This window comes from Kosakonia sp. (assembly GCF_032104925.1).
In the GTDB taxonomy this organism is placed as follows: Bacteria; Pseudomonadota; Gammaproteobacteria; order Enterobacterales; family Enterobacteriaceae; genus Kosakonia.
Map to the genome: position 1 here is coordinate 56,490 of NZ_DAMCGF010000002.1, position 57,671 is coordinate 114,160.

54 protein-coding genes (1 of these 54 only partly in view) are annotated in these 57,671 nt (G+C 55.9%); 28 read left to right on the top strand and 26 right to left on the bottom strand.

The genetic code is table 11. The features are described 5' to 3' along the window. The first annotated feature begins 8 nt into the window (after nt 1-8). The 6 genes from ytfQ (at nt 9) to RT644_RS03395 (ending at nt 6,731) form a co-directional block, all read left to right on the top strand. A complete protein-coding gene (ytfQ, locus tag RT644_RS03370) occupies nt 9-965 on the top strand; it encodes a galactofuranose ABC transporter substrate-binding protein YtfQ (protein ID WP_044489552.1) in 957 nt (318 codons plus the stop codon). 54 nt (nt 966-1,019) lie between these two features. Next, entirely contained in the window at nt 1,020-2,522 is a 1,503-nt protein-coding gene (gene ytfR / locus RT644_RS03375) for a galactofuranose ABC transporter, ATP-binding protein YtfR (RefSeq protein ID WP_313625665.1), read from the top strand. Nucleotides 2,523-2,532: 10 nt separating this feature from the next. After that, nucleotides 2,533-3,558: a galactofuranose ABC transporter, ATP-binding protein YtfT gene (gene ytfT, locus RT644_RS03380; protein ID WP_161796292.1), complete on the top strand. Its 1,026-nt coding sequence runs from the start codon at nt 2,533-2,535 to the stop codon at nt 3,556-3,558. Beyond that, entirely contained in the window at nt 3,545-4,543 is a 999-nt protein-coding gene (yjfF, locus tag RT644_RS03385; RefSeq protein WP_045514226.1) for a galactofuranose ABC transporter, permease protein YjfF, read from the top strand. The genes ytfT and yjfF overlap by 14 nt, the downstream gene beginning before the upstream one ends. A 110-nt stretch (nt 4,544-4,653) precedes the next feature. Beyond that, on the top strand, nt 4,654-6,219 hold the full coding sequence (locus RT644_RS03390) for a methyl-accepting chemotaxis protein (RefSeq protein WP_045514228.1): 1,566 nt from the start codon (nt 4,654-4,656) through the stop codon (nt 6,217-6,219). A 14-nt stretch (nt 6,220-6,233) separates the two neighbouring features. Then, entirely contained in the window at nt 6,234-6,731 is a 498-nt protein-coding gene (locus RT644_RS03395) for a DUF2569 domain-containing protein (RefSeq protein ID WP_313625671.1), read from the top strand. 45 nt (nt 6,732-6,776) lie between these two features. On the opposite strand, the gene fbp is transcribed toward RT644_RS03395, so the two are convergent. Beyond that, complete coding sequence (gene fbp / locus RT644_RS03400; protein WP_020456280.1) at nt 6,777-7,775, bottom strand: class 1 fructose-bisphosphatase; 999 nt, start codon at nt 7,773-7,775, stop codon at nt 6,777-6,779. 280 nt (nt 7,776-8,055) lie between these two features. Here fbp and mpl point away from each other — a divergent pair, with 280 nt between their 5' ends. After that, nucleotides 8,056-9,438, top strand: a complete 1,383-nt coding sequence (gene mpl / locus RT644_RS03405; protein WP_097406629.1) for a UDP-N-acetylmuramate:L-alanyl-gamma-D-glutamyl-meso-diaminopimelate ligase — start codon at nt 8,056-8,058, stop codon at nt 9,436-9,438. A 62-nt stretch (nt 9,439-9,500) separates the two neighbouring features. Here the strand turns inward: mpl and RT644_RS03410 are convergent, their stop codons facing one another. Both RT644_RS03410 and yjgA read right to left on the bottom strand, forming a co-directional pair. Continuing rightward, a complete protein-coding gene (locus tag RT644_RS03410) occupies nt 9,501-10,709 on the bottom strand; it encodes an aldose 1-epimerase family protein (RefSeq protein ID WP_045514234.1) in 1,209 nt (402 codons plus the stop codon). Between the two features lie 303 nt (nt 10,710-11,012). Further along, nucleotides 11,013-11,567: a ribosome biogenesis factor YjgA gene (gene yjgA / locus RT644_RS03415; RefSeq protein ID WP_017459116.1), complete on the bottom strand. Its 555-nt coding sequence runs from the start codon at nt 11,565-11,567 to the stop codon at nt 11,013-11,015. A gap of 95 nt (nt 11,568-11,662) precedes the next feature. Here yjgA and pmbA point away from each other — a divergent pair, with 95 nt between their 5' ends. Together pmbA and cybC are read left to right on the top strand one after the other, a co-directional pair. Continuing rightward, nucleotides 11,663-13,015: a metalloprotease PmbA gene (gene pmbA, locus RT644_RS03420; RefSeq protein WP_045514236.1), complete on the top strand. Its 1,353-nt coding sequence runs from the start codon at nt 11,663-11,665 to the stop codon at nt 13,013-13,015. Between the two features lie 57 nt (nt 13,016-13,072). Then, nucleotides 13,073-13,459: a cytochrome b562 gene (cybC, locus tag RT644_RS03425; RefSeq protein ID WP_020456284.1), complete on the top strand. Its 387-nt coding sequence runs from the start codon at nt 13,073-13,075 to the stop codon at nt 13,457-13,459. A 129-nt stretch (nt 13,460-13,588) separates the two neighbouring features. Here the strand turns inward: cybC and RT644_RS03430 are convergent, their stop codons facing one another. Further along, nucleotides 13,589-14,551, bottom strand: a complete 963-nt coding sequence (locus RT644_RS03430) for a quinone oxidoreductase (protein ID WP_313625678.1) — start codon at nt 14,549-14,551, stop codon at nt 13,589-13,591. A gap of 109 nt (nt 14,552-14,660) precedes the next feature. On the opposite strand from RT644_RS03430, the gene RT644_RS03435 reads away from it, so the two are divergent. From RT644_RS03435 to RT644_RS03485, 11 genes are all read left to right on the top strand, one after another. Next, nucleotides 14,661-15,554 (top strand): LysR family transcriptional regulator, encoded by an 894-nt coding sequence (locus RT644_RS03435; RefSeq protein ID WP_313625680.1) that lies wholly within the window; start codon nt 14,661-14,663, stop codon nt 15,552-15,554. 250 nt (nt 15,555-15,804) lie between these two features. After that, on the top strand, nt 15,805-16,140 hold the full coding sequence (locus RT644_RS03440) for a glycine dehydrogenase (protein ID WP_313625682.1): 336 nt from the start codon (nt 15,805-15,807) through the stop codon (nt 16,138-16,140). A 10-nt stretch (nt 16,141-16,150) separates the two neighbouring features. After that, nucleotides 16,151-16,513 (top strand): SFCGS family glycine-rich protein, encoded by a 363-nt coding sequence (locus tag RT644_RS03445; protein ID WP_020456288.1) that lies wholly within the window; start codon nt 16,151-16,153, stop codon nt 16,511-16,513. A gap of 2 nt (nt 16,514-16,515) precedes the next feature. Next, nucleotides 16,516-16,812, top strand: a complete 297-nt coding sequence (locus RT644_RS03450) for a DUF4312 family protein (RefSeq protein ID WP_020456289.1) — start codon at nt 16,516-16,518, stop codon at nt 16,810-16,812. A gap of 51 nt (nt 16,813-16,863) precedes the next feature. Continuing rightward, nucleotides 16,864-17,640, top strand: a complete 777-nt coding sequence (locus RT644_RS03455) for a DUF4311 domain-containing protein (RefSeq protein WP_017459108.1) — start codon at nt 16,864-16,866, stop codon at nt 17,638-17,640. A 9-nt stretch (nt 17,641-17,649) separates the two neighbouring features. Then, on the top strand, nt 17,650-18,291 hold the full coding sequence (locus tag RT644_RS03460; protein ID WP_020456290.1) for a DUF4310 family protein: 642 nt from the start codon (nt 17,650-17,652) through the stop codon (nt 18,289-18,291). 42 nt (nt 18,292-18,333) lie between these two features. Further along, nucleotides 18,334-19,467, top strand: coding sequence for an amidohydrolase/deacetylase family metallohydrolase (locus tag RT644_RS03465; RefSeq protein ID WP_313625685.1), 1,134 nt, complete (start codon nt 18,334-18,336; stop codon nt 19,465-19,467). Continuing rightward, nucleotides 19,451-20,569 (top strand): DgaE family pyridoxal phosphate-dependent ammonia lyase, encoded by a 1,119-nt coding sequence (locus tag RT644_RS03470; RefSeq protein ID WP_045514245.1) that lies wholly within the window; start codon nt 19,451-19,453, stop codon nt 20,567-20,569. The genes RT644_RS03465 and RT644_RS03470 overlap by 17 nt, the downstream gene beginning before the upstream one ends. Next, nucleotides 20,566-21,306 (top strand): 2-dehydro-3-deoxy-phosphogluconate aldolase, encoded by a 741-nt coding sequence (dagF, locus tag RT644_RS03475; RefSeq protein ID WP_313625689.1) that lies wholly within the window; start codon nt 20,566-20,568, stop codon nt 21,304-21,306. Before RT644_RS03470 ends, dagF begins: the two co-directional genes overlap by 4 nt. 52 nt (nt 21,307-21,358) lie before the next feature. Then, nucleotides 21,359-22,507: a lactonase family protein gene (locus RT644_RS03480; protein ID WP_313625691.1), complete on the top strand. Its 1,149-nt coding sequence runs from the start codon at nt 21,359-21,361 to the stop codon at nt 22,505-22,507. Between the two features lie 14 nt (nt 22,508-22,521). Beyond that, nucleotides 22,522-24,432: a PRD domain-containing protein gene (locus RT644_RS03485; protein WP_313625693.1), complete on the top strand. Its 1,911-nt coding sequence runs from the start codon at nt 22,522-22,524 to the stop codon at nt 24,430-24,432. 34 nt (nt 24,433-24,466) lie between these two features. Here RT644_RS03485 and RT644_RS03490 read toward each other — a convergent pair whose 3' ends face one another. After that, on the bottom strand, nt 24,467-25,300 hold the full coding sequence (locus tag RT644_RS03490) for an oxidoreductase (RefSeq protein ID WP_313625695.1): 834 nt from the start codon (nt 25,298-25,300) through the stop codon (nt 24,467-24,469). Nucleotides 25,301-25,404: 104 nt separating this feature from the next. On the opposite strand from RT644_RS03490, the gene RT644_RS03495 reads away from it, so the two are divergent. Beyond that, entirely contained in the window at nt 25,405-26,325 is a 921-nt protein-coding gene (locus RT644_RS03495) for an AraC family transcriptional regulator (RefSeq protein WP_313625697.1), read from the top strand. Nucleotides 26,326-26,369: 44 nt separating this feature from the next. Here the strand turns inward: RT644_RS03495 and nrdG are convergent, their stop codons facing one another. The 6 genes from nrdG to treR all read right to left on the bottom strand — a co-directional run bounded on the left by nrdG (nt 26,370) and on the right by treR (nt 33,937). Beyond that, nucleotides 26,370-26,834: an anaerobic ribonucleoside-triphosphate reductase-activating protein gene (gene nrdG, locus RT644_RS03500; protein WP_313626150.1), complete on the bottom strand. Its 465-nt coding sequence runs from the start codon at nt 26,832-26,834 to the stop codon at nt 26,370-26,372. Nucleotides 26,835-26,872: 38 nt separating this feature from the next. Then, on the bottom strand, nt 26,873-27,187 hold the full coding sequence (locus tag RT644_RS03505; RefSeq protein WP_313625699.1) for a hypothetical protein: 315 nt from the start codon (nt 27,185-27,187) through the stop codon (nt 26,873-26,875). A 35-nt stretch (nt 27,188-27,222) separates the two neighbouring features. Next, nucleotides 27,223-29,358: an anaerobic ribonucleoside-triphosphate reductase gene (gene nrdD, locus RT644_RS03510; RefSeq protein ID WP_313625701.1), complete on the bottom strand. Its 2,136-nt coding sequence runs from the start codon at nt 29,356-29,358 to the stop codon at nt 27,223-27,225. Between the two features lie 384 nt (nt 29,359-29,742). Beyond that, nucleotides 29,743-31,398, bottom strand: a complete 1,656-nt coding sequence (gene treC, locus RT644_RS03515; RefSeq protein WP_313626151.1) for an alpha,alpha-phosphotrehalase — start codon at nt 31,396-31,398, stop codon at nt 29,743-29,745. A 45-nt stretch (nt 31,399-31,443) separates the two neighbouring features. After that, a complete protein-coding gene (gene treB / locus RT644_RS03520; RefSeq protein WP_313625703.1) occupies nt 31,444-32,862 on the bottom strand; it encodes a PTS trehalose transporter subunit IIBC in 1,419 nt (472 codons plus the stop codon). A gap of 127 nt (nt 32,863-32,989) precedes the next feature. Beyond that, nucleotides 32,990-33,937, bottom strand: a complete 948-nt coding sequence (treR, locus tag RT644_RS03525; RefSeq protein WP_313625705.1) for a trehalose operon repressor TreR — start codon at nt 33,935-33,937, stop codon at nt 32,990-32,992. Nucleotides 33,938-34,132: 195 nt separating this feature from the next. Between treR and mgtL the strand changes: the two genes are divergently transcribed. From mgtL to RT644_RS03535, 3 genes are all read left to right on the top strand, one after another. Then, the gene (gene mgtL / locus RT644_RS23605) at nt 34,133-34,183 is read left to right on the top strand and encodes a mgtA regulatory leader peptide MgtL (protein ID WP_228007843.1); all 51 of its coding nucleotides are present in this window, start codon (nt 34,133-34,135) and stop codon (nt 34,181-34,183) included. A gap of 139 nt (nt 34,184-34,322) precedes the next feature. Then, the gene (gene mgtA / locus RT644_RS03530) at nt 34,323-37,031 is read left to right on the top strand and encodes a magnesium-translocating P-type ATPase (RefSeq protein WP_313625707.1); all 2,709 of its coding nucleotides are present in this window, start codon (nt 34,323-34,325) and stop codon (nt 37,029-37,031) included. Nucleotides 37,032-37,189: 158 nt separating this feature from the next. Further along, nucleotides 37,190-39,574 (top strand): family 20 glycosylhydrolase, encoded by a 2,385-nt coding sequence (locus RT644_RS03535; protein ID WP_313625709.1) that lies wholly within the window; start codon nt 37,190-37,192, stop codon nt 39,572-39,574. Between the two features lie 193 nt (nt 39,575-39,767). On the opposite strand, the gene ridA is transcribed toward RT644_RS03535, so the two are convergent. From ridA to arcA, 9 genes are all read right to left on the bottom strand, one after another. Next, nucleotides 39,768-40,154, bottom strand: a complete 387-nt coding sequence (gene ridA / locus RT644_RS03540) for a 2-iminobutanoate/2-iminopropanoate deaminase (RefSeq protein WP_017459089.1) — start codon at nt 40,152-40,154, stop codon at nt 39,768-39,770. 74 nt (nt 40,155-40,228) lie between these two features. Next, nucleotides 40,229-40,690 (bottom strand): aspartate carbamoyltransferase regulatory subunit, encoded by a 462-nt coding sequence (gene pyrI / locus RT644_RS03545; protein ID WP_017459088.1) that lies wholly within the window; start codon nt 40,688-40,690, stop codon nt 40,229-40,231. Between the two features lie 12 nt (nt 40,691-40,702). After that, on the bottom strand, nt 40,703-41,638 hold the full coding sequence (gene pyrB / locus RT644_RS03550) for an aspartate carbamoyltransferase (RefSeq protein WP_020456306.1): 936 nt from the start codon (nt 41,636-41,638) through the stop codon (nt 40,703-40,705). After that, complete coding sequence (locus RT644_RS03555) at nt 41,631-41,777, bottom strand: pyrBI operon leader peptide (RefSeq protein WP_020456307.1); 147 nt, start codon at nt 41,775-41,777, stop codon at nt 41,631-41,633. The genes pyrB and RT644_RS03555 overlap by 8 nt, the downstream gene beginning before the upstream one ends. A gap of 99 nt (nt 41,778-41,876) precedes the next feature. Further along, on the bottom strand, nt 41,877-42,356 hold the full coding sequence (locus tag RT644_RS03565; RefSeq protein WP_020456308.1) for an arginine repressor: 480 nt from the start codon (nt 42,354-42,356) through the stop codon (nt 41,877-41,879). A 104-nt stretch (nt 42,357-42,460) separates the two neighbouring features. After that, a complete protein-coding gene (locus tag RT644_RS03570) occupies nt 42,461-43,864 on the bottom strand; it encodes a YfcC family protein (RefSeq protein ID WP_313625712.1) in 1,404 nt (467 codons plus the stop codon). A 47-nt stretch (nt 43,865-43,911) separates the two neighbouring features. Continuing rightward, nucleotides 43,912-44,916 (bottom strand): ornithine carbamoyltransferase, encoded by a 1,005-nt coding sequence (argF, locus tag RT644_RS03575; RefSeq protein WP_313625714.1) that lies wholly within the window; start codon nt 44,914-44,916, stop codon nt 43,912-43,914. An 18-nt stretch (nt 44,917-44,934) separates the two neighbouring features. Then, complete coding sequence (gene arcC / locus RT644_RS03580) at nt 44,935-45,846, bottom strand: carbamate kinase (RefSeq protein WP_020456311.1); 912 nt, start codon at nt 45,844-45,846, stop codon at nt 44,935-44,937. 10 nt (nt 45,847-45,856) lie between these two features. Then, nucleotides 45,857-47,077 carry an arginine deiminase gene (gene arcA, locus RT644_RS03585; protein ID WP_020456312.1) on the bottom strand — a complete coding sequence of 407 codons (1,221 nt, stop codon included), beginning with the start codon at nt 47,075-47,077 and terminating at the stop codon, nt 45,857-45,859. A 674-nt stretch (nt 47,078-47,751) separates the two neighbouring features. Here arcA and RT644_RS03590 point away from each other — a divergent pair. Continuing rightward, nucleotides 47,752-48,204, top strand: coding sequence for a YhcH/YjgK/YiaL family protein (locus RT644_RS03590; protein WP_269232443.1), 453 nt, complete (start codon nt 47,752-47,754; stop codon nt 48,202-48,204). A 40-nt stretch (nt 48,205-48,244) separates the two neighbouring features. Here the strand turns inward: RT644_RS03590 and argF (RT644_RS03595) are convergent, their stop codons facing one another. Together argF (RT644_RS03595) and argL are read right to left on the bottom strand one after the other, a co-directional pair. Continuing rightward, complete coding sequence (gene argF, locus RT644_RS03595) at nt 48,245-49,249, bottom strand: ornithine carbamoyltransferase (RefSeq protein ID WP_020456314.1); 1,005 nt, start codon at nt 49,247-49,249, stop codon at nt 48,245-48,247. After that, nucleotides 49,219-49,314, bottom strand: a complete 96-nt coding sequence (gene argL / locus RT644_RS23610; RefSeq protein ID WP_238328355.1) for a putative translational regulatory protein ArgL — start codon at nt 49,312-49,314, stop codon at nt 49,219-49,221. The genes argF (RT644_RS03595) and argL overlap by 31 nt, the downstream gene beginning before the upstream one ends. 98 nt (nt 49,315-49,412) lie before the next feature. On the opposite strand from argL, the gene rraB reads away from it, so the two are divergent. Next, entirely contained in the window at nt 49,413-49,835 is a 423-nt protein-coding gene (gene rraB, locus RT644_RS03600) for a ribonuclease E inhibitor RraB (RefSeq protein WP_017459078.1), read from the top strand. A 45-nt stretch (nt 49,836-49,880) separates the two neighbouring features. Next, complete coding sequence (gene miaE / locus RT644_RS03605) at nt 49,881-50,639, top strand: tRNA isopentenyl-2-thiomethyl-A-37 hydroxylase MiaE (protein WP_017459077.1); 759 nt, start codon at nt 49,881-49,883, stop codon at nt 50,637-50,639. Nucleotides 50,640-50,659: 20 nt separating this feature from the next. On the opposite strand, the gene RT644_RS03610 is transcribed toward miaE, so the two are convergent. Beyond that, nucleotides 50,660-51,163: a GNAT family N-acetyltransferase gene (locus RT644_RS03610; RefSeq protein WP_020456315.1), complete on the bottom strand. Its 504-nt coding sequence runs from the start codon at nt 51,161-51,163 to the stop codon at nt 50,660-50,662. A 195-nt stretch (nt 51,164-51,358) separates the two neighbouring features. Between RT644_RS03610 and RT644_RS03615 the strand changes: the two genes are divergently transcribed. Beyond that, the gene (locus RT644_RS03615) at nt 51,359-52,561 is read left to right on the top strand and encodes a YjgN family protein (protein WP_097406644.1); all 1,203 of its coding nucleotides are present in this window, start codon (nt 51,359-51,361) and stop codon (nt 52,559-52,561) included. A 95-nt stretch (nt 52,562-52,656) separates the two neighbouring features. On the opposite strand, the gene RT644_RS03620 is transcribed toward RT644_RS03615, so the two are convergent. The 3 genes from RT644_RS03620 to pepA form a co-directional block, all read right to left on the bottom strand. Further along, the gene (locus RT644_RS03620; protein WP_313625718.1) at nt 52,657-55,512 is read right to left on the bottom strand and encodes a valine--tRNA ligase; all 2,856 of its coding nucleotides are present in this window, start codon (nt 55,510-55,512) and stop codon (nt 52,657-52,659) included. Further along, nucleotides 55,512-55,955, bottom strand: a complete 444-nt coding sequence (gene holC, locus RT644_RS03625; RefSeq protein ID WP_020456318.1) for a DNA polymerase III subunit chi — start codon at nt 55,953-55,955, stop codon at nt 55,512-55,514. The genes RT644_RS03620 and holC overlap by 1 nt, the downstream gene beginning before the upstream one ends. A 314-nt stretch (nt 55,956-56,269) precedes the next feature. Beyond that, on the bottom strand, nt 56,270-57,671 hold the 3' portion of the coding sequence (pepA, locus tag RT644_RS03630) for a leucyl aminopeptidase (protein ID WP_017459072.1). Its footprint extends 110 nt past the window's final position; only the last 1,402 of its 1,512 coding nucleotides appear in the window; its start codon lies beyond the right edge, outside the window; its stop codon occupies nt 56,270-56,272.

Here is a 57,671-nt window from a genome sequence, read left to right on the forward strand (position 1 = left end):
ATGCTCTTATGTGGAAGCGCTTACTTCTTGTCACAGCAGTTTCGGCAGCCATGTCGTCTATGGCAATGGCCGCCCCGTTAACCGTAGGATTTTCGCAGGTCGGGTCTGAATCCGGCTGGCGAGCCGCTGAAACCAACGTCGCCAAAAGCGAAGCCAGCAAGCGCGGCATTACGCTGAAGATTGCTGACGCCCAGCAGAAGCAGGAAAACCAAATCAAAGCGGTACGTTCGTTCATCGCCCAGGGCGTTGACGCCATCTTTATTGCGCCGGTGGTGGCAACAGGCTGGGAGCCGGTATTGAAAGAAGCCAAAGACGCCAAAATCCCGGTGTTCTTGCTCGACCGCTCCATCGATGTCAAAGACAAATCGCTCTACATGACCACGGTGACCGCCGACAACATTCTTGAAGGCAAGCTGATAGGTGACTGGCTGGTGAAAACGGTCGATGGCAAACCGTGTAACGTCGTTGAGCTGCAAGGCACCGTGGGTGCGAGCGTGGCGATCGATCGTAAGAAAGGGTTTGCCGAAGCCATTTCGAAAGCCTCTAACATCAAAATCATCCGTTCTCAGTCTGGCGACTTTACCCGCAGTAAAGGTAAAGAGGTAATGGAGAGCTTTATCAAGGCGGAAAACAACGGCAAAAACATCTGCATGGTTTACGCCCACAACGATGACATGGCGATCGGCGCTATTCAGGCCATCAAAGAAGCGGGTCTGAAACCGGGTAAAGACATTCTTACCGGTTCTATTGACGGTGTACCGGATATCTACAAAGCGATGATCGACGGCGAAGCGAATGCCAGCGTTGAGCTGACGCCAAATATGGCAGGCCCGGCGTTCGACGCGCTGGAGAAATACAAAAAAGACGGCACCCTGCCGCCGAAGTTGACCATTACCAAATCGACGCTCTATCTGCCGGATACGGCGAAAGAGGAGTTAGAGAAAAAGAAAAACATGGGTTACTGAGTCGCAAAAACCCTCTCCCCGGCGGGGAGAGGGTAAATGTGTAAGGGGTCAACAATGAACGCGGAAGCACACCAGGAAATCCTGCGTACTGAAGGCTTAAGTAAATTTTTTCCCGGCGTAAAAGCGCTCGATAACGTGGATTTCAGCTTGCGCCGCGGCGAAATCATGGCCCTGCTCGGGGAGAACGGTGCAGGAAAATCGACGCTGATTAAAGCGTTAACCGGCGTTTACCACGCCGATAAAGGGGCTATCTGGCTGGAAGGCCAGCAAATCAACCCGAAAAATACCGCCCACGCCCAGCAGCTTGGCATCGGGACGGTGTACCAGGAAGTCAACCTGCTACCGAATATGTCGGTGGCGGATAATTTATTCATTGGTCGCGAACCCCGGCGTTTTGGTTTATTGCGTCGTAAAGAGATGGAAAAGCGCGCGACTGAACTGATGGAATCCTACGGCTTTTCACTGGATGTGCGCGAGCCGCTTAACCGCTATTCGGTGGCGATGCAGCAGATTGTGGCAATCTGCCGCGCTATCGATCTCTCCGCCAAGGTGCTGATCCTTGATGAACCCACCGCCAGCCTCGATACCCAGGAAGTGGAGATGCTGTTTACCCTGATGCGCCAGTTGCGCGATCAGGGCGTCAGCTTGATCTTCGTTACCCACTTTCTCGATCAGGTGTATGAAGTCAGCGACCGCATCACCGTGCTGCGTAACGGCGGTTTTGTCGGTTGCAAACCGACCAGTGAGTTGCCGCAAATCGAACTGGTCAAAATGATGCTGGGCCGTGAGCTGGAAAGCAACGCCCTGCAACGTGCCGGGCGCACGCTACTGAGTGAAAAACCGGTGGCGGCGTTCAATGGTTACGGCAAGAAAGGGGTGATTGCGCCGTTCGATCTGGAAGTGCGCCCCGGTGAGATTGTCGGTCTGGCCGGGTTGTTAGGCTCGGGTCGTACCGAAACCGCTGAAGTGATTTTTGGCATTAAACCCGCCGACAGCGGCAGCGCGACCATCAAAGGCAAGTCGCAATCTTTACGTTCGCCACACCAGGCTTCGTGTCTGGGCATCGGTTTTTGCCCGGAAGACCGTAAAACCGACGGCATTATCGCCGCCGCATCGGTGCGGGAAAACATTGTGCTGGCGTTGCAGGCGCAGCGCGGCTGGCTGCGGCCGATCCCGCGCAAAGAGCAGAACGCGATTGCCGAGCGTTTCATTCGCCAGCTTGGCATTCGCACACCGAGCGCCGAGCAGCCGATTGAATTTCTTTCCGGCGGCAACCAGCAGAAAGTGCTGCTTTCACGCTGGCTGCTGACGTGCCCGCAATTCCTGATCCTCGATGAGCCAACGCGCGGTATCGATGTGGGGGCGCATGCGGAGATCATTCGCCTGATCGAAACCCTCTGTGCCGATGGCCTTGCGCTGCTGGTTATTTCGTCCGAACTGGAAGAGCTGGTCGGCTATGCGGATCGGGTGATTATCATGCGCGATCGTAAACAGGTGGCGGAGATCCCGCTCGCTGAGTTGTCCGTTCCGGCGATCATGAATGCCATTGCGGCGTAAGGAGTAGAGTGTGATGCCTCAATCACTTGGCCAAACGACGCCGCCAAAGCGCCGTTTTAACTGGCCGACCGGAACGCCGCAGTTGATAGCGCTGCTGCTGGTGTTGGTGGTGGATAGCCTGGTCGCGCCGCATTTTTATCAGGTGGTGTTACAGGATGGTCGCCTGTTCGGTAGCCCGATAGACATTCTTAACCGTGCCGCGCCGGTGGCGCTGCTGGCCATTGGTATGACGCTGGTGATTGCCACCGGCGGTATTGATCTGTCGGTCGGGGCGGTGATGGCGATTGCCGGCGCGACGGCGGCGTCGTTAACGGTCGCCGGACACAGCCTGACGGTGGTACTGCTGGCGGCGATCGGCACCGGTGTGCTGGCCGGTTTATGGAACGGCATTCTGGTGGCGATTTTGAAGATCCAGCCGTTTGTCGCCACGCTGATTTTGATGGTCGCCGGGCGCGGCGTCGCGCAGTTGATCACCTCCGGGCAGATTGTCACCTTTAACGCTCCGTCGCTGGCCTGGCTGGGCAGCGGTTCGCTGCTGCTGTTTCCCACCCCGGTGATTATCGCGCTGGTTACGCTGGTGCTGTTCTGGCTGTTCACGCGCAAAACCGCGCTCGGCATGTTCATTGAAGCGGTGGGCATCAACATTCGCGCGGCGAAAAACGCCGGTGTGAATACTCGTGTTGTGGTGATGCTGACCTATGTGCTGAGCGGCGTGTGCGCGGCGATAGCCGGAGTGATTGTCGCGGCTGACATTCGCGGCGCGGATGCCAACAACGCCGGGCTATGGCTGGAGCTGGACGCGATCCTGGCGGTGGTGATCGGCGGCGGTTCGCTAATGGGCGGGCGCTTCAATCTTGTGCTGTCGGTGGTGGGCGCGCTGATTATTCAGGGTATGAACACTGGCATTTTGCTCTCCGGTTTCCAGCCGGAACTCAACCAGGTGGTGAAAGCGGTGGTGGTGATGTGCGTGCTGATTGTTCAGTCGCCGCGCTTTATCGCGCTGATTAAAGGAGTACGCGGTCATGATAAAACGTAATTTACCGCTGATGATAACGCTGGGCGTGTTTGTGCTCGGCTACCTCTACTGCCTAACGCAGTTTCCCGGTTTCGCGTCGACACGTGTGATTTGCAACATCCTGACGGATAACGCTTTCCTGGGGATTATTGCCGTTGGTATGACCTTCGTGATCCTCTCTGGCGGCATTGATTTGTCCGTCGGCTCGGTGATTGCCTTTACCGGGGTTTTTCTGGCGAAAGCCATTGGCGACTGGGGCATCTCGCCGCTGCTGGCGTTCCCGCTGATTCTGCTGATGGGCACTGCGTTTGGCGCGTTTATGGGGCTTATGATCGACGCGTTAAAAATCCCGGCGTTTATCATCACCCTCGCGGGGATGTTTTTCCTGCGCGGCGTCAGCTACCTGCTGTCGGAAGAGTCGATTCCGATTAATCACCCGGTCTATGATTCGCTCTCCAGCCTGGCGTGGATGATCCCCGGCGGCGGACGTTTGAGCGCGATGGGGCTGCTGATGTTATTCGTGGTGGTGATCGGTATTTTCCTCGCACACCGCACCCGCTTTGGCAACGAAGTCTACGCGATTGGCGGTAATGCCACTTCCGCGAACCTGATGGGTATCTCAACGCGCAGTACCACCATTCGTATCTATATGCTCTCGACTGGTCTTGCGACACTGGCGGGGATTGTCTTCTCCATTTACACCCAGGCCGGTTACGCGCTGGCAGGCGTGGGGGTTGAACTGGATGCTATCGCCTCGGTGGTGATTGGCGGCACGTTGCTTAGCGGCGGCGTCGGCACCGTGTTGGGTACGCTGTTTGGCGTGGGTATTCAGGGACTTATCCAGACCTATATTAACTTCGATGGCACGCTCAGCTCATGGTGGACCAAGATTGCCATTGGCATCCTGTTGTTTATTTTTATCGCGTTGCAACGTGGCTTAACGGTGCTGTGGGAGAACCGCCAAAGCTCACCTGTTACACGCGTTAGCACAACGGCAACAAAGTAATAACATATTGAAATGACTATTTTTCCCTAAAGTAATTCCGGTGGCGGTCGATAACTGACGAATCGGCTTAATTTACGCCAAAAAGTATCGCTGCTACCGGGATTCACATCATGCTTAAAACGCTTTCGATCCGTACTGGTTTACTTTCTTTGCTGGCTGTTATGACGTTTCTCCTGCTGCTGGTTAGCGGCATCGGAGTTTATGCACTCAATAAAAGTTCCTCATCGCTGGAGCGAATTAGCCAGCTTCAGGGCGAAAAGATGGCGCGCCTGAGCGAAGGCTACACGCTGATCCTGCGTGCGCGTAATGAAGCGGGTCAGGCCGTGCGCATGATGGAAGTTGGTTTGCTGGACGATGCCGCCAAATCGGTAAAGATGATCAATGGCGAAATTGAACACGGTGAGCAATCGCTTGCTGGTGTGATTAAGGCGGGCGTCGATGATGAACAAGGTGCTGCACTGCTGGCGGCGTTAGCGAAAAGCTACGGCGACTACGTCAATCAGGGCATTAAACCGATGCAGGATGCGCTCAACCAACAGAGCGCCGATGCCTATTACGATCTGCTGGAAAACAAACTTATCCCTATCTCCCGCCAGTTCGACAACGACATGCAGGCCTTCCAGAAATGGGGCGAAGTGCGCGGCAAAGCGGAAGTGAGCGCCGTTCAGAGCAGCAAAAACGGCGTTATGCTGCTGATTCTGGTGGTGGCGTTACTGGTGGCCGGGATCATCGTACTGGCCTGGCTGGCGCTGCGCCATTTACTGCTCAAGCCGCTGGATACGTCTATTCAGCAACTGGAACAGGTGGCGGCAGGGGATTTGACCTACCTGAAAACCGACGTCAGTAGCAAAGAATTTAACCGGCTGAACGCGGCCATCGAAGAGATGCGCCAGTCGCTGGTGGGTTCGGTCACCCGCGTGCGCGATGCCAGCTCGCAAATTGATACCGGCAGCCGTGAACTGGCGGCGGGCAACATCGATTTGTCGCAGCGTACGGAATCGACCGCCACATCGCTGGAGCAAACCGCGGCCAGCATGGAGCAGATCACCGCCACGGTGAAACTGAACGCCGACAACGCCGAACAGGCACACAAACTGGCGAAGACGGTTTCCGATACCGCCGATCGCGGCAGCGAAATGGTCTGCTATGTAATTGAAAAAATGCGCGATATCTCCGCCAGTTCCGATCGCATTGCCGACATTCTTAGCGTGATTGACGCCATTGCTTTCCAGACCAATATTCTGGCGCTGAACGCCGCCGTTGAAGCGGCACGCGCGGGTGAGCAGGGGCGTGGTTTTGCAGTCGTAGCCGGTGAAGTGCGTAACCTTGCCAGCCGCAGCGCCGAATCGGCGAAAGAGATCCGGGCGCTGATCAGCAGCTCGCAGGCGCAGGTGTCTGAAGGCAGCGATCTGGCGATGCAGGCCGGCGAAACGATGGACGAAATCGCCGAAGAAGTGTTGCGCATGACCAAACTGATGCGCGAAATCGCCAATGCGTCGCAGGAGCAGAGCCGCGGTATTGAGCAGGTGAATATCGCCGTCAGCCAGATGGATGAAACCGCGCAGCAAAACGCGGCGCTGGTACAGCAATCTTCTGCGGCGACCCGTTCGCTGGAAGAGCAGTCGCGCGAATTGTTGCAGGCAATGGCTTCATTCCGTTTACAGACGCAGGGATAACGAAAGGCAACGACATGGGAATCTGTATTCAATGCGATAAGGAAGCGCTGAAAGAGAGTGATTTCTGCGCGGAGTGCGAGGTGCGCGAGTTTAAAAAAATTCGCGGCTGGCTGTTTGTTCCTGCTATTGGGCTGGTGCTGTCGCTGCTGAGCGTGATTGTCTCTTTCAGCGCGACGCTCAAAGTGGTGATGGAGCATTACAGCGTGCTCGTTGGTGGACAAAAAGGGATGCTCGTTTTCGAACTGGTATTCTACGGGGTAATGTTCGCCTACACGGTCTTCGTCGGGAGTCTGTTCTTTCGCAAGAAACGGCTGCTTCCGCGTTTTTACATTGGTTTTCTGCTGTTATGGATTGCCTTTCATGGCGTAGATGTATGGCTGGCGCATCAGGTGTTTGATGTGCCGTATGTCTACGATACCGTAAGCTCACTGGTTCGTAGCGTAATAAGCGCGGCGATTTGGATCCCCTATTTTGTGGTGTCTGAGCGCGTCAAACGCACCTTCGTACGCTAAAAAAAGCGCCACAATCGTGGCGCTTTTCTCGTTTTGCCCGGCTGATTACGCGTCCGGGAACTCACGCATATAGCGTTCTACGTCATCCACCATGTGCTCGTTGCCGACAAAGAACGGACGGCGCTGATGCAAGCTTTCCGGCTGGATATCCAGAATACGGTTTTTGCCGTCGCTGGCTTTACCGCCCGCTTGTTCCGCGAGGAACGCCATCGGGTTGCATTCGTACAGCAGACGCAGCTTCCCTTCCGGGTGGCTGGCGGTGCTTGGGTAGAGGTAGATGCCGCCTTTCAGCAGGTTACGGTGGAAATCCGCTACCAGCGAGCCGATGTAGCGCGTGGTGTAAGGGCGGTTGGTCGCTTTATCTTCTTCCTGGCAGAACTTCAGGTATTTCTTCACGCCCTGCGGGAATTTGATGTAGTTGCCTTCGTTAATGGAGTACGTGTTGCCACGATCCGGGAAGCGCATACGCTCCTGACACAGGCAGAACACGCCAAGTGACGGATCGTAAGTGAAGGCGTGTACGCCACAGCCGGTGGTGTAAACCAGCATGGTGGACGAACCGTAAACCACATAACCGGCGGCGACTTGCTTGTTGCCCGGTTGCAGGAAATCTTCCATGGTGACCGGCGTGCCGACTGGCGTTACGCGGCGATAGATGGAGAAAATTGTCCCGACGGAGACGTTAACGTCGATGTTGGAGGAACCATCCAGAGGATCCATCAGCACCACATATTTTGCGTGCTCGCAGCCTTCGAAAACGACGATCTCATCTTCTTCTTCAGAGGCGATGCCAGCCACGATATCGCGGGCGCGGAGTGCGGCTTTCAGTTTTTCGTTCGCGAACAGGTCGAGTTTTTGCTGCTGCTCGCCCTGCACGTTTTCAGCACCGCTTGCACCCAGGATATCGACCAGACCGGCCTTGTTGATATCGCGATGAATGATCTTGGCGCCCAGTTTTATCGCCGACAGCAAAGCAGTCAGTTCACCCGTTGCATGCGAGAACTCATGCTGCTTTTCGACAATAAATTCACCTAACGTTTTCATAACACTTTCCCTGCATTTTTCATGATGGAGTAAAGCGATTGTAGCCTGTGGTTTTCAGGTTGCTGCTCACAGCAAGTTCCGGATAGTAAACAGCCGACGCCGTAACAGCCAGAGCTTTCGCAAACGAAAACGCGAAGGTCCTGTAACAATACTAACAAACATTCAAAAGCTCGCGCACAGGTGAATCGCGCCAGCTATATGCGGATTATCCTGAAATGCATTTCTCTGTGCGTAAACATATGAGTAAAATGTGCGCCAGTTTAAGAAAGGATAACGACGTATGCGCATTCATATATTGGGGATTTGTGGCACTTTCATGGGCGGGCTGGCAATGCTGGCGCGCTCGCTGGGACACCAGGTAACGGGCTCGGACGACAGTGTCTATCCGCCGATGAGCACGCTGCTTGAGAATCAAGGGATTGAACTGATTGAAGGTTATGACGCCAGCCAGCTCGATCCGGCGCCGGATTTGGTCATCATCGGCAACGTGATGAAGCGCGGTAATCCCTGTGTGGAAGCGGTGCTGGAAAAGAACATTCCGTTTATGTCGGGCCCGCAATGGCTCCATGACTTTGTGCTGCGCGACCGTTGGGTTGTCGCCATTGCCGGTACGCACGGTAAAACCACCACCGCTGGCATGGCGACCTGGATTCTGGAAGCCTGCGGTTACAAACCGGGCTTCGTGATTGGCGGCGTACCGGGCAATTTTGATGTATCCGCGCGTCTGGGTGAGAGCCCGTTCTTCGTGATTGAAGCCGATGAATATGACTGCGCCTTCTTCGACAAACGTTCCAAATTTGTCCATTACTGCCCGCGCACGCTGGTGCTCAATAATCTTGAGTTTGACCACGCGGATATTTTCGATGACCTGAAAGCGATTCAGAAACAGTTCCACCACCTGGTGCGCATCGTGCCGGGGCAGGGGAAAATCATCTGGCCGGAAAACGACATCAACCTGAAACAGACGATGGCGATGGGCTGCTGGAGCGAGCAGGAGCTGGTGGGCGAGCAGGGCCACTGGCAGGCGAAAAAACTGAATACTGACGCCTCCAGTTGGGAAGTGTGGCTGGATAACGAATGCGTAGGCCAGGTGAACTGGGGTCTGGTGGGCGAGCACAACATGCATAACGGCCTGATGGCGATTGCCGCCGCGCGTCATGTTGGCGTTGCACCGGCAGATGCGGCGAACGCGCTGGGCTCTTTCATCAATGCGCGTCGTCGTCTGGAGCTGCGTGGCGAAGCCAATGGCGTGACCGTGTATGACGATTTTGCCCATCACCCGACGGCAATCCTGGCAACCCTCGCGGCGCTGCGCGGGAAAGTGGGCGGCACCGCGAAAATTATCGCCGTGCTGGAGCCTCGCTCGAACACCATGAAAATGGGCATCTGCAAAGCCGATCTGGCTCCGTCGCTGGGACGCGCCGACGAAGTGTACCTGCTGCAGCCGCCGCATATTCCCTGGCAGGTGGCGGAAGTGGCGGATGCCTGCGTACAGCCTGCGTACTGGAGTGCGGATGTAGATACGCTGGCGGAGATGATTGTCAAAAGCGCCCAGCCGGGCGATCACATTCTGGTGATGAGCAACGGCGGCTTTGGCGGTATCCACCAGAAACTGCTGGACGGGCTGGCGAAAAAAGCGCAACTCGCTGCTGAAAGCGCCTGATTAGATTAAGCCGAATAAAAAACCGCGCCTGAAACCTGGCGCGGTTTTTTTATGCCTGCGCGTTACTCTTTCGCCATCGGCGTTTCAATCGACTGCGGGGTTTTGCTGCCCTGAATTTCCTGCACGCGTTTCTCTACTTCAGCCACCTGACCGCTGTTGTGCAGCAAGGTATAGGTTAAATCGAAGCGGGTGCTCTGGCCTGGTTGCAACTGTTTCACGCGTTTTTGTTCACGCTCAATAGTCACCGGATAGGCGTAGCTGGTGCCCGGCTCGATACCGGTGACGTAGCCCTGTTTTTCCGTGTCGGTATTTTTCCACAGCGTCAGCACTGGCAGCTGTTCAGTGTTATAGCTGATCGCCACGCCTTTATCTCCGGCCTTGTTGAGCAGTGCCGCGACAGTCTGTTTACTGGCGTCGGCCAGCGGCTTGATATTAAACACCATTTCGTCAAAGCCCTTGGTTGGCCCGGCGTAGGTTTGCCACTCTTTCAGCCCTTTTTTAGCGTAATCGTTGAACGGGCTGACGTTTTCATACGGCGTAATAAAGCGCGCGCCCTGTTCAAGGATCGGTTTGCTGAAGTTGCTGTGGTAGATGATTTGGTAATCGTGCGGATAGTCAGCATGGTTGGTCAGCACGTCATGCAGACTGAAACTGTTGCTGCCCGGAATGTAGCGCAACTCCATTTCCGTTTGCAGATCCGCTTTTTTGAAGGTGCTCTCTTTCACTAATCCGCGAATGCGAATTTCATAGGGTGCCGTTTCGCTAACATCGACGGAAACCTGCGAAGCGGGCGTGTTACCCACTTTGCCATGCAGGGTGTAAATCTGTCCGTCCGCCGTTACCGGATGGCCGGTCCACTCGTAACCGCAGCGCACCACCATCTCGTTGAAACCTTCCAGCCAGCCGAGTCCGTTGCGGCTTTCCAGATTGATGAATGCCGGGTTAACGACCTCTTTTACCGGTGAATTCCAGCCCATATGCACGCCAAAACCGTCTGCATAGAGTAAATTCATCCCGCGCGTCGGGCTCAGCGCGATAGTCAGGCCGTTTTTACTGCTCAGTTTGATAACTTTACTGCCCTCTTGTTTGCCACCATGCAGTACCACCTGCTCAATGCTGAACTGCTGATCTTTGATGTTCAGCTGATCGCTGCTGATGCGCCAGTTTCCCTGCTCAACGCCGCCTTCAGCACTTGTCAGCACCCAGGTTTTCGCCATTACCGGAGCAGATACAAGCAGAGCAAGTGCGGAAAGCATTACGGTTTTTTTCATCATTTCGTCCTTTTTAGCTGAATCGATTATTTGCACCACGGCTGAAATCTACGTTTTGCGCAGGGGAGAAAATGTGATCCGTTTCATTTGGTGAAAATGAGCGAGGATGAGAATGAAAATAGCTGATATTGATCGCATTTATCTATGAAATGAAAGATATATGCATGATAAATATGTGATAGAGAATGTTATTAGCTTTAACGATTCAGCTAGTTTTTTATCACATTAAGAAGGGAATAACTGAAACAGGAAAAGGGAAGCAGGAAAAGCCCTCTCCCGCAGGAGAGGGATAATGCAGAAAGGTTATTGCTCGCTGGTTTCAGCCAGTTCACGCAGATACTGGAAGATTAAACGCGCGGATTTCGGCGGTTTGTTCCCTTCTTTCTCTTTTTTCGCATTACGGATCAGCGAACGTAACTGCTGGCGGTCAGCATCCGGCCACAGGTTCAGCACCTCTGGCACCGCATCATCACCCTCTTCAATCAGGCGATCGCGGATCTGCTCCAGCTTGTGGAAAAAGGCAACTTGCTGGTTGTGGCGGTTTTTCAACTTATCCAGCGCCTGGCGAATCGGATCGACATCGCGCTGACGCAGCATTTTACCGATCAACTGCAACTGACGGCGGCGACCCTCTTTCTTAATGCGCTGCGCCAGCTCAATAGCGTCGCGCAGATCCTGGTCGAGCGGGAGTTTATCCAGCGCGTTTTTACCAAGATCGACCATTTCCGCGCCGAGCTGCTTTAACTCTTCAGCATCGCGCTTAATTTCACTCTTACTGACCCAGATGATCTCGTCATCTTCGTCTTCAATATCATCACCGGGCACGTCGTCGAGCCAGTCGTCGGGCTGCTTTGTCATCTCAGGCTCCTTAAAAAAAGAGGCTAATGTTACCAGTTAAGGCGCGCACTGAAAAACGGTTCTCTGTTAGACTTCAAAGAATCTCTCCCTTAATTATGGCATTGGCAATGAAAGTAATCACACAAGTTGCACAACAACGCAAAACGCTGGAAGAGGCGGTTTCCACAGCGCTGGAATTAGCTGCCGGAAAAGCGGACGGTGCGGAAGTGGCTGTCAGCAAAACCACCGGGATCGGCGTGAGCACGCGCTACGGCGAAGTGGAGAATGTCGAATTTAACAGCGATGGCGCGCTGGGAATAACCGTTTATCACCAGAACCGTAAAGGCAGCGCCTCGTCAACCGATCTCAGCCCGGACGCGATTGCCCGCACCGTACAGGCGGCGCTCGATATCGCGCGTTACACTTCGCCGGATCCTTACGCGGGCGTGGCAGATAAAGAGCTGCTGGCGTTTGAGGCACCCGATCTTGACCTGTTCCACCCGGCGGAAGTGACGCCGGATGAAGCCATCGAATGGGCCGCGCGCGCCGAGCAGGCGGCGCTGAAAGCGGATAAACGCATTAATAATACCGAAGGCGGCAGCTTCAATAGCCATTACGGCATAAAAGTCTTCGGTAACAGCCACGGCATGCTGCAAAGCTACTGCTCCACGCGCCACTCGCTGTCGAGCTGCGTGATTGCCGAAGAGAATGGCGACATGGAGCGCGATTACGCGTACACCATCAGCCGTGATATTAACGAACTGCAAACGCCGGAGTGGGTGGGCGAAGAGTGTGCGCGTCGCACGTTGTCCCGCCTGTCGCCGCGCAAGCTGCCGACCATGAAAGCGCCGGTCATTTTCGGCCACGAAGTAGCGACCGGCCTGTTTGGTCACCTGGTGGGGGCGATTGCCGGTGGTTCTGTCTACCGCAAATCGACGTTCCTGCTGGACTATCTTGGCAAGCAGATCCTGCCAGAGTGGCTGACTATTGAAGAGCATCCGCACCTGCTTAAAGGGCTGGCATCTTCACCGTTCGACAGCGAAGGCGTGCGTACCGAACGCCGCGATATCGTGAAAGATGGCGTACTGATGCAGTGGCTGCTGACCAATTATTCCGCGCGTAAGCTGGGACTGAAAAGCACCGGACATGCAGGCGGTATCCATAACTGGCGCATTGCCGGACGCGGCTTGAGCTTCGAACAAATGCTAAAAGAGATGGGCACCGGGCTTGTTGTCACCGAGCTGATGGGCCAGGGCGTGAGCGGCATTACCGGTGATTATTCGCGCGGTGCGTCCGGTTTTTGGGTAGAAAATGGTGAAATCCAGTACCCGGTGAGCGAAATTACCATTGCAGGAAATTTGAAAGATATGTGGCGTAATATCGTTACCGTTGGTGACGATATCGAACACCGTAGCAATATTCAGTGTGGTTCAGTGTTACTCCCGGAGATGAAAATCGCCGGACAATAACTCCGTGGCGTACAGAGCTGCGCCTTTAGCGTGAATAATAAAAAAAGGAAGTGAGCAATGCGTAAAAACCTGTTAGCGATCCTTGCTGTGTCATCGTTGTTTGTTGGATCGTCGGTGTTCGCCGCCGATCTCGAAGATGATATGGGCACCCTGAATGACAATCTGAAAGTGGTGCAGAAAACCAGCGACGCTGGCGAGATGAAAGATGCATTAACCAAAATGCGTACCGCTGCGCTGGATGCACAAAAAGCGACACCGCCGAAACTGGAAGGTAAAGCGGCAGATAGCGCGGAGATGAAAGATTATCGTCACGGCTTTGATGTGCTGGTCGGGCAGATTGACGGCGCGCTGAAACTGGCTAACGAAGGCAAAGTGAAAGAGGCGCAGGACGCCGCCAAAGGGTTCATTGACACCCGCAATACGTATCACAAAAAATACCGTTAATTCGGTATCTGATTAAACGAAGCGGGGCAATCGCCCCGCTTTTTACTTCAGCTTCTCGACCGGAATTTCCGGTGTCCGCTTTTTATTATGTGCTTCCCTGGTGCTGTTTCATTTTTAAAACGCGTTATGTCAGGGGATCAAAATCACCTTCCCGCTAAACTCTCTGTTTTCCAGCAAGTCATGCGCCTCTTTACCCCGATAGAGCGGAAAAGATGTCACCTCCGGCAATTTAATATGTCCTGCTTTCAGCAGCGCAAACAGGCGATCGGCGCGGCGCTGCCGTTCTTGTTGCGAGGTCAGATAAGTCCACAGATCGGCACCGATAACGCCGGTGGAACGCAACAAAAACTGCGCCGGATCCGGCGTGGGGATCGTGCCGCCGGACATACCGAACAGCACAACGCGCCCGCCATCTTTCAGGCTGTCCAGGCTTTGTTGCAGCGTGCTGCCAACCGAATCAAACACGATATCGCAACCCGGCGTATGCCAGGCGCGAACCTGTTCAGGCCATGAGTCGTAATCGGCGGCGGCGTCTGCGCCGTTACGCAGGCAGAGGCGTTGCTTGGCCTGGTTTGAAGCCACGGCGAACACCTGCACCCCCCGGTGTACCAGCATTTGCGTCAGCAGGCTGCCCACGCCGCCAGCGGCGGCCAGCACGGCGACACGCATGCCGGGTAGCACCGGTAACACATCATGTACCAGATAATCTGCGGTTAAGCCTTGCAACAGAATCGACGCGGCCTGCGCTTCAGAAAGCCAGTCGGGAAGGCGAATGGCGTTTTCCTGCGCCACCACAATATGGCTGGCGTGCGCCAGCGGCACATCGGCAAAACCCACGCGATCGCCCGGCTGCCAGCCGCTTACCCCGCTTCCCACGGCAATCACCTGACCGGCGCCTTCATATCCGGCAACCCAGGGGGCGCTTCCTGCCAGCGGGTAACGCCCCTGGCGGCGATAAATATCCGCAAAATTCAGCCCGGCGGCAGACACGTCAACCAGCAACTCACCCGCGCCGGGCTGCGGCGTAGGGTGATTGTGCAGGTACAGCACATCCGATGCGCCAAATTCATTGAAAACCAGCGATTGCATCATTAAGAACCCAATAAACGATAATGGCGCTATTATTTCCCGCGTCCTGTTGCGGATAAATGGGGCATTGTTATCTTCATTTGATACTGTGGGTTTAGAATGCGGGTGGAAAATGGATTATCTCAAATGCGTTGAGTCGTTTGTCAGCACCATCAAGTTCGGCAGTTTTACCGCCGCCGCCGACTCGTTAGGCATCACGCCGGCAATGGTCGGTAAACATGTGCGCGAACTCGAGCATCGTACCGGTTGCAAGCTGCTGCACCGCACCACGCGCCGCCAGGGGCTCACCGAAGCGGGCCAGCGTTTTTACCAGTATGGTCTGCAAATCCTCGCCACCGTTCGCGAAGCAGACGGGTTAGCCAGTCATCTTTATGAAAATGTCTCTGGCCTGCTGCGCATCAGCGCGCCGGTGGCCTGGGGCAACCATGTCTTAACGCCGATCCTGTCGCGTTTTTTACAGCAATATCCCGGCGTGAATGCGGAAATGGTGCTGAGCGATCGCAAAGTCTCGCTGATTGAGGAGCGTTTCCAGCTCGCTGTGCGCGTCGGTGCTGTCAACGATGAAGGGATGATTGCCATTCCGCTGGCGCCGTACCAGATGATCCTCGCCGCATCGCCAGACTATTTAGCGCGACACGGCACCCCCGAAACCCCGGAAGAGTTGAAACAGCACCACTGCATCAGTTTTAGCCAGTGGCGATCCGATCACAGCTGGCAGCTGCAAGGGCCGGACGGTAAGCAAGAGGTGGCGATTACCCCGCGGCTGATGGTGGATTCCGGCGAGGCGATTCGCCAGGCGGCGCTGGCCGGGCTGGGGATTGTGCAGCACGCCGACATCATGTTGCAGCGGGATATCGACGCAGGTCGCCTGTGTGCTGTACTGCCGGACTATTTACCGCCGCCGCGCCCGATGCACTTATTACATTTACCCGGCAGGCCGTTGCTGCCGCTGGTGTCGTCATTCACAGATTATCTGTTGCGGGCGCTGAACAACGGGCAGGAATAAGTAAACCTTATTCACCTCACACTTTTCCTCTCCTGCCCGCCGTTTTTTTGTGCTTTTGGGCTGTCGTTTTTCCGCCGCTTTTGGTCAAAATTGTGACCGCAATACAGTGAAAAATCCCTCAGCGGCCTCATTTTGAGGCGCAGATCACTAAAGCCTTCCGCGTTTCCACTTCGAAGTGGAAAACTCCTCGCTACAAACTCTTAACCTGCAACGTTAGTTTTATTCCGAAGCCATTAACGGGGTACGACGAGTGAATAACGGAGCGGTAATAAACGACGCGGAGCAGGCTGCGCAAACGGCAACCCTCGCTGAACGCATGCTGAAGCAGGTGTATGCCTTACTCAGTTCTCAGAACATTACGCCGAACGCGGTGCAGCAACAGATGCTGACCTCTCATGTCCGCGCGATGGCGCACCGGTCGGTAACCGGCGAACCGCTACCGGAAGTGGATGCCAGCCTGTTTGATGAGATCTCGGCGGATTCCATGAACCTTGCCCGCGACGTCGTGGCGGCCTTTAGCAACCTTCCGGAAGAAGAAGCCTGGCTGCTGTCGGTGCATTTCGAAGTGGCGAAAGACAACCTTTAAGGAGCGAACAATGGAACAGATTACCGTAGTGATTGGCGACCGTCTGGGGAAAGGCCAGAAAGTGGCGGCCGGTGTAGAAAAAGCGGGCGGCCGCGCGGTGGTCGTGCCGGGCGTGGCGGCGGATATGAAACTTGGCGACGTGATGAAAGCGGAAAACGCCACCTTTGGCATCTCCTTTTGCGGCAGCGGCGGCGCGGGCGCTATCACCGCGCAAAACAAACATGGCTACAAAGCCAAATATGGCATGCGTTCTGTGGAAGAGGGCGTGACGGCGATTAACGAAGGCTGCAACGTGCTGGGCTTTGGCTTTATGGACAAAGAAGAGTTAGGCGAGCGTCTGGTGCAGGCGTGGCAGAAAAAATACGGCGCATAACCATGAAAGAACAGTTCACCACCACGGTCAGGGTAAAGGGCAAGGGCGATGCGAAAGCGCGCGCCTTCGCCGATGCGCTGAACCATGTTCAGGCCGCGGTGATGAAAACGTCGCCGCACATTTTACTGCGCATTGAGCCACAGGACGTGCAGGTTGTTCAGGCGCAGGAAACGACGCGCAAAGAGGCGTTTTTGTTCCTCTTTCTGCGCCGTATAAGACGCACGTACAGCGTGGAGCTGGACGTCACCGTCAACGTGACCGCCATCAATCTCGATAAAGTGGATTTCGTCACGCAATAACTCACCGCATACCCCAGAAATCACTATCACAGGGTAGAAGAGGGCAGACTGATGTTCTTAATCATACTAATAAAATCGCTCATTATCGGCGGCCTGGTGGGCGTCGGCGTGGGCGCAGGGGCTGCACGCATGTTCCATGCGCCGACCACGCAAGGGATGGGCGCGTTTCGTACACTGGGCGAACTGAACTCCTGCGAAGGGGACCCGGCTTCGCACTTCTCTTTTGGTCTGGGTTTCTTCTTTAACGCCTGGGCGTCATCCGTTGCGGCGGGGTCGTTCACCCAGGACGTTGATCACCGCATTATTCCGAACTGGGGCGCTGCTGCGTTGATGGTGAAAAACCGCAACGTGGGCGAAACCCTGCACGATCCGAAAAAGATGGCTATCGCCTGCGGCTTGATCGGCATGGTGGTTGTCACCTTCCTCAACCTGACTGCTTCCTCCGTTCCGGCGGCGTTGCAGGTGACGGCGGTGAAAGTGCTGGTTCCGGCCGCGAACCTGCTGGTCAACACCGTGATGCCGGTGATTTTCTGGCTGGCGGCAATTGATGCAGGCAAGAAATCCGGTTTCTGGGCGACCGTTTTTGGCGGCGCGGCGCAGCTCATTATGGGTAACGCCGTACCAGGTCTGGTGTTGGGCATTCTGATTGGTAAAGGTGTGGAAGAGAGCGGCTGGAACCGCGTCACCAAAGTGATGATGACAGCGATTGTCGCTCTGTTTGTGCTGAGTGCGTTCTTCCGCGGCTTTGATCTGAAAATGATCGAGTCCTTCCACCTGAGCGCGCCGGACTGGCTGTCGCTTATCCACAACTCGCTCAGCGGCAAATAAGGAACCGAGATGGAACAGAATAAAGGCTTTTGGTACGCCGACTGGTCATTCCCGATTTTCGTCGGCCTGCTCTCTTCCGGCGTGTTCGCCGGGACACACATGTACTACCTGTACGGCATTGGCGCGTTTAACGAAGTGGCGTTTGTTTCGATGCTGCGTTCCGGCATGGATACCGGCGTTTACGGCGCGGTGGCGGCGTTTGGCGCGAGCTTCCTGTTTGCCCGCATTATCGAAGGTTCGCTGGTCGGTATTCTCGATATCGGCGGCGCTATCCAGACCGGGGTGGGGCTTGGCGTGCCGGCGCTGCTGCTCGGCGCGGGCTTTGTCTTCCCGGTGGCGAACTTTGTGGCTTCGCTGGCTACCGGGCTGATCATCGGCCTGGCGATTGGCTACCTGATTATCCTGGCGCGTAAGTTCACCATCAACCAGAGCGACTCCACCTACGGCGCAGACGTGATGATGGGCGCGGGTAACGCGTCCGGCCGCTTCCTCGGCCCGTTGATTATCCTCAGCGCGATGACCGCTTCCATTCCGATTGGTATTGGTTCGCTGATTGGCGCGCTGCTGTTTTACCTCTGGCAGAAGCCGATCACCGGGGGCGCGATCCTCGGCGCGATGCTGCTGGGCTCCATTTTCCCGGTAGCCCTCTGACACCCACGGGCGCTGCGGCGCCCGTTACTCCTGGAGATACGCATGTTTGATTTACTCCTGCGCCGGGCGCGTCTGGTTGACGACACGGTGACGGATATCGCCATCGCGGCGGGCAAAATCGCAGCGCTTGGCGATATCGACGGCCCGGCGGCGAAAAGCGTGGATTTACGCGGCGAACATTATGTCAGCGCCGGGTGGATCGACTCCCATGTCCACTGTTACCCGAACTCACCCATTTATCACGACGAGCCCGATAGCGTCGGCATTCAGTCCGGTGTTACCACGGTGATTGATGCCGGTAGCACCGGCGCGGATGACATCGATGATTTCTATGCCATTACCCGTAAGGCGTCGACGGACGTCTATGCGCTGCTGAATATCTCGCGCGTCGGGCTGATCGCGCAAAACGAGCTGGCGAACCTGAATAATATCGACGCCGACGCTGCGCGTGAGGCCATAAAACGCCACCCGGATTTTATTGTCGGCCTGAAAGCGCGCATGAGCAGCAGCGTGGTCGGCGACAACGGCATCACACCGCTGCAACGCGCCAAAGTCATCCAGCAGGAAAACGGCGATTTGCCATTGATGGTGCATATTGGCAACAACCCGCCAAACCTTGATGAGATTGCTGAGCTGCTGACCTCCGGCGACATCATTACCCACTGCTATAACGGCAAACCGAACCGCATTTTGACGCCTTCCGGCGAGCTGCGCGCCTCGGTGACGCGCGCCATTGCGCGCGGGGTGCGGCTTGATGTCGGGCACGGCAGCGCCAGTTTCAGCTTTGCGGTGGCACAGCAGGCCATCGCGCTGGGTATTTTGCCGCAGACCATCAGCTCCGACATTTACTGCCGCAACCGCATCGATGGCCCGGTGCGCTCGCTGGCGAATGTGATGGCGAAATTCCTCGCCATCGGCATGTCGCTGCCGCAGGTGATCGCCTGTGTGACCGACCACGCCGCTGATGGCTTGCGCCTGCAGCATAAAGGGCGTCTTGCCGTGGGTTTCGACGCCGATCTGACCATTTTCGACCTGAAACGCCAGCCGGTGCTGTTCACCGATGCGGAAAACGAGACGTTACAGGCCGAACAGATCCTCACGCCGCTTGCCGCCATTCGCGCGGGCAAGGGCTATATGACCGAACAAGGGAGTGCCGAACATGCCTTCGATTTATGATAAGTACCAGCTAAAACAGGTGATTAATGCTTCCGGGCGCATGACGGCGCTCGGCGTTTCCACGCCGCGCCCGGAAGTGGTCGACGCTGTAGTCAGCGGCATGAATCACTACTTCGAAATGAAAGACCTGGTGAATAAAACCGGGGAGTACATTGCAAAACTGCTGGATGTCGAAGGCGCGACCGTGGTGTCGTGCGCTTCCGCCGGCATTGCGCAATCTGTCGCCGCCGTGCTGGTGAAAGACAGCGACTGGCTGCTGGAAAACCTGCACAGCACGCCGATTGAGAACAACGAAATCGTACTGCCGCGCGGGCACAACGTTAACTTTGGCGCACCGGTAGGCACCATGGTGGCGCTGGGCGGCGGCAAAGTGGTGGAAGCCGGTTACGCCAATGAATGCTCTGCCGATCAACTGGCGGCGGCAATCTCACCGCGCACGGCAGCGATCCTCTTTATCAAATCTCATCACTGCGTACAAAAAAGCATGCTCAGCGTGGAGCAGGCCGCCGTGGTGGCACGCAAGCACAACCTGCCGCTGATTGTCGATGCCGCAGCCGAAGAGGATTTGCAGTGCTACTACCGCGCCGGAGCCGACCTCGTTATCTACAGCGGCGCAAAAGCGATTGAAGGGCCAACCAGCGGGCTGGTGATCGGCAAAACACAATATGTGGAGTGGGTAAAACGCCAGACGGCGGGCATTGGCCGCGCAATGAAAGTGGGCAAGGAGGGCATTCTCGGCCTGACCTGCGCCATTGAACACTATCTTTCAGCCAGCAAAGAGAGCGGGGCGGAGATGGTCGCCAAAATGACACCGTTTATTGAGCAGCTCAACACGCTAAAAGGCGTGAGTGCGCGCGTGGTGTGGGATAGCGCCGGGCGCGATATTGCCCGCAGCGAAATCAAATTTGATGAAGCCGTCACCGGTATCGCTACCGGCGAGCTGGTCAGCGCCCTGAAACAGGGGGAATACGCCATTTATTTCCGTGGTTATAAAGCCAACGAAGGGATTATTGAAGCCGATGTGCGCAGCGTCACCGCCGATCAACTGACGATCATTTATCGCCGCATCGCCGAAGAACTGAACAAGGGAGCAAATGCATGAAACTGACGCCGAATTTTTACCGCGACCGCGTATGCCTGAACGTGCTGGCGGGCAGCAAAGAGAACGCCAGCGCGATTTACGAGGCCGCGGAAGGCCATGTGCTGGTCGGCGTGCTGTCGAAAAACTACCCCGATGTCGCTACTGCCGTCGCGGATATGCGCGACTACGCGGCGCGTATCGATAATGCACTTTCTGTTGGCCTTGGCGCAGGCGATCCAAACCAGTCGGCCATGGTCAGCGCCATCTCCCGTGAAGTTCAACCGCAGCACGTTAACCAGGTGTTCACCGGCGTGGCGACCAGCCGCGCGCTGCTCGGGCAGAACGACACGGTGGTTAATGGCCTGGTCTCGCCTACCGGTACGCCGGGAAGGGTAAAAATTTCCACCGGGCCGCTGAGCAGCCAGGCGCCAGACGGCATTGTGCCGGTGGAAACCGCCATTGCACTGCTAAAAGATATGGGCGGCAGCTCCATTAAATACTTCCCGATGGGCGGGCTGAAATGCCGCGACGAATTTATCGCCGTGGCGCAAGCCTGTGCGCGCCAAGATTTCTGGCTGGAGCCGACCGGCGGCATCGATCTGGACAACTTCAGTGAAATCCTGCAAATCGCGCTGGATGCGGGTGTTCGCAAGGTGATCCCGCATATTTACAGTTCGATCATTGATAAGGCGAGTGGCGACACGCGCCCGGCGGATGTTCGCCAGTTGCTGGATATGACCAAAGCACTGGTGAAGTAAACGATCTTCCCTCCCGATACGGGAGGGCCCTCTCGTCACGTAAGGAGCCACCATGCTTACCGCTCGTCATCTGCTTACCGTTTCACTTTCTCTGCTGGCAACCAGCGCCATGGCACAAACGCAGTACGCCTGGGTCGGAACCTACAACCCGAACGGCGAAGGGCTTTATCGCTTTACCGTTGATCCGCAATCCGGTGCGCTTGGCAATAAAACGCTGGTCAGCCCGTTGCCGAATGCGGCACAGCTAACGGTGGCGCGGGATGGTAAAACCCTCTACCTCGCCAGCGAAGTGGAAAAGGGCGCGGTGCAGGCGCTGCGTATTGGCGCTAACGGCGAGTTAAGTGTGCTGAACCAGGTGGCGTCCGGCGGTGCCGGACCGGTCTATCTGTCGCTGACGCCGGATGGCCGTTTTCTGCTGGTGGCGAACTATGTCAGCGGGTCGATTGCCGTGCTGCCGGTGAAAGCGGATGGCAGCCTCGGCGAAGCGGTGGATACGCGTCAGGATCAGGGCGAACCGGGGGCCGCGAAACCGGCTGCGGCGGTGGAAGGCAGTTTTGCGATTAGCGATCACAATGGCCCCCATGCGCATATGATCGCCGCCGATCCGAGCGGGAAATTCGTCTTTTCCACCGATCTTGGGCTGGATCGCATTTATCAGTATCAGTTTGATGGCAAAACGGGCGCGTTAACGCCGAATGATCCACCCTTTATTAGCGCCTCTTCGCAAGGTGCCGGGCCGCGCCACTTTGTGTTCACGCCAAAGGGCGATGGCCTGTGGCTGATCAATGAAGAAGCCTCGACGCTTACACACTATGCGCTGAACAAAACCACCGGCACGTTGCAGCCGGGGAAAACCTTTTCGGCGCTGCCGAAAGAGTATAAAGGCACCAGTTTTGCCGCCGGGCTGGTATTAAGTGGTGACGGTAAACAGCTGTATGTCGCCAACCGGTTGCATAACAGCATCGCGCACTTTACGGTGAAAGCCGATGGTTCGCTAACCCATCAGGATGATGTCTGGACGCGCGGCGATTACCCGCGCACGCTAACGCTGGCGGAGAATGGCCGCTGGCTATACGTGATGAACCAGCGCAGCGATAACATCACCCGTTTTCGCGTGGAACGCGACGGTAAATTGCAGTTTGAGCCGGACTATACGCCGGTAGGCAGCCCATCTCAGATGGTTATTTCATCTCACTCTTAAGCCTGGAGAGCGACGTGCGATTCCCGAACCAACGTTTGGCGCAACTGTTCATGATGTTGCAAAACGAGACGCTACCGCAGGATGAGCTGGCACAGCGCTTGTCGGTCTCGACGCGTACCGTTCGGGCCGATATCACCGCACTGAACGCTCTGCTGCTGCACCACGGCGCGCAGTTTATTTTGACGCGCGGCAGCGGCTATCAACTGAAAATTGATGACGTCACACGTTACCAGAGCTTGCAGGCGTCGCGCCCGCGCGCGCTGCGCATTCCGCGTAGCGGGCCGGAGCGCGTGCATTATCTGGTGGTGCGTTTTCTCACCTCCGCCTTCTCGCTCAAGCTGGAAGATCTGGCGGATGAGTGGTTTGTCAGCCGCGCCACGCTGCAAAATGATATGACCGAGGTGCGGGAGTGGTTTTCCCGCTACCGTCTGACGCTGGAAACGCGCCCGCGCCACGGCATGAAACTGTTTGGCAGCGAAATGGCGCTGCGCGCCTGTCTGACGGATCTGTTGTGGGAACTGGCGCAGCAAAATGCCGATAACCCGCTGATCACGGAAGAAGCGCTCAATCCGGGGGTGCCTGAGGCGCTGGCTACTATTCTGCATGACTGTTTTAACCGCCATCATATTCGCCTGACGGATGAGGGCGATCTGTTTATCCGCCTTTACTGCGCGGTGACGGTTCGCCGCATCAGCGAGGGCTATCCGCTCTCTGAATTCAGCGCCGAAGATGGGGACGAAAATGTCAAAGAGGCGGCGCGGGATATCTCTGCTGCGCTGCAACATCTGGCGGGAAAACCGCTGGCGGCGGCGGAAGAGCACTGGCTGCGGGTGCATATCGCCGGGCGACGCGTGCAGGAGATCGCACCCAGCGCCATCAGCGCCGATGACGACGAAGCGCTGGTCAACTACATCCTTGGCTACATCAACACGCACTATAACTACAACCTGCAAAACGATGACCAGCTACATGCGGATCTGCTCACGCATATCAAAACCATGATCACCCGCGTGCGCTACCAGATAATGATCCCTAACCCGTTGCTGGATAACATTAAACAGCACTACCCCATGGCGTGGGATATGACGCTGGCGGCGGTCTCCAGTTGGGGGAAATACACGCCGTATGTGATCAGCGAAAACGAGATCGGTTTTCTGGTGCTGCATATCGGCGTGGGTCTTGAGCGCCATTACAACGTGGGTTATCAGCGCCAGCCGCGGGTGTTGCTGGTGTGCGATGTCGGAAATGCGATGGTGCGGATGATTGAAGCGGTGCTGTCGCGTAAATATCCGCAGATTGTGGTAACACGCACCGTGACGCTGCGTGAGTACGAGCAGTGCGACGGCATCGCGGAAGATTTTGTCATCTCCACCGCGCGGGTAAATGAAAAAGATAAGCCGGTCGTCACCATCGCGCCGTTTCCCAGCGAGTATCAACTGGAGCAGATCGGCAAGCTGGTGCTGGTAGACAGAACGCGGCCGTGGATGCTGGAAAAGTATTTTGATGCCGCGCATTTCCGCATCATTAACGGCGCGATGGATCAACAAACGCTGTTCAACACCTTGTGCCATCAGTTGCAGGATGAAGGCTTTGTCGATGCGGAGTTTCTCGATTCGGTGGTCGAGCGCGAAGCGATTGTCAGCACCCTGCTCGGCGAAGGTATTGCGTTGCCGCACGCCCTCGGGCTGCTGGCGAAAAAAACGGTGGTCTACACCGTGCTGGCTCCGCAGGGGATCGCGTGGGGCGATGAAACCGCGCATGTCATCTTCTTGCTGGCGATCAGCAAGAGCGAGTATGAAGAAGCGATGGCTATCTACGATATTTTCGTCACCTTCCTGCGCGAGCGCGTAACGGCGAGGCTCTGTGCCTGCGCGGATTTCGCGTCGTTTAAAAGCGTGGCGATGGAGTCGCTGAGCCGCTTTTGAGCCCATACCGGGGCGCTTGCACGCCCCGTGCCCGTTAACCATCGGTAGAGCGGGTCAGTGCCTCCCATGCGTCAATCTCCGCAGTGAGTGCCGCCAGTTTTTCACGTACCAGGCTGAGCGCATCGCTGCCCAGCAGCAGGTGCGCGGGCGGCGTGTCGCTGTCTATTATCGCCAGCATGGCGCGAGCCGCTTTGACGGCATCGCCGGGCTGCTTTCCGCTCTTTTCCTCGCGCGCCTGGCGAATCGGATCAAAAAGCGCATCGTAATCGGCAATGGCGCGCGGGGTGCGGATCATCGAGCGCCCGGCCCACTCGGTACGAAACGATCCCGGCGCTACGGCCGTGACGTGGATACCAAAAGGCTTCACCTCTTTGCCCAGCGTTTCGCTGATCCCTTCCAGCGCGAATTTGCTCCCGCAGTACCAGGCGATCCCCGGCATGGTGATATAACCGCCCATTGAGGTGATATTGATAATGTGCCCGCTGCGGCGCTGGCGCATGCCGGGCAGCACGGCTTTCATCATGGCTGCGGCACCAAATACATTGACGTCGAATTGGTGGCGCATCTCTGCAAGCGAGGACTCTTCCATGATCCCTTCATGGCCGTAACCGGCGTTGTTTACCAGCACGTCGATTGCCCCGATGTGTGATTCAACCTCTGCGGCTACGTCATTGATTTGCGCAAAATCAGTGACATCAAGCAAGCGGGCAAACGCCCGATGCGGATGCAGGGCTTCAAATGCCTGCTGCGCGTCGTGGTTGCGCACTGTGCCAATAACGTTGTGGCCCGCCGCCAGTGCTTCCTGCGCCAGCGCGCGACCAAAGCCGCTGCTGACGCCGGTGATGAAAAGTGTTTTTACAGATGACATAACGTCTACTCCCATGAAAAATGGAAGCTGCATAGTATTCTCAGATTTGCTGGCTTTTTAGGCCATATCTTCTCTTTTTATTGCCTGATCTTATGAGGTACGCGATGTCAGATATGATCGCCAGGTTAATGGAACTTGCCCCGCAGGAGGGGTACAACCTGACCGCGCTGGCGGATGTGCGCATTTTGCGTTCCGATCGCCCGCTGGCCCGCACGCCGGTGCTGTACGATCCGGGGATCGTGATTGTCTGCCAGGGCAGCAAGCGGGGGTATTTCGGTCAGCAGATCTATCTTTACGACGAACAGCACTACCTGGCGGTATCGGTTCCTGTGCCTTTTGTAATGGAAACGGATGCATCGGCAGATCACCCGCTGCTGGCGATTTACATGCATCTGGATTTTCAGGTTGCCGCAGATGTGATGCTGCAAATTGAACAGCACGGCTTTCCGCTGTTATCCGCTTCGCCGCAAAGCATGATCTCCAGCCCGATGGACGAGACGCTGAAAACAGCGGTGCTGCGTTTACTGGAGACGCTCGGTAACCCGCTTGAGGCGGCAATCCTTGGTCCGGCGCGGGTACGGGAACTCTATTTTCGTGTTTTGACCGGCGCACAAGGCAATGCGATGCGCGCCGCGTTAGCCTTGCAGGGGCAGTTCGGTAAAATTGGCAAAACGCTGCGTTACATTCATGCGGCTTATGCTCAACCCTTAACGCTGTCGCAACTGGCTCAGCAAGCCGGGATGAGCGTGCCAACATTCCACAGCCATTTCAAAGCGATAACCCGCATGCCGCCAATGCAGTATGTGAAATCGGTACGGCTGCACCAGGCGCGGATGTTAATGGTTCGCCAGCAACTCACTGCCGCAGCGGCCTGTTACGCCGTCGGTTACGAAAGCCCGTCACAGTTTAACCGCGAATTCAAACGGCTCTTCGGTTTACCGCCGGCTGAGGAGGTCAGACGTATGCAAAACAGTTTTGCCGTTCCTCCGGCGCATTCAGCGTCGGAATACATATCGTCGCACTGAAATGAGAATATGCAGGGAAGTATTGTGAAAATTGCGCGAGGAAATCAACGCAAGTGATGCACAACCTGGTTGCTGCTGCCACGCCAGATAAGCATCGGGTCTTTCAGATCCTGAACAAATTTGCCGTCGATCAGCACGTTGATCAACCCGACCACCTCCCGCTGCGCGGCGTTCAGTTCGTCCATTTTGTAGCCGGTCCACACCCAGATATCTTTACCGGGGCACTCGGCGCGGATGCGGGTCACCAGCTTTAAAATATCCGGCACGTTTTGCGGGTGCAGCGGATCGCCGCCGGAGAGCGAAATCCCCTGGCGTTTGATGCGCGTATCGTTGAGATCGGCAATGATCCGATCTTCCATTTCTTCGGTAAACGGCACGCCGGAGTTCAGCCGCCAGGTGCTTTTGTTGTAGCAGCCAGGGCATTCGTGTACGCAGCCGGAGACGAACAGTGTGCAGCGGGTGCCGGGGCCGTTGACGATGTCGACAGGGTAGTATTGATGATATCTCATAGGCATAAATAAGCCGGGGCAACCCGGCTTAGGGTTTCTTATTTTTCAACTTCATAGTCAATTTGGTCGACACAACTTTGGGCTCTGCTGTGGTTTTCCGCGGTATACCATTGCCCATCGCGTATCTGGACATTCTCCAAATCAACCAAACGTAAACATCGCCAATTATCAGTTGAAGTTGAATCGACTCTCCCTTTGCTGCTTTCCCCTCCAAACTGGTAGAACAAGGCTTGTTGTTTACCGTTTTTCGTACCGAGCGCATGGGGACACATCTCCCGGTAGTAACCTTTGTATACAGCCGTTATCTGTTGCTTCTTCAGAATCGCTTGCTTGATTAACTCGTAAGTATTCATATCGCAGACTCCTTTTTGCTGTGTATAACAAATAATCAACCGATTTGCCCGTTGCCGAGGTGTTTCACGCGGCGTTTCACTTCTTCCTGCTTGCCGGCGTTGAACGGACGCGCGTCCGGGCTGCCGAGGTAGCCGCAAACGCGGCGGGTAACGGAGACGCGGGACGCGTCGTGGTTACCGCATTTCGGGCAGGTAAAGCCTTTGCTGGTGCATTCGAACTCGCCGGTAAAACCGCACTCGTAACACTCATCAATTGGCGTGTTGGTGCCGTAATACGGCACGTGCTGATAGCTGTAATCCCAGACATCTTCCAGTGCGCGCAGGTTGTGCTGAATGTTCGGATACTCGCCGTAGCAGATAAAACCACCGCTGGCTAACGGCGGGTACGGCGCTTCGAAATCGATTTTGTCGTACGGGTTCACCTTTTTCTCGACATCAAGGTGGAAGCTGTTGGTGTAGTAACCTTTATCGGTTACCCCTTCCACCACGCCGAAATCGGCGGTATCGATACGGCAGAAACGGTCACACAGGTTTTCGCTCGGCGTGCTGTAAAGGCTAAAACCGTAACCGGTCTCTTCTTTCCACTGATCAACCGCCTGGCGCAGGCGTTCCACAATTGCCACGCCTTTGGCGCGCAGTGCTTCGCTGTCGTAGATATGCTTGTTGCCGGACAGCGCGTTGATCGTTTCGTGAATACCGATATAACCCAGCGAAATCGACGCGCGGCCGTTTTTAAAGATCGGCGCGATATCGTCGTCCGCTTTCAGGCGCACGCCGCAAGCCCCTTCCATATAGAGGATCGGCGCAACGCGGGCTTTCACCCCTTCGAGGCGCGCGATGCGGGTCATCAGCGCTTTTTTCGCCAGTTGCAGGCGGCTGTCCAGCAGTTTCCAGAACGCCGCTTCATCGCCTTTCGCTTCCAGCGCGATGCGCGGCAGGTTAAGGCTGATGACGCCGAGGTTGTTACGCCCGTCATGAATTTGTTCGCCATTCTCTTCATACACGCCAAGGAAGCTGCGGCAGCCCATCGGCGTTTTAAACGAACCGGTCACTTTGACGACCTGATCGTAATTGAGAATATCCGGGTACATGCGCTTGCTCGCGCACTCCAGCGCCAGTTGTTTGATGTCGTAATTCGGATCGTCGAACTTGTGATTCAGACCATCGCGAATGGCGAACACCAGTTTCGGGAACACGGCGGTTTTACGGTTTTTACCCAGACCTGCAATGCGGTTACGCAGGATCGACTGCTGGATCAAGCGGGATTCCCAACTGGTGCCCAGCCCGAAACCGAAGGTGACAAAGGGTGTCTGGCCGTTCGCGGTATGCAGGGTGTTAACTTCATATTCCAGCGACTGGAACGCGTCGTAACACTCTTTCTCGGTGCGGCTGCGCGCATAGCCGTCGGCATCCGGGATGTTCCATTCGCTGGCGGCTTTGCGGTGTTTCTCGAAGCTGGCGCTGACGAACGGTGCCAGCACTTCATCGATCCGGTTGATGGTGGTGCCGCCATAAATATGGCTGGCGACCTGGGCGATGATCTGCGCGGTAACCGCCGTGGCGGTCGAGATCGATTTTGGCGGTTCAATCTCCGCGTTGCCCATTTTGAAGCCATGGGTCAGCATGCCTTTCAGATCGATCAGCATACAGTTGAACATCGGGAAGAACGGGGAGTAGTCGAGATCGTGATAGTGGATCTCACCGCGTTCGTGCGCCAGTACCACATCGCGCGGCAACAAGTGCTGGCGCGCGTAGTGTTTGGCGACAATTCCCGCCAGCAGATCGCGCTGAGTCGGGATCACTTTACTGTCTTTGTTGGCGTTCTCATTGAGCAGCGCCGAGTTGGTTTGCTCAACAAGACCGCGAATATCCTGGTTCAGACGGCCGCGTTTTTCACGGGCGATATCGCGATCGTGGCGATACTCAATGTAGGCACGCGCCAGTTGTTTGTACGGCCCGGACATCAACTGGTTTTCGACGGCAGTCTGGATTTCGCTAATATCGACCTGCGATCGGCCCTGCATCTGACGACTAATTACCTCTGCGACGGTGGCGCAATAGTCTGCGTCATCGACTCCCGCTGCTTTAGCTGCACGCAAAATGGCTTCTTGTATGCGCTCTGAGTTGAAAGGCACTTTACAGCCATCTCGTTTCATCACATGCGGTGTCATGATCACTCCATTTTAGAAAACAGGTTATCCACAATATGAGGACGCGCAGACTGGCTGGTTATTCATTACTAAAACCAATAAGTTCGTCCCATCCAGGCCCGTGTTATCCACAGCGTGTATCGCTTTCGCGGTGGTCAGCTTGTTCGAATAGTAGTCGATTAATACAACATATAGGGCCGGGGTGCATTCTAATTTCTATATATAGTGATTTGCATCAAACATGTTTGCGTTTTTATTGACTCAGGACAAAGTAAAAACCGGATAGCGCAGAGGACGGGCGCTCTGAGGAAATGTAAATTCAGGCATTCTTGTTTTGACTAAAAATTCAACAAAAACAGCAGGTTTATGCCTGCTGTTTTTTTGCGCCAGGGAAGTGAAAAACGCTTATTTTTGATGCCACCACACGGCTTCGAACGGCCGCAGGGTCATTTCACCGGGAACAGGGGAAACTTCCGCATAGTTGCTGATGACCACCTGCCAGTCGCCCGGCAGGGTTTCTGGCCGCCACGGCTGGAACTGATTGCTGAGGTTGGCGATAACCAACAACGTTTCTCCCTGCCACTGACGGCGGTAGCACCATAAATGTGGGTGAGTGGGAAGCAGATCCTGATAATCGCCCCAACTGAGTATCGGCAAGTTTTTACGCAGGCGAATCAACGACTGGTAGGTATAGAACACCGAATCGCGATCGTTGACCGCGTTTTCGACGTTGATTTCCCGATAGTTATCGCACAGACCAATCCACGGATCGGCAGTGGTGAAACCGGCGTTTTTACGCGCGGTCCACTGCATCGGCGTGCGGCTGTTATCGCGCGATTTACTGGCGAGGATCGCCAGCAGCGCTTCCGGCTCGCGCCCGGCGGCACGCAGTTCGGCAAACATATTCTGGCTTTCCACATCGCGGTAGTCGGTAATGCGCGCAAAGTGCGGGTTGGTCATACCGATCTCTTCGCCCTGATAAATATACGGCGTGCCCTGCATGCCGTGCAGCACCAGCGCCAGCATTTTGGCGGCGGGCACGCGCAGCGCGCCTTCTTCGCCAAAGCGCGACACAATGCGCGGTTGATCGTGGTTACACCAGAACAGCGCGTTCCACGCCACGTTGTGCATCCCTTGCTGCCAGTGGCGGAACAGCGATTTCAACGCCACAAAATCCGGTTTCGCCAGCGACCATTTTTCACCGTCGGGGTAGTCGACTTTCAAATGGTGGAAGTTAAACGTCATCGACAACTCGCTGCCGTCGAGTGCGCCGTAGCGCTGGCAATGTTCCAGCGTGGTGGATGACATCTCACCGACCGTCATCAACTCGCGCGGGCGAAAAACCTCGCGGCTCATCTCCTGCAAAAACTCATGGGCGCGCGGGCCATCGGTATAAAAACGTCGCCCGTCGCCGCTGTGATCGTCGGGGAAATCCTGCTGTTTGGAGATTAAATTCACCACATCGAGACGCAAACCGTCGACACCGCGATCGGCCCAGAAGGTGCAGACTTTTTTCAGCTCGTCGCGTACCGCCGGGTTTTCCCAGTTGAGATCTGCCTGCTCCGGCGCGAACAGATGCAAATAGTACTGGCCGCTCTGGCTGTGCCAGCGCCATGCGCTGCCGCCGAATTTCGAACGCCAGTTATTCGGCGGCGTTTCTGGTTCGCCGTCGCGCCAGATATAGAAAGAACGGTATGGGCTGTCCGGATCCTGCGATGCCTGGAACCAGGCATGCTGGGTCGAGGTGTGGTTGAACACCATATCCAGCACCAGGCGGATACCGCGCTGGTGCGCCTGGGCGACCAGTTCATCAAAGTCTGCCAGGGTGCCGTAAAGCGGATCGATGGCGGTGTAATTCGCCACGTCGTAGCCGTTATCCACCTGCGGGGAGATATAAAATGGCGTCAGCCAGATGGCGTCGACGCCGAGGGTTTGTAAGTAGTCGAGGCGCGTAATCACGCCGCGTAAATCACCGGTGCCAGTGCCGGTCGTGTCCTGAAAACTCTTTGGGTAAATCTGGTAGATAACGCCGTTTTGCCACCAGTGGGGAAGGGTATTCATCATGATTTCCTGCGAAAACGAAGGGGCGCAAACGCGCCCCAAAAATTACACAATCTGCAATGTGCCGTGACGGAACTTACGCTGATAAACAAAGGAGGTCAGCACCAGCGGGATGACAACCGCCACCGCTGTAGCCAGTGCGAAGACCTGCCAGAAAGCGGGTTGAATCGAGAGGAAACCCGGCAGACCCGCCACGCCAATTCCGTTCGCCAGCACGCCGTTAAGGCCGCACAACAACCCGGCAAGGCCGGAACCGATCATCGCGCACAGCATCGGGAAGCGATATTTCAGGTTGATGCCGTACATGGCCGGCTCGGTTACGCCGAGAAACGCGGAGATAGCCGCCGGAACCGAGATTTCACGTTCATTTTCTTTACGGCTGGAGATAATGATGCCCACTACCGCCGAGGCCTGTGCAACGTTTGACAGCGCAATCAACGGCCACACCGGCGTACCGCCCATGTTCTGAATCATCTGCATGTCGATAGCCAGCGTGGTCTGGTGCACACCGGTAATCACCAGCGGTGCGTAGAGGAAACCAAACAGTGTCGCGCCAATCGGGGCGAAACTGCCTGTCATCAGATGGCGAACCGCCCACGCCACGCCGTCACCAATCATGCGACCGAACGGGCCGATTAGCGCATGCGCCAGGAAGACCGCCAGGATCAGCGAACAGACCGGAACAATCACCAGATAGAGGGAGTCCGGTATCAGCTTTTTAAGCCGCGTTTCAATGATGCCGAGCGCCAGGCCCGCCAGCAGTGCCGGGATCACCTGCGCCTGATAGCCCACTTTCGCGATGCTGAACAGACCAAAGTCCCACACTTCCGGCACTTGCGAACCCAGTAAATAAGCATTCATCAACTGTGGTGAAACCAGCGTTACGCCGAGGATGATGCCGAGGATTGGCGTTCCGCCCATTTTGCGCACCGCAGACCAGCAAACGCCGACCGGCAGATAGAAGAAGACCGCTTCACCAATCAGCCAGAGAAAGTCATACACGGTTTTCAATGGCGGAAATATCTGCACCAGCGTCTGGCCGTTGCTCATCGGCACATCGCCGACAATGTTGCGAAAACCGAGGATCAAACCGCCGCTAATCAGTGCGGGCAGCAGCGGGAAGAAGATTTCCGCGAAGTGGGAGATTAAGCGCTCGTGCCATTTCATATTTTGTCGCGCTGCCTGTTTGGCCTGCTCTTTATCCGCATGAGCCAGACCGGTGGCGGCGCGCAACGCCTGATAGTAGTCGCCGACGTTGGTGCCGATCACCACCTGGAACTGCCCGGCGTTGGTGAAACAGCCTTTGACCATCGGAAGCTGGTCAATCGCTTTTGGGTCGGCGGCGCCCGGGTTATTTAATACAAAACGCAAACGGGTAATACAGTGACTGACCGTCGCGATGTTTTCGCGTCCGCCAACCAGCGTAATAAGTTGTTCAATATCTGATGGATTGACTTTGCTCATCCTGGTGCCTCTCGGGGGGAGAAATGATGCGTAACATGACCGAGGCAAAGCGTAACCGCAGGCAAAAAAATTAAAAATGGGAACGTTCCCGAAACTTGGCGAGGATCACAATAAACGATAAAGCGGCTTAAACGAGGCGGGCAGGGATCACGATTTGGCGAGGCGTGGCGCGGCCATTAATCTGTTCTATTAATTGCGCGGCGGCCTGGCGACCCGCTTCGGCGTAACCGGGATCAACGGTTACAATTTCCGGGTGCAGAAACTTCATCAGCGGCGTATTGCCGACGCTGGCCAGTTGCAGATTATCAATGCGCTGTTCCTGCAAATATTTACTGGCACCGAGCGCCAGCGTATCGGTCGCGCAGAGCAGCGCGGTGGTGTCCGGGGTTAAAACGTGGGCGACATGTTCATAACCCTGCTTCATGGCAAGGCCCGGTAAGGCGAACGTTGGTTCGAGCTGGTGTTTTTGACAAAACGCCATATAGGCGTCGTGGCGGCGTTTGCCGGTGGTGGCATCGCTGTGCGGGACGCCAATAAAACTGATATGGCGATGCCCACGGGCATAAAGATTTTCCATCAATAGCTGGATTGCGCCGTCATCATCGTAACAGACCGAGGCGAAACCGCTGGCGTCGCGCGCCAGCAGCACCAGCGACGACTGCCAGGCAGTAAGCAGGCTTTCGGTGACGCCGGTAAAGCCAAACAGCACCACGCCATCAATATTACGGTGGCTTAGCATCTGCAAATGCTCTTCGACTAACTGCGGCGAGAACTGGCTTTCCATCATAATCGGGTCATAACCCTGTTCGTAAAACGCCGGGAGCATGGTCTGTACGGCAAGGTTTTCCGAGAGTGAATCCAGACGCGAGACGATAATCGCCACCACTTTATCGCTCTGTCCGCGCATGGCGCGCGCGGAGCGGGAAGGGGAGAAACCGTGCTGATTGACCACCGCTTCCACCCGTTCGCGTGTGCGCTGGCTGACGCCGCTTTCGTTATTCAGCACACGGGAAACAGTGGATTTGCCCACGCCGCTTAAGCGTGCGATGTCTTTGATTGTCAGCCGGTTTTGCATACTTCAATCCTTTCCTGATAGGGGCGGGTTGCAGGATAAAGGAGTTTTGCATCCCTTCCAAGCGCCAGCAATGAGCAAAGTCTGGTTTATGCACTTTGTGCTACCAATTGATGGTGTGTATATGTTTGGTTTAATTCAGCGGAGCTATGATACCGCTACGTTATGATTCGCCCTTCACACCTTACCGGAGGCCAGATGGATCCCGATCCCACCCCTCTCCCGCGACGGAGATACTTTTTCCGGTAAGCCTGCTGTTGCTGCCTTACCGGATGCGTAAGGCAGCGACGTCGTTTTCGTCCCTGCCCGATTAAAAACGCCAGCTGGCGCGGCTTTGTTACGCCAGTTGTCAATCGCACCCGCGTGATGCGGGGGCAAGGACACTATCATGCTGAAAAACATTACCCGGCAGCTTTTCGCTCGCCTCAACCGCCATTTACCGCGTCGTCTGGTGCAGCGCGATCCGCTTCCCGGCGTACAACATATCGCCCAGGGCGCTATCCCCGCCTCGATGGGTGAACGCTGTCTGCAGATTGCTGCGATGGAACATGAGCAGCTCTGGCACACTTTTGCCAGCCACCCTGAAGGGCTGAACCCGCAGGAAGTGGAACTGGCGCGGGAAACCCACGGCGAAAACCTGATCCCGGCGCAGAAACCCGCCCCCTGGTGGGTGCATCTGTGGGTGTGCTATCGCAACCCGTTTAACCTGCTGCTGACCTGCTTAGGCATTATTTCCTATGCCTCGGAAGATCTGTTCGCCGCCTGCGTAATTGCGTTGATGGTGGCGATTTCGACGCTGCTCAATTTCCTGCAAGAGGCGCGCTCGACCAAAGCGGCTGATGCGCTAAAAGCGATGGTCAGCAACACTGCGACGGTGCTGCGCGTGGTGAATGAAAAGGGCGAAAATGGCTGGTGCGAATTGCCTATCGACCAACTGGTGCCGGGCGATATCGTCAAGCTGGCCGCAGGCGATATGATCCCGGCGGATCTGCGCGTGTTGCAGGCGCGGGATCTGTTTGTCGCCCAGGCTTCGCTGACTGGCGAATCCTTACCAGTAGAAAAAGTGGCGACGACGCGCCAGGCCGCGCAGCGCAACCCGCTGGAAGCCGATACCCTGTGCTTTATGGGCACCAATGTGGTGAGCGGCACGGCGCAGGCGATAGTCATCGCCACCGGCGGCAATACCTGGTTTGGCCAACTGGCCGGGCGTGTCAGTGAGCAAGAAACCGAGCAAAACGCATTCCAGAAAGGCATCAGCCGCGTCAGCATGTTGTTGATCCGTTTTATGCTGGTGATGACGCCGATTGTGCTACTGATCAACGGCTTTACCAAAGGTGACTGGTGGGAAGCGGCGCTGTTTGCGTTGTCGGTTGCCGTGGGGTTGACGCCGGAAATGCTGCCAATGATTGTCACCTCCACGCTGGCGCGCGGTGCGGTGAAACTGTCGAAACAGAAAGTGATCGTTAAACATCTGGACGCCATTCAGAACTTTGGCGCGATGGATATCCTCTGTACCGATAAAACCGGCACCCTGACGCAGGACAAAATCGTGCTGGAAAATCACACGGATATCAGCGGTAAAGTCAGCGAACTGGTGCTGCACAGCGCCTGGCTGAACAGCCACTACCAGACCGGACTGAAAAACCTGCTCGATACCGCCGTACTGGAAGGTGTGGACGCGGAAGCGGCGCAGACGCTGGCGGCGAGCTGGCGCAAAGTGGATGAGATCCCCTTTGATTTCGAGCGTCGCCGCATGTCGGTGGTGGTGGCGCAGCAGGCGGATGTTCATCAACTGATTTGCAAAGGCGCGTTAACGGAGATCCTCAGCGTCTGCTCGCAGGTGCGCTTCAACGGCGAGATCTTCCCGCTGGATGACACCATGCTGCGCCGCATTGAACGCGTAACCAGCACACTGAACCGCCAGGGGCTGCGCGTGGTTGCGGTGGCGACCAAATATCTGCCGGCGCGTAGCGGTGACTACCAGCGTATTGACGAGTCGGATCTGATCCTCGAAGGCTACATCGCCTTCCTCGATCCGCCGAAAGAGACCACCGCGCCGGCGCTCAAAGCGCTAAAAGCGAGCGGGATCACCGTCAAAATCCTTACCGGCGACAGCGAACTGGTGGCGGCGAAAGTGTGCCACGAGGTGGGGCTGGAAGTGGGCGATGCGCTGATCGGCAGCGAAATTGAGCACATGAGCGATGATGAACTGGCGCAAATGGCGAAGCACATCACGCTCTTTGCCCGCCTGACGCCGATGCATAAAGAACGCATTGTCCGTCTGCTGAAACGCGAAGGGCACGTGGTCGGTTTTATGGGCGATGGCATAAACGACGCCCCGGCGCTGCGCGCGGCGGACATCGGGATTTCCGTCGATGGCGCCGTCGATATCGCCCGCGAAGCGGCCGATATTATTTTGCTGGAAAAGAGCCTGATGGTGCTGGAAGAGGGAGTAATCGAAGGGCGCCGCACTTTCGCCAACATGCTGAAATACATAAAAATCACCGCCAGTTCCAACTTCGGCAACGTCTTCAGTGTGCTGGTGGCGAGCGCGTTTCTGCCGTTTTTGCCCATGTTGCCGCTGCACTTGCTGATCCAGAACCTGGTGTATGACGTCTCGCAGGTGGCGATCCCGTTTGATAACGTCGATGAAGAACAGATCGCCAAACCACAACGCTGGAACCCGGCGGATCTGGGCCGTTTTATGATCTTCTTTGGCCCGATCAGTTCGATCTTCGACATTGTAACGTTTTGCGTGATGTGGTGGGTGTTTAAAGCTAACGTGCCGGAAGCGCAAACCCTGTTCCAGTCCGGCTGGTTTGTCGTCGGTTTGCTGTCGCAAACGCTGATTGTGCATATGATCCGCACCCGCCGCGTGCCGTTTATCCAGAGCCGCGCCGCCTGGCCGCTGGTGGCGATGACGCTGATGGTGATTTGTGTCGGCATCGCGCTGCCATTCTCGCCGCTGGCGCAATACCTGCAATTACAGGCGCTGCCGCTGGCGTACTTCCCGTGGCTGGTGGCGATCCTCGCAGGTTATATGACGCTCACGCAGTGGATGAAAGGCTTCTATAGCCGTCGCTACGGCTGGCAATAAACTTTTGTCTTAAACCCGGTCTGCGCACTCTGTGCAGGCCGGGTATTTCTCTCAATTCCCGCAAGCTGTGATCCCCGTCGCCCGGCGCGCTTGACGCTCCTGAGGGCGCATGTTAACAAAATGTTTTCCCTCGCCTGACGTCGTCTGAAGGAACATTTATGTTGCGTTACAGCCTGTTAACTGCCGGGTTGCTGCTCGGTTCTTCCGCTTTTGCTGCACCCGCAGGTGACTTGCCTCTGATGCCGTGGCCGACAAAGGTTGAACGTCCGGCAACGCAGGGCTCGCTGGTACTGACGGATACGCTCTCTGTCAGCGTCAGCGGCGACGATCTGGGCGACGCCGTTACGCGATTGCGTCAGCGCATCGCCCGGCAAACCGGCTGGACGCTGCAACCGCAGGCCGAAAAACCGCAACATCCCACCATTTCGATAACCATCGCCCAAAAAGTGGCGCCGCTGCCGAAGCTGGATAGCGATGAGCATTACACGCTGACCATTGATGCGAATGGCGTGCAGATCGCCGCAAATACCCGCTTTGGCGCACTGCGCGCCATGGAAACGTTGCTCCAGCTGATACAAAACGGCACGGAAAAGACCACCTTGCCGTGGGTGACCATTGACGATTCGCCGCGCTTCCCGTGGCGCGGTTTGCTGCTCGATTCCGCCCGCCATTTTATACCGGTTGAGGATATTAAACGGCAGATCGACGGCATGGCGGCGGCGAAACTGAACGTGCTGCACTGGCATTTAACCGATGACCAGGGCTGGCGTTTTAGCTCGAAGCGCTACCCCAAACTGACGCAGCTTGCCAGCGATGGTCTCTTTTACAGCGAAGAACAAATGCGCGATGTGGTGCGTTACGCCACGGCGCGTGGCATTCGCGTGGTGCCGGAAATCGACATGCCGGGACACGCGTCGGCGATTGCCGTCGCCTACCCGGAACTGATGAGCGCGCCGGGGCCGTATCAGATGGAGCGCCACTGGGGCGTGCTGAAACCGGTGCTGGATCCGACAAAAGCGGCGACGTACACCTTTGCTGAAGCGATAGTCAGCGAACTGGCGGCGATCTTCCCGGATGCGTATTTGCATATCGGCGGCGATGAGGTGGACGATACGCAGTGGAAAAATAACCCGGCGATCCAGCAATTTATGCGCGACAACAAACTGGCCGACAGCCACGCGTTGCAGGCCTATTTCAACCGCAAACTGGAGGCGATCCTCGAAAAACATCAGCGCCAGATGGTGGGCTGGGATGAGATCTTCCACCCGGATCTGCCCAAAAGTATTGTCATCCAGTCCTGGCAGGGGCAGGACGCGCTGGGCGAGGTGGCAAAGCAGGGTTACAAAGGCATTCTCTCGACCGGTTTCTACCTCGATCAGCCGCAGTACACCGCCTATCACTACCGCAATGAGATTGTGCCGCAGGGCTTAAATGGTGTGGATGTGATTGCCGATAACGACAGCGCGCAAAGCTGGTCGTTTTCGATGCCGCGCCTGAAAGGCAGCCCGGTGGAAGGGACGTTTACGCTGGTGAAAGGCGAAAGTGGATGGCGCGGATTTATTGATTTCAAAGGCAAATCTCGTCGCGCCGTGCAGCATATCGACTGGCGCAGCGATCGCCAGGTGAGTTTTGTCGTCGATACGTGGATGGGCGAAACCCGCCCGGTCATCACTCTCACCGACGATAAACTTGGCGGTTACTTCCTGCTGGGCAACGCGCGCTACCCCGTCACCGGCACGCGGTTAAACGAGGTGCCGAAAGGCATTGCTCCCGCGGTGCCGGACGCCAGCCAGCAGGCGAATTTACTGGGAGGCGAAGCCGCGCTGTGGGCGGAAAATGTGGTCGCGCCGGTGCTGGATATCAAACTGTGGCCGCGTGCGTTTGCCGTGGCGGAACGGTTGTGGTCGGCGCAGGATGTGAACGACACCGATAACATGTACAGCCGTTTACAGGCGATGGACAGCTGGTCGACGGTATCGGTCGGCCTGCAGCAGCACAACCAGCAATCGGTGCAGTTCACGCGCCTTGCGAACAGCGCCGATACATTGCCGCTGCAGATCCTCGCCCAGGCTGTCGAACCGGCGCACTACTACACGCGCCAGCATCTGAAATTCCAGGCCGGTAACTATCATCAGTTCGAGCCGCTGAACCGCTTTGCCGATGCGCTGGCACCGGAGAGCAGCACCGTTCGCCAGATGAACCAGTGGGTCGACAGGCTGGTGAGCGATGCGGAAGACAACACCAGCGCCGTGGCGCTGCGCCACCTCTTTAGTCGCTGGCAGGGTAACACCAGCGATGCGCTGGCGCTCAGCGACAGCAATTACCAGCTAAAAGCGATGCGCCCGGTGATTTTGCAGGTGGATAAGCTCGCCACTATTGGGCTGCGGCTGACGGATTTGGTGGCGCGTCAGGGGACGCTGGACGATGGCGAGATAGCGTCTATTCAGGGAGAACTGGATAACGCGGCGCAGATTCAGGATGAAGTGGTGATAGCGGCGGTCTATCCGCTGGAAAAACTGCTGCGCGCTACGCGCAACCGGTGAACGCCTGGGTGATAAGCGTACATAAATTGATTCCCTGGAAAGGTGTACCCACTTCTTCGAAAGAAATCTCTGCAGCCTGTGAGATTTAAATTTAAAGGTAAGCGGGCAGAGCCAAAAACCGGTCGCGTTTTAGTTTTAAGTGGGCAATAAAAAAGGCAGCGTAAGCTGCCTTTTATCTCTCGCTTAGCCGCCATTAACGGCGAACGGCGATGGCTTCAATCTCGATTTTCACGTCTTTTGGCAGACGGGCGACTTCCACGCAGGAACGCGCCGGGAAGCTGGCGTTATGTTCGTTGAAAAAGGCTTCATACGTGGCGTTAACGGTAGCGAAATCGTTGAGATCTTTCACGAAAACGGTGGTTTTCACGATGTCGCCTACTTTCAGACCCGCCGCTTCAACAATCGCTTTCACGTTGTCCAGCGACTGACGCGCCTGCGCCGCCACATCTTCCGGTACGCTACCGGTTTTCGGATCAACCGGGATCTGACCTGAGGTCAGGATCATGTTGCCAAGATCAACAGCTTGAACATAAGGGCCAATCGCTGCTGGCGCGTTTTCCGTGGCGATAACTTTGGTCATAATAACTCCTGAATGACAGCGGTATTGAGGTTCCGCCCCATTATAGGGAGGGAAAAACGCAATACCAACCGCAATTAGTTAGCCAGCACCACATGGTGCGAGAACTCTTTCTCACAATATTTGCACTTCAGCGCGATGTCGCTTTCGCGTTTTTTTACCGCAAAGCTGGAGGCAACCGGCTCTGCATGGCTGATGCAGTTGCTGTTCGGGCATACCAGCACGCCAGTAATGCGCTCCGGCAGGCTCGGGCGCGATTTACCCACCACTTCATACTCATCAATGCGATTAACGGTGGCCTGGGGGGCGTACAGCGCCAGCTGGTTTACCTGCTCGTCGGTCAGAAATGTGTTCTCGATCTTGATCAAATCTTTGCGCCCCATCTCGCCGGACGGCAAGTTCAGGCCAATGGTGATGCGCTGATCGGTTTCCGTCAGCTTAAACAGCGTCAGCAGTTTAAATCCGACGCGCGCCGGGATGTGGTCAATCACGGTGCCGCGTTTGATGGCTTCGACCTGCAGTTTGTTATCGTGTGTCATTGTCGTTTCTCCTTACAGCGCCAAATCGCGATTGAGAACCAGCGCCAGCAGAGCCTGGCGAGCGAAGATGCCGTTACCGGCCTGCTGGAAATACCAGGCGTGCGGCGTTTTATCCACGTCGGTGGTGATTTCATCCACGCGCGGCAGCGGGTGTAGCACCTTCATATTGCTGCGCGCGTGGGTTAAGTCGCTGGCGCGCAGGACAAATTGAGCTTTGACGTTGGCGTATTCCGACGGGTCCAGACGCTCTTTCTGCACGCGCGTCATATAGAGAATATCCACCTCTGCCATCACCTCTTCGATGCTGGCGTGTACGCTCCAGGCCATGCCTTTTTCGTCCAGCATATCGAGAATGTACTGCGGCATCGCCAGCGCGTCCGGGGCGATAAAGTAAAAGCGGTTGCCGCTGAATTTCGCCAGCGCCTGCGCCAGCGAATGCACGGTGCGGCCATATTTCAGGTCGCCGACCATCGCGATGTTGAGGTTCTCAAGGCGGCCTTGCGTTTCCTGAATCGTGAACAGATCGAGCAGCGTTTGCGTCGGATGCTGGTTAGCCCCGTCGCCAGCGTTGAGTACCGGAATGCCGCCGGAGAACTCGGTGGCCAGACGTGCCGCGCCCTCTTGCGGATGGCGCATCACAATGGCGTCCACATAGGTGCTGATTACCGAAATGGTGTCGGCCAGCGTTTCGCCTTTTTTGCCCAGCGACGTGTTGCTGCTGTCGGAGAAACCGACCACGCTCGCGCCGAGGCGGTGCATGGAGGTTTCAAACGATAAACGCGTGCGGGTGGAGGCTTCAAAGAAGCAACTGGCGATCACTTTATGCTTGAGCAACTCCGGCTGCGGGTTGGCCTTCAGTCGTGCGGCGGTGTGTAGCACCAGTTCGAGTTCTTCGCGGCTGAGATCGTTTATGGAAATGATATGTTTCTGATATAGCGGGTTAGCCATGGTTATCTCCTGACGACTGCGCAAAAAAAAGCCCCTCAATAGAGGGGCTGTGGAATTCGGTGATCAACGGGAAGGAAAACGGCAGGCCAGCGCCTTTTTTCAGACGCGGTAAGACAGTTTGTCGTACACACTGATTCATGCTTCCTCCCGGCAAATTGTCCCGGATTATACGCAGCTGTTTTCGCGGATCAAGCGATTGATGCACATTTTACGCAATGCAAACGGTTCTCTTTGAATATTAATGCGTTCTAAGTAAATAATTAATTTGCTTATGCACCAGCGCCGTATGCTTCACTATTCTCGGCGCGACCCAGACGATACTGCTTCCTGCCACCACGCCGAGGATCTCCGGCAACTGGTGGTAATCCAGAATACGTGCCACTGCGCGGCCATATCCCGCCACGGTGTGAATAAGGATAAATTCGCTATTGTGCTCAACGCTAACCACCATTTCGGAGACGGAGCGGGCGGCGTCCGGCACCGGGCGTGACTGCGGATTCAGCGAATAAATTTTTTGTCCTTTGGCGTTGCGAATTTTGATTACACCGAGCAGCTTCAACAGGCGGGAAACGGTGGACTGGCTGATACTGTCGAAGCCGTGGCGCTGCAAATCGCGCCGGATCTCCTCCTGTGAAAGATAACTTTTTTCGCTAATCAGGCGCTGGCATACCGCCAGTTGTAGCTGCTCTTTCGGTGAATAATCTCCATATTCCATCATCTCTTTTCCCGTATTGGTTGCCGAAACAAAACGCCCGGCAACGCCATGCTTACCGGGCCTGTATATTAGCCACAGACCGGGTAAGCAAAGCGCCACCCGGCGCGCTACAGCAGAGCGCCAAGGCTGAGCGCCGCCATGATCACCACCGTCAATATCGCCAGCAGTGGCGCGATCCACTTCAGGTAGCGCACATAGGGGACATGGGCGATAGCCAGCCCGCCCATCACCACCGCCGACGTAGGCGTCACCAGGTTGACGATGCCGGACGCCGATTGGTACGCGGTAACGACCAGATCGCGGTTGACGTTAGCGAAATCGGCCAGCGGCGCCATAATCGGCATGGTCAGCACCGCAAGGCCAGAGGACGAGGGCACGAGGAACGACAGCACCACTTCCAGCCAGTACATAACGTTGATAAACGCGACGGTGGATAACCCGCTGACCATGCCTTCGGCACTGTGCAAAATAGTATGAGTAATCATACCTTTATCCATGATCACTACGATACCGCGGGCAATGCCGATAATCAGCGCTACGCCCAGCAGATCCCGCGCGCCGTTGATAAATGTTGAGGTCAGCTCCTCTTCGCTCATGCGGGCGATCAAACCCACGATGATGGCGCTTGCCAGAAACACCGCCGAAATCTGCGCCATCCACCAGCCGAGCACCGCCACGCCGTAAATCATCACCACAAAGGCCAGCGCGAAAATAAGCAGGATCAGTTTGCGCACCGGCGTGAATTCGAGCATCTCCGGCGATTTATTGCCGAGGAAAAACGCCCGATCTTCGTCCTGCTTGTCGGCGACGATCGACCGCGCCGGGTTGGCGCGCACGTTGCGGGCGTAGCGCATCACCCACGCAACGCAAATCACCCAGCCTATCACCAGCAGCGCAACGCGCAGCAGGATGCCGTGGGTAAACGGGATCCCTGCGGCATTAGCGGCGATCACTGTGGCGAACGGGTTGATGGTCGATCCCAGCGTGCCGATCCCCGCGCCGAGCAGCACGGTGGAGGCGGCGACAACCGGATCAAAACGGGCGGCGAGCATCACGGGAACCAGCAGCGTATAAAACGGCAGCGACTCTTCGGCCATACCGTAGATGGTGCCGCCTGCGGCGAACAGCGCCATCAGGATCGGGATCATCCACTCTTCACGGCCACGCAAACGGGTGGTGACGCGCTCGATCCCGGCGTCGATGGCACCGGTTTTGGTGACGATGCCCAGAAACCCGCCGATGATCAGAATAAACAGCGCCACATCAATTGCGCCGGCCTGGCCGGTATCAGGATCGTAAAGGCCGCTTATTGGCGCCATGATCACCGCAATTACCCCCTGAGGATGCGCGGCGACATGTGCGTAAGTACCGGCAATCGGTACTTCTTTACCGAGGGCTGGGTTCATTGCCATCTGGTATTGCCCGGCGGGGATCACCCAACTGAGCGCGGCGACAATGGCAATCAACAAAAAGAGGATGGTGTAAGCGGAAGGGAACTTGAACTTGCCCATGATGTGCTCCTTAACCCCGGCGCACCCGCGGCGCGCCGGGGGAGTGGTTAGTCGCCGAGGGTTGCCACCATCACCGCTTTGATGGTGTGCATCCGGTTTTCTGCTTCATCAAAAACGATAGAGTTAGGCGATTCGAAAACCTCTTCGGTGACTTCCAGCCCTTTCAGGCCATACGCCATTTCGATCTCGCCGCCCACTTTGGTGTGCTCGTTATGAAACGCGGGCAGGCAGTGCATAAATTTCACCTGCGGATTACCGGTGGCTTTCACCACCGCAGCGTTTACCTGGTAGGGTTTCATCAGGCTGACGCGCTCAGACCACGCTTCTTTCGGCTCGCCCATCGACACCCACACATCGGTGTAGAGGAAATCAACGCCATGCACGCCTTCTTCCACATCCTCGGTGAGCATGATGCGCGCGCCGGTTTCACGGGCGATGGCGCGACACTGTTCCACCAGTGCAGCCTCTGGCCAGAAGGATTTCGGTGCCACCAGGCGAATATCCATGCCCATTTTCGCTGCGCCGACCATCAGCGAGTTGCCCATGTTGTTGCGCGCATCGCCCAGATAAGCAAAACGTAATTCCGACAAGCGTTTGCCCGGCGCGTGTTCCAGCATGGTCATCAGATCGGCGAGGATCTGCGTGGGGTGAAATTCATTGGTCAGCCCGTTCCACACCGGCACGCCTGCGTATTGACCCAGTTCTTCCACAATCTGCTGGCCGTAACCGCGATATTCGATGCCGTCATACATACGTCCCAGCACGCGGGCGGTGTCTTTCATCGACTCTTTGTGGCCAATCTGCGATCCGCTTGGGCCGAGATAAGTGACCTGCGCGCCCTGATCGAATGCGCCGACTTCAAACGCGCAGCGGGTGCGGGTGGAGGTTTTTTCAAAAATCAGCGCGATGTTTTTGCCGACCAGCGTTTTCTTTTCACGACCTGCTTTTTTGTCTGCTTTGAGCTGAATAGCCAGATCGATCAGGTACTGGATCTCCGCCGGGGTGTAGTCGAGCAGTTTGAGAAAGTTGCGGTTTTTCAGGTTGATGCTCATGAGATTTCCTTTTTTAAATCAGTAACGAATCAATGTGCCTTTGTCCCCGGCGAGAATGGCCGGACCATCCGCCAGCGCGCCGATGCCCGCAATGCCGTGACACTGCTCAACAAACTGGCGGCAGGCGGCGACCTTCGGCCCCATCGAGCCTGCGTCAAACTGCATGCCCTGCAGCATGTCCGGGGTGACTTGCGCCAGCGGGCGCTGCGTGGGTTTGCCCCAGTCGAGGTACACCGCGTCGGCGTCGGTAAGAATCAACAGCGCGTCGGCTTCGATTTGTCGCGCCAGCAGTGCCGCTGAGAGATCTTTGTCGATCACCGCTTCGATGCCGTGGTAGCCGTTGGCGTTTTCCACCACCGGCACGCCGCCGCCGCCGTTGCAAATCACCAGGTGATCGCGGTTTATCAGCGCGCTAATGGCGTCGCTTTCGACAATGCGTTTGGGTTGCGGGGAGGGCACAACGCGGCGGAAATAGCGACCATCAGCCTTAAATACCCAGCCTTTCTCCTGCTGCAGCGTCTGGGCTTGCGCCTCGCTGTAAACCGGGCCGATGTATTTGCTCGGGTTGCTGAACGCCGGGTCACTGGCGTCGACTTCCACCTGGGTGAGCAGTACGCTCACTTCGCGCTGTGGCAGGCTGTTTTTCAGCGACTGTTGCAGCATGTAGCCAATCATCCCTTGGCTTTCCGCACCGAGAATATCGAGCGGGTAGGGGGTAACTTTGTCGTAAGCGCTGTTTTGCAGCGCCAGCAGGCCGACCTGCGGCCCGTTGCCGTGTACCAGCACCACGCGCCACTGCGCGGTCAGCCCGGCGATGGTACGCGCGGCAAGATCAATGTTCTGGCGCTGGATGTTCGCTTCCAGCGGTTCGCCGCGTTTTAGCAGCGCGTTGCCGCCCAGCGCGACAACCAGGGTAGGTTTTCTTTCCATGATGGCTCCTTTAAATGCCGTCGCGTTCCAGTGGGCAGCTCATGCAGCGTGCACCGCCGCGCCCACGTCCCAGCTCATCTCCGGGAATGGGCAGCACGGTGATCCCGGCTTTGTCATATTTCTCGTTGGTCCAGATATTGCGCTCGTAGCCGACGACTACGCCGGGGCGCAGCGTGAGGACGTTGTTGGCGTCATTCCACTGTTCGCGTTCGGCTTCAAAAGCGTCGCCGCCAGTGGTAATAAGCCGGATCTGGTCTATACCGAGCGCTTTTTCGATGGCGTGCAGCAGGTCGCTTTCCTGCGTACGTTGCAGACCGCCGCGCCCGTCCGGAGTGAGCGTCCAGCACTGGGCGTCTTTGCGCACTACTTCGGGGTAAACGGAAAAAGTGTCGATATCGATATGGGTCATCACCGTGTCGAGGTGCATACAGGAACGGTGTTTTGGCAGTTCAACGACGATAACGCGTTCGGCCTGGCGGTGTTTGAACAGGCTATTGGCAAGAAATTCCACGCCCTGCGGCGTGGTTCGTTCAGAGAGGCCAATTAATACCGCGCCGCGACCAATGACTAATACATCGCCGCCCTCTAAGGTGGCGTGATCGTAATTAATATTCTCGTCGCCAAAATATTTAATAAAATTGCCATCGGCGAATGCAGGGTGCCAGCGATAAATAGCACGCAGATTATTCGTTTCACGCTGGCGGGCCGGTTTAGCCATCGGATTAATCGACACGCCATTATAAATCCAGCACGATGTGTCACGGGTAAATAAATGGTTGGGCAGCGGCTTCATAATAAAATCATTCGCTGTATGGGTATCAACCACCATATTTTTAATAAATGCCGGGATCTCGCCGTAGGTTAGTCCACCGCTGAGCCGCCGCGCCAGTTCGCGGTGCGGCATATCCGCCAGCCAGCTGCGCACGTCTGCGGCGAAGGTCGGGCCAAGGCGATAATCGGAGATCTGCATTTCCAGCAGCCAGGCTTTTGCCTCTGCAATATCAAGCGTTTGTGTCAGAAGATCGGTCAACAGCAGGACTTCCACACCCTGCTCGCGCAGCGTGTTTGCGAAGGCGTCATGCTCTTCCCCGGCGCGCTCGACTGATAACACGTCATCGAATAACAGCTCCTGACAATTCGAGGGTGTTAACCGTTTCAGGCTTAAATTGGGGCGGTGCAGCATAACGCTACGCAATTGACCTATTTCAGAACCGACGTAGTGCTTTTCCATAATTATTCCTTTAACTTTTTTCAGAATAAAAAGGGGGCGGCAATGAAATGTGATTAATTTCATCGCGCGTTAATAACGATTAATTTCATGGCTCATAGTAGAAGCCGTAAGAATTAATAGTGTGATTGTGCTCACGTCGAATAGGGAATTAAATCGCCGCCGTTCAAATGCATGATTCGCATCAGAGAATAGACAATTAGCCTAATTATCAGGATGAATGCTTACGCATTAACGGCTGAACTTATTCATGGTTGTTATTGTTTTGTATCTATCCATCCATTTTTATGAATATGTAACCCGTTGATTGATAAGTTTTTTCAACAGTGAATGGAATAGATATGCATAAAAATGAATAGAGCGGTGCTGCCGGGCGCAAAAAAGGGAAATAACCAGTGAATGAATGCGCAAATTACCAGGCTGCTGAAGTGTGATCGGGAAAGGTTTATTTAAATAAATACTTGTTAATCAGTGGGTAACAACTTTTCGCCCGCGCACTGGCGTCGGCTTTATGCATCTATGCTGCATAAAAGCGTAATCGGCCTTAACAGGCATATAACATATTTTCCGATAAACATGCGTTGCAACAAATCTCCCGTAAAAAGTGGTGGTATGGCAGTGTGAATTTTCGTATAAAAGCTGAAAATGAAACGATGTTTTATGTTGAGGGCTACATCATGATCGTTGGCAATATTCACAATTTACAATCCTGGCTACCGGAAGAGCTGCGCCAGGCTATTGAGCACGTTAAGCAGCACGTTACCGATGCCACGCCTGTTGGCAAACATGATATCGACGGCAACCGCCTGTTTTTCCTCGTTTCTGAAGATATGACCCAGCCGTTTGCAGAACGCCGCGCCGAGTATCACGCCCGTTATCTGGATATCCAGATTGTGCTGAAAGGCCAGGAAGGGATGACTTTTAGCACCCAGCCTGCGGGCGCGCCGGACACCGATTGGCTGGCGGATAAAGACATCGCCTTTTTGCCGGAAGGCGTGCAGGAAAAAACCGTGGTACTGAACGAAGGGGATTTTGTGGTGTTCTACCCGGGTGAAGTGCACAAACCGCTGTGTGCGGTAAACGCGCCAGCCCAGGTGCGTAAAGTGGTGGTGAAACTGCTGATGGCGTAAGCGTAATGCCCGGTCGCGCTGCGCAACCGGGCTTGTTAGGTCACTGGCTTAAGGTGGCGACCATCACCGCTTTGATGGTGTGCATCCGGTTTTCCGCCTGATCAAACACAATACTCGCCGGTGATTCAAACACCTCGTCAGTCACTTCCATGCCGCCGTGCAGTCCAAACTCTTCTGCCATTTTTTTGCCGAGCGTGGTCTTATCGTCATGAAACGCGGGCAGGCAGTGCAGGAATTTCACCTGCGGGTTGCCGGTGAGCGACAACATTTTGCTGTTGACCTGGTAAGGCCGCAGCAGCGCGATACGCTCCGCCCATTTCTCTTTCGCTTCGCCCATCGATACCCACACATCGGTGTAAATGAAATCGGCGTCTTTCACTCCGCTCGCGATATCTTCCGTCAGCAGAATGTTGCCGCCGTTTTTCACCGCCAGCGCTTTGCATTCGGCGACCAGGCTCGCGTCCGGCCAGCAGGCTTTTGGCGCGACAAGGCGCAGATCCAAACCCACCAGCGCGGCGGCTTCCAGCATCGAGTTGCCCATGTTGTTACGCGCGTCACCGGCATAAACCAGTTTCATCTGGTTAAAAGCTTTGCCCGGCAAGTGCTCGCGCATGGTCAGCAGATCGGCCAGCAACTGGGTCGGGTGAAATTCATTGGTTAAGCCGTTCCACACCGGCACGCCGGCGTATTGCGCCAGTGTTTCGACAATCTCCTGGCCATAACCGCGATACTGAATGCCGTCGTACATGCGCCCCAGCACGCGCGCGGTGTCTTTAATTGACTCTTTATGCCCGATTTGGCTGCCGCTTGGGGCGAGATATGTCACGCGAGCACCCTGATCATATGCGGCAACTTCGAAAGAGCATCGTGTGCGGGTTGAGTCTTTTTCGAAGATGAGCGCGATATTTTTCCCGGTAAGTTTCTGGACTTCCTGGCCTTTTTTCTTATCTGCTTTCAGCTGAGCGGCGAGTTGCAGCAGGGTATTGATTTCAGCAGGTGTAAAATCGAGCAGTTTCAAAAAATGCTTTTGATAAAACGCGGACATATTCCCCTCACATGGCGAAGGCCACTTATTGAATTAAAATTCAATTTATATGTATGAATATGCATTTGCAACCCCGGGATATAAATCTTTTCGGCGAGGAGTGGAGGCAATGCCAGCGGTGTGTGACAATAAGTGTATCTGCCACATTGATGAGGAACGAGCCATGGCGAACCCGGAACACCTGGAAGAACAGCGCGAAGAGACGCGTTTGATTATTGAAGAACTGCTCGAAGACGGCAGCGATCCTGATGCGCTGTATACCATTGAGCATCACCTGTCGGCAGATGATTTCGAAACGCTGGAAAAAGCCGCTGTTGAAGCCTTTAAACTGGGCTACGAAGTAACAGAGCCGGAAGAGCTGGAACTGGACGAAGGTGAAGTGGTTATCTGCTGCGATGTGCTGAGCGAAAGCGCGCTGAATGCCGATTTGATCGACGCGCAAGTTGAGCAACTGCTTAACCTGGCTGAGAAATTCGATGTGGAATACGACGGTTGGGGAACCTACTACGAAGACCCGAACGGCGAAGAGGGTGACGATGACGACGAGGATTACGTCGACGAAGAAGATGACGGTGTTCGTCACTGAGTAAATATTGCGGCAGCGCTCGCTGCCGCAATGCAAGGAACCACAATGGATTACCCGCAAATACTCTCCCCGGTTTTAAACTTCCTGCACTGCCCGACACCGCAATCCTGGCTGGACAAAGCACGCGATCCATCAATGCTGCCGCTGCTGCTTACCGATCATATGGTGTGTGAACTGAAAGCGGCGCAAACCGCCATGCTGCTGGTGCGCCGTTATGTGGCGGATAAAAGCGGGTCGGACGCGCTACTGGCGTGGCTGAAACCCTATGAAGAATTTACCTTTCGCGAAGGACCGGAGCCGGATTTTGTCGCGCTGCATAAGCAGATTGGCAAAAGTGTGATGCCGCAAACGGACGATGCCTGGGGCCAGGCGCTGATTGACAGCATGGTGCTGCTGATCAAAGAGGAGTTGCACCACTTCTGGCAGGTGCGGGAAGCGATGCTCGCCCGTAACATTCCCTACGTGAAAATTACCGCCAGCCGTTATGCGAAAGGGATGCTCAAAGAGGTTCGCACGCATGAACCGCTGACATTGGTCGATAAGTTAATCTGCGGCGCCTATATCGAAGCGCGCTCCTGCGAGCGTTTTGCTGCACTGGCGCCGTGGCTTGACGATGACTTGCAGAAATTTTACCTGTCGTTGCTGCGTTCAGAAGCGCGCCATTATCAGGATTACCTGGCACTGGCGCAGCAGATTTCGACTACGGATATCAGCCCGCGCGTACGCCATTTCGGCGAAGTGGAAGCGGCGCTTATCTCCACACCGGATGCGGAGTTTCGTTTTCACAGCGGCGTACCGGTGTAAAACGCCGGTACGCGTTGGCGTCACAGCGTTTTCAGCATCCGCACTTCACAGTCTACGTGACCGGTGCAGCCGAGCGGGCCGTCGATATGCTCAAAACCAAGGTGCTCATAAAGCCCAATGGCATCGGTCAGAAATGCAGTGGTTTCCAGATAACAGCGGCTAAAGCCCTGCGCGCGGGCATGTTCCAGCGCCATCAGCGCCAGTTTCTTCGCCAGCCCTTGCCCACGCGCGCTGGGCAGGAAATACATCTTTTGCAGTTCGCAGATATCCGGCTCGCTACATTTCAGCGGCGCGACGCCGCCGCCGCCCACGACTTCGCCGTTTTGCTCCACCACCCAATAGGCGCAACCCGGTCGGTTATAAAGCTGATAGAGCTCATCCAGCTCGGGGTCGGCAACGGTGTAGCCTTTATCGGCAGTGAGGCCATATTCCGCAGATACCTGGCGGATCACAGATGCGATTGCTGCGTTGTCGGCGGCAGCAATCCGGCGCATTTTTACCTCTACCGGCGCGGTCACATTCATCTCTGCACTCTGTTTTCGGGGTTATAAGCTGATCCTGCTTAATACCACTACAGGGGCGTTCTGGCAAGACCAGGAATATTGGGCGCTATTTTTTTGACCGGCAGCTATTTAGACTTAATAGTGGAGATAACCATTTCGCAATATTGTTATGGTTGACTGCCTTTTTCCTGGCTTCTTTTTTCGATAAGGATTGTTATGACTCCCGAAACTCATGGTTCCGTGGCGGTTCCCGTGCGCCGTTTTCTCTTTCAGGGCAGCGGGAAAGGCTATTTCGTGGTTTGGCTGGTTAATATTTTACTGACCTTAATAACGCTGGGGTTATATTTGCCGTGGGCGTTAGTGCGCGCGCGTCGTTATTTTTATGAGAATACTGAACTTAGCGGTGCGCGTTTTTCTTATCACGCGACCGGGCGTTCTATTTTTGTCGGCTGGCTCTGCCTGCTGGTGCTGTATGTGATTTTCTTTATTAACGTGGCCTACCAGAACGTGCTGTTACAGCTCTGTATGATGGGGCTGTTCCTGATTTTCTTCCCGTGGTTGATTACTCAGGGCCTGCGTTATCAAATGCTGATGACAGAGATTAACGGTGTGCGTTTTAATTTCTACGCCAGTCCGTTGCGTGCCTGGTGGGTGATGATGGGATGCCCGTTGCTGGTTATTATCGCCTCGGTGGTGGTGTTCTCCCTCTTTGTGACGTCTGCATTAAGTAGCGGCTCATATGGCGCTATTTCTGTGATAATTGGTATCGGTACATTGGTATTGCTGCTGGGGATTGCCATTATGCAGGGCGTATATGTTGCGCAATGGTTTGGCATGCTGATTAATAATTTGCAGTACGGCAAACTGAAATTCTCCGCTGAAATTTCAATGAAAAAATGCATCACCATTGTGGTGCTATCGATGCTGCTGTTTGTACCGTTTATTTTGCTGGTAATGGTACTGGTTATGCCGTCACTGATGACTCTGCAAGAGAATGCCTACGCAGCAGGTGGCGATCCGGAACAATTAGCGATGATGATGGGGCCGATTTACGGCAAATTGGTGCTGAGCTATTTGATCTATATTGCCGGGGCGATAGTTTGCTTCCTTTTCGCGTTTGTGAAACTGCGCGCCTATATTTACGGGCAACTGACGCTGGAAGGGAACATTCGTTTCTCCTCGACGGTGGCGATGGGGCGTATGTTCTGGATTTCCATTACCAATATGCTGGTGTGTGGCGTCACGCTGTTCCTGGCATGGCCGTGGGCGAAAGTGCGTATGACCCGTTATTTGCTGGAAAATACCCATGTTCATGGTGACCTGGAAGCGCTGACGCTGGAAGACCATGGTGTGCAGCCCGCAAAAGATCCGGCGAACCTGCTGGCTCGCGGTTTGTCGTTCTACCCGGCGGTACTGTAATTCGGGAAAACTTGCCGGATGGCGGTGACGCCTTATCTGGCCTGCAAAATAAAAAAGCCGGGCAGCGATACCCGGCTTTTTCTTATGCGCGGTGATTACAGCGCGGCGATAACCGCCTGCTGCTCAATCAGCTTCGCTTTCGCTTCCGCATAGCCATCCAGCTTCTCGCGCTCTTTGGCAATTACCGCTTCCGGCGCGCGCGCCACGAAGCCTTCGTTGCCCAGTTTGCTTTCGATGCGGCCAATTTCCTGCTCAACTTTCGCCACTTCTTTCGCCAGACGCGCCAGCTCCGCCTCTTTGTCGATAAGACCCAGCATCGGGATCAGCAGCTCTGCGCCATCGACGATTTTGGTTACCGAAACCGGACCTTTATCGTCGGCAGGCAGAATGGTAATGCTCTCCAGACGCGCCAGCGTTTGCAGGAAGCTCAGGTTGTCGTTCACACGGCGCTTCGCGTCCTCGCTCGCGCTACGCAGCAGCAGCTCCAGCGGTTTACCCGGCGCGATGTTCATTTCGGCGCGAATGTTACGTACCGCGATGATCGCCTGCTTCAGCCACTCGGTGTCTGCCAGCGCTTTCTCATCCACCTGCGCCGCGTCGTACTGCGGGAACGGCTGCAGCATGATGGTGTCGGCGGTAATGCCTTTCAGCACTTTCACGCGCTGCCAGATGGTTTCAGTGATAAACGGAATGATCGGATGCGCAAGGCGCAGCAGACCTTCCAGCACGGTGACCAGCGTGTTGCGCGTACCGCGCAGTTCCGCTTCAGTACCACCGTTCATTACCGGTTTGGTCAGCTCCAGATACCAGTCGCAGAACTGGTTCCAGGTGAACTCATACAGAATGCCTGCGGCGATATCGAAGCGGAAGTTATCCAGCGCATCACGGTAGGCTTTGATGGTCTGGTTGAATTCCGCGAGGATCCAGCGGTCTGCCAGCGACAGCACCATTTCGCCGCCGTTGAAGCCGCAATCCTGATCTTCGGTGTTCATCAGTACAAAGCGGCTGGCGTTCCACAGCTTGTTACAGAAGTTACGGTAACCTTCCAGGCGCTTCATATCCCAGTTGATGTCACGACCGGTAGAAGCCAGCGCCGCGAGGGTGAAGCGCAGGGCGTCGGTGCCGTGCGGTTCAATGCCGTCCGGGAACTGTTTCTCGGTGCGCTTGCGGATTTTCTCTGCCAGCTGCGGCTGCATCATGTTACCGGTGCGTTTTTCCAGCAGATCCGCCAGCGAAATACCGTCAACCATATCCAGCGGGTCAATGACGTTGCCCTTGGATTTGGACATCTTCTGGCCTTCGTCGTCGCGGATAAGTCCGGTCATATAGACCGTTTTAAACGGCACCTGCGGCTTGCCATTTTCATCTTTGATGAAGTGCATGGTCATCATGATCATGCGCGCAATCCAGAAGAAGATGATGTCGAAGCCAGAAACCATCACGCTGGTCGGGTGGAACTGGCGCAGCGCGTCGGTGTTTTCCGGCCAGCCGAGGGTCGAGAAGGTCCACAGCGCGGAGGAGAACCAGGTATCCAGCACGTCATCGTCCTGGCGCAGGGCAACATCGGCAGTCAGATTGTTTTCCTGGCGCACTTCCTCTTCGTTGCGGCCAACATAAACGTTTCCGTCGTTGTCGTACCACGCCGGAATACGGTGACCCCACCACAACTGGCGGGAGATACACCAGTCCTGAATGTCGCGCATCCAGGAGAAATACATGTTTTCGTACTGTTTCGGCACGAACTGGATATCGCCGTTTTCCACCGCTTCTACCGCCGGTTTCGCCAGCACATCCGCACGGACGTACCACTGGTCGGTGAGCATCGGTTCGATAACCACGCCGCCGCGATCGCCGTACGGAACGGTCAGTTCGTGCGGTTTGATCTCTTCCAGCAGGCCAAGCGCGTCCACCGCCGCGACAATCGCTTTACGCGCGGCAAAACGCTCCAGCTTCTGGAACTCTGCCGGGATATCCGCCGGGTAAACGTCGGATTCATTGCCGTTGGTGTCGTACACTTGTGCGCTTTCACGGATATCGCCGTCAAAGGTCAGGATGTTGATCATCGGCAGCTTGTGGCGACGGCCGACTTCATAGTCGTTAAAGTCGTGCGCCGGGGTGATTTTCACGCAGCCGGTGCCTTTTTCCATGTCGGCGTGTTCGTCGCCGACAATCGGAATACGGCGGTTGACCAGCGGCAGCACCACGAATTTGCCAATCAGATCTTTGTAGCGCGGATCTTCCGGGTTCACCGCCACGCCGGTATCACCGAGCAGGGTTTCCGGACGCGTAGTGGCAACTACCAGATAATCTTTACCGTCGGCGGTTTTCGCGCCGTCAGCCAGCGGGTAGCGGATATGCCACATTGAGCCTTTCGACTCGCGGTTTTCCACTTCCAGATCGGAAATCGCCGTGCGCAGTTTCGGGTCCCAGTTCACCAGACGTTTGCCGCGGTAAATCAGGTCTTCTTTATACAGGCGGACGAACACTTCTTTTACGGCGTTAGAAAGGCCTTCGTCCATGGTGAAGCGCTCGCGCTCCCAGTCCACGGAGTTGCCGAGACGGCGCATCTGGTTGGTGATGGTGCCGCCCGATTCCGCCTTCCACTGCCAGATTTTTTCGATAAAGGCGTCACGGCCGTAGTCGTGGCGGGTTTTACCTTCTTCCGCGGCAATTTTACGCTCCACCACCATCTGGGTCGCGATACCGGCGTGGTCGGTACCGACCTGCCACAGGGTGTTTTTGCCCTGCATGCGCTGGTAACGGATCATGGTATCCATGATGGTCTGCTGGAAGGCGTGGCCCATATGCAAACTGCCGGTGACGTTCGGCGGCGGGATCATGATGCAGAAGCTTTCCTGGCTTTCATCACCGTTCGGTTTGAAATAGCCCTGCTTTTCCCACTGCTCGTACAGCGGCTGTTCGATATCTTTGGGGTTGTATGTCTTTTCCATTATTTCCAGGTTGCCGTGTTCAGGTTGAAACCAGCCATGCGGTACGCTTTATAGCGTTCGCGCGCCAGTTGTTTCAGAGAATCTTCGTGAGGAACGAAGTCTATCACTTCTGTGAAAGCGGTGGCAAAATCTGCAAATTCCGCGCGCAGGCTGATCAAAATATCGCGCGGGCTGCTGTTGCGTTTTTGGGGCCAGGCCAGCTCCACTGGCGCACCGCCGCGAGGTCCTTCGCCTGCCAGGTTGTGCGGGACAAAGCTTTCCGCCGGGCGTGCCCACAGCGCTTCATCCAGACGAATAGCTTGTTGCTCATCGGCACAGGCGATCAGCACGCGTTTACCGTTACGCCAACGTTCTGCGGCAATTTCACACACCAGTTGTTCGACGGCGCTTAAGCCATCCTGTTGGGTATCATTGTCCAGAAGGTAGAACGTCGCATTTTTCATATATAGGGCTTTTGGTTGAGGATTTAAACGCTATTGCTGTCGGTCTTTCACGCTGCCTCTTTGTTGGCTGCGAATAGTCGGCCCATCCCCGGGCCTCGCCCTCAAGGGGCCGCTGCAGGCAGCGTTCAAATCTGCTCCCGGCAGATTTGTGGCGCACCCCGGTCACATAGTTATCTATGCTGCCGGGGATTTGCTCAGTTGCCGCGCGATGCAACGCGAAATCTATTGGGTATTAAATTCAGCATTGCTGAGGCTCCAGGCCGGATAAGGCGTAGTCGCCATCCGGCAAACACAGCTATCCGGCCTTATGAGGCTTACTCTTCGCCGTTAAACCCGGCGCGGTTCAGCAGGAACTGCGACAGCAACGCAACCGGACGTCCGGTTGCGCCTTTGGCTTTACCGGAACGCCATGCAGTACCGGCGATGTCCAGGTGCGCCCAGTTATACTTACGGGCAAAGCGAGAAAGGAAGCAGCCAGCGGTGATTGCCCCGCCGGGACGGCCGCCAATGTTCGCCATATCCGCGAAGTTAGATTCCAGTTGTTCCTGGTACTCATCGGCCATCGGCAAACGCCACGCGCGATCGCCCGCCTGCTCGGACGCGCCAATCAGTTCGTGCGCCAGCGGGTTGTGGTTCGACAGCAGTCCGGTGATGTGGTGGCCGAGCGCAATCACACACGCACCGGTCAATGTCGCGACATCGATTACCGCTTCCGGCTCGAAACGCTCAACGTAAGTCAGCACGTCGCACAGTACCAGACGGCCTTCTGCATCGGTGTTCAGCACTTCTACCGTCTGGCCGGACATAGTGGTCAGCACGTCGCCCGGACGATAAGCGCGCCCGCCAGGCATGTTTTCACAGCCAGCAAGCACGCCAATTACGTTGATCGGCAGTTGCAGTTCAGCAACCATGCGCATCACGCCATACACCGCCGCGGCGCCGCACATGTCGTACTTCATCTCATCCATGCCTTCAGCAGGCTTGATGGAGATACCGCCGGAGTCAAAAGTCAGGCCTTTACCGACCAGCACGATTGGACGCGCGTCTTCCGCCGGGTTGCCTTTGTATTCAATCACCGACATCAGCGATTCGTTTTGCGAACCCTGGCCGACCGCGAGGTACGAGTGCATGCCCAGCTCGCGCATCTGCTGCTCGCCAATCACGCGGGTCACCACATTTTTGCTGTAGGTGTCAGCTAACTGGCGCGCCTGAGACGCGAGGTAGCCCGCGTTACAGATATTTGGCGGCATATTGCCGAGATCTTTCGCCGCTTTGATACCGGCGGCAATCGCCAGACCGTGCTGAATGGCGCGCTCACCGCTGGTCAGCTCGCGGCGGGTCGGCACGTTGAACACCATTTTACGCAGCGGGCGGCGCGGCTCGCTTTTGTTGGTTTTCAGTTGGTCGAAGCTGTAAAGGGTCTCTTTCGCCGTCTCAACGGCCTGGCGTACTTTCCAGTAAGTATTCCGCCCTTTTACATGCAGTTCGGTCAGGAAGCAGACGGCTTCCATTGAGCCGGTATCATTCAGCGTGTTAATGGTTTTTTGAATCACCTGCTTATACTGGCGCTCGTCCAGTTCACGCTCTTTACCACAGCCAATCAGCAAAATACGTTCGGAGAGGACATTCGGTACGTGGTGCAGCAACAACGTCTGCCCCGGCTTGCCTTCCAGTTCCCCGCGACGCAGCAGCGCACTGATGTAGCCGTCACTGATT

Coding starts and splice junctions, on each gene's coding strand:
- pmbA (WP_045514236.1), top strand. CDS start 11,663: ATGGCATTGGCAATGAAAGTAATCACACAAGTTGCACAACAACGCAAA.
- cybC (WP_020456284.1), top strand. CDS start 13,073: ATGCGTAAAAACCTGTTAGCGATCCTTGCTGTGTCATCGTTGTTTGTT.
- ytfR (WP_313625665.1), top strand. CDS start 1,020: ATGAACGCGGAAGCACACCAGGAAATCCTGCGTACTGAAGGCTTAAGT.
- pyrI (WP_017459088.1), bottom strand. CDS start 40,690: ATGACACACGATAACAAACTGCAGGTCGAAGCCATCAAACGCGGCACC.
- miaE (WP_017459077.1), top strand. CDS start 49,881: ATGGATTACCCGCAAATACTCTCCCCGGTTTTAAACTTCCTGCACTGC.
- RT644_RS03395 (WP_313625671.1), top strand. CDS start 6,234: ATGGGAATCTGTATTCAATGCGATAAGGAAGCGCTGAAAGAGAGTGAT.
- treR (WP_313625705.1), bottom strand. CDS start 33,937: ATGCAAAACCGGCTGACAATCAAAGACATCGCACGCTTAAGCGGCGTG.
- RT644_RS03535 (WP_313625709.1), top strand. CDS start 37,190: ATGTTGCGTTACAGCCTGTTAACTGCCGGGTTGCTGCTCGGTTCTTCC.
- nrdG (WP_313626150.1), bottom strand. CDS start 26,834: ATGAGATATCATCAATACTACCCTGTCGACATCGTCAACGGCCCCGGC.
- RT644_RS03465 (WP_313625685.1), top strand. CDS start 18,334: ATGTTTGATTTACTCCTGCGCCGGGCGCGTCTGGTTGACGACACGGTG.
- ytfQ (WP_044489552.1), top strand. CDS start 9: ATGTGGAAGCGCTTACTTCTTGTCACAGCAGTTTCGGCAGCCATGTCG.
- RT644_RS03390 (WP_045514228.1), top strand. CDS start 4,654: ATGCTTAAAACGCTTTCGATCCGTACTGGTTTACTTTCTTTGCTGGCT.
- RT644_RS03495 (WP_313625697.1), top strand. CDS start 25,405: ATGTCAGATATGATCGCCAGGTTAATGGAACTTGCCCCGCAGGAGGGG.
- ridA (WP_017459089.1), bottom strand. CDS start 40,154: ATGACCAAAGTTATCGCCACGGAAAACGCGCCAGCAGCGATTGGCCCT.
- fbp (WP_020456280.1), bottom strand. CDS start 7,775: ATGAAAACGTTAGGTGAATTTATTGTCGAAAAGCAGCATGAGTTCTCG.
- RT644_RS03410 (WP_045514234.1), bottom strand. CDS start 10,709: ATGAAAAAAACCGTAATGCTTTCCGCACTTGCTCTGCTTGTATCTGCT.
- mgtA (WP_313625707.1), top strand. CDS start 34,323: ATGCTGAAAAACATTACCCGGCAGCTTTTCGCTCGCCTCAACCGCCAT.
- RT644_RS03460 (WP_020456290.1), top strand. CDS start 17,650: ATGGAACAGAATAAAGGCTTTTGGTACGCCGACTGGTCATTCCCGATT.
- argF (WP_020456314.1), bottom strand. CDS start 49,249: ATGTCCGCGTTTTATCAAAAGCATTTTTTGAAACTGCTCGATTTTACA.
- argL (WP_238328355.1), bottom strand. CDS start 49,314: ATGCATATTCATACATATAAATTGAATTTTAATTCAATAAGTGGCCTT.
- RT644_RS03505 (WP_313625699.1), bottom strand. CDS start 27,187: ATGAATACTTACGAGTTAATCAAGCAAGCGATTCTGAAGAAGCAACAG.
- treB (WP_313625703.1), bottom strand. CDS start 32,862: ATGAGCAAAGTCAATCCATCAGATATTGAACAACTTATTACGCTGGTT.
- RT644_RS03570 (WP_313625712.1), bottom strand. CDS start 43,864: ATGGGCAAGTTCAAGTTCCCTTCCGCTTACACCATCCTCTTTTTGTTG.
- RT644_RS03620 (WP_313625718.1), bottom strand. CDS start 55,512: ATGGAAAAGACATACAACCCCAAAGATATCGAACAGCCGCTGTACGAG.
- mpl (WP_097406629.1), top strand. CDS start 8,056: ATGCGCATTCATATATTGGGGATTTGTGGCACTTTCATGGGCGGGCTG.
- pyrB (WP_020456306.1), bottom strand. CDS start 41,638: ATGGCTAACCCGCTATATCAGAAACATATCATTTCCATAAACGATCTC.
- RT644_RS03480 (WP_313625691.1), top strand. CDS start 21,359: ATGCTTACCGCTCGTCATCTGCTTACCGTTTCACTTTCTCTGCTGGCA.
- arcA (WP_020456312.1), bottom strand. CDS start 47,077: ATGGAAAAGCACTACGTCGGTTCTGAAATAGGTCAATTGCGTAGCGTT.
- RT644_RS03615 (WP_097406644.1), top strand. CDS start 51,359: ATGACTCCCGAAACTCATGGTTCCGTGGCGGTTCCCGTGCGCCGTTTT.
- RT644_RS03450 (WP_020456289.1), top strand. CDS start 16,516: ATGAAAGAACAGTTCACCACCACGGTCAGGGTAAAGGGCAAGGGCGAT.
- RT644_RS03590 (WP_269232443.1), top strand. CDS start 47,752: ATGATCGTTGGCAATATTCACAATTTACAATCCTGGCTACCGGAAGAG.
- RT644_RS03430 (WP_313625678.1), bottom strand. CDS start 14,551: ATGATGCAATCGCTGGTTTTCAATGAATTTGGCGCATCGGATGTGCTG.
- RT644_RS03455 (WP_017459108.1), top strand. CDS start 16,864: ATGTTCTTAATCATACTAATAAAATCGCTCATTATCGGCGGCCTGGTG.
- RT644_RS03490 (WP_313625695.1), bottom strand. CDS start 25,300: ATGTCATCTGTAAAAACACTTTTCATCACCGGCGTCAGCAGCGGCTTT.
- arcC (WP_020456311.1), bottom strand. CDS start 45,846: ATGGAAAGAAAACCTACCCTGGTTGTCGCGCTGGGCGGCAACGCGCTG.
- dagF (WP_313625689.1), top strand. CDS start 20,566: ATGAAACTGACGCCGAATTTTTACCGCGACCGCGTATGCCTGAACGTG.
- RT644_RS03435 (WP_313625680.1), top strand. CDS start 14,661: ATGGATTATCTCAAATGCGTTGAGTCGTTTGTCAGCACCATCAAGTTC.
- yjgA (WP_017459116.1), bottom strand. CDS start 11,567: ATGACAAAGCAGCCCGACGACTGGCTCGACGACGTGCCCGGTGATGAT.
- yjfF (WP_045514226.1), top strand. CDS start 3,545: ATGATAAAACGTAATTTACCGCTGATGATAACGCTGGGCGTGTTTGTG.
- RT644_RS03555 (WP_020456307.1), bottom strand. CDS start 41,777: ATGAATCAGTGTGTACGACAAACTGTCTTACCGCGTCTGAAAAAAGGC.
- RT644_RS03445 (WP_020456288.1), top strand. CDS start 16,151: ATGGAACAGATTACCGTAGTGATTGGCGACCGTCTGGGGAAAGGCCAG.
- nrdD (WP_313625701.1), bottom strand. CDS start 29,358: ATGACACCGCATGTGATGAAACGAGATGGCTGTAAAGTGCCTTTCAAC.
- holC (WP_020456318.1), bottom strand. CDS start 55,955: ATGAAAAATGCGACGTTCTACCTTCTGGACAATGATACCCAACAGGAT.
- RT644_RS03565 (WP_020456308.1), bottom strand. CDS start 42,356: ATGATGGAATATGGAGATTATTCACCGAAAGAGCAGCTACAACTGGCG.
- RT644_RS03470 (WP_045514245.1), top strand. CDS start 19,451: ATGCCTTCGATTTATGATAAGTACCAGCTAAAACAGGTGATTAATGCT.
- rraB (WP_017459078.1), top strand. CDS start 49,413: ATGGCGAACCCGGAACACCTGGAAGAACAGCGCGAAGAGACGCGTTTG.
- argF (WP_313625714.1), bottom strand. CDS start 44,916: ATGAGCATCAACCTGAAAAACCGCAACTTTCTCAAACTGCTCGACTAC.
- treC (WP_313626151.1), bottom strand. CDS start 31,398: ATGAATACCCTTCCCCACTGGTGGCAAAACGGCGTTATCTACCAGATT.
- RT644_RS03610 (WP_020456315.1), bottom strand. CDS start 51,163: ATGAATGTGACCGCGCCGGTAGAGGTAAAAATGCGCCGGATTGCTGCC.